Origin of the sequence: Staphylococcus sp. HMSC055A09 (assembly GCF_001809655.1) — a bacterium.
Lineage (GTDB): Bacteria > Bacillota > Bacilli > Staphylococcales > Staphylococcaceae > Staphylococcus > Staphylococcus capitis.
In genome coordinates this window covers 816,673-859,618 of sequence record NZ_KV798369.1, presented here as the reverse complement: position 1 = coordinate 859,618, position 42,946 = coordinate 816,673, and the positions used below count along the sequence as shown (strand labels likewise).

Here is a 42,946-nt window from a genome sequence, read left to right as displayed (position 1 = left end):
TTAATAATGGCGATGCTACTGCTCAACAAATTACTGCAGAAAAAACTAAAGTCGAGCAGGCTTTACAAGCTCTAAACGACGCTAAAAGTGGTTTGAGAGCTAATAAAGAAGAATTACAAAGCGCTTATAATCAATTAATTCAACCGGCAGATACTAATAATAAAAAACCTGCTTCAATAGAAGCTTATAATAATAAATTTAATCAGTTTAAAAATGAATATAATAATGTAAAAGCACAGGCAGATAATGTTCTCAAAGCTAGTAACCCAAGCGTAGCAGATGTAAGAAACGCATTAAGTAAAGTTAGAGAAATGCAAACTAAAGTTAATGAAGCAAAAGCTTTATTACAAAATAAAGAAAACAATACTGCATTAGTTCAAGCTAAACAGCAATTACAAAATGCCGTAAATCAAGTTCCTTCAACTACAGGAATGACTCAACAAACTGTAGACATTTATAACGCTAAACAAGCAGCAGCTCGTTCAGAACTCAATAATGCTCAACATGTAATAGATGATGGTAATGCTAGTGCTCAACAAATTGCTGCAGAAAAAACTAAAGTCGATCAAGCGTTACAAGCTTTAAATAATGCAAAAGATGGTTTAAGAGCCGATAAATCTCAATTGCAAACTGCTTACAACAAATTAACTGAACATATTAGCACAGAGGGTAAAACACCAGCTAGTATTCATAAATACAATGATGCTATTGCTAAAATTCGATCACAAATTGATTCTGCTAAAAATGAGGCAAAACAAGTATTAGATAGCAGTAACCCAACAGTTTCGCAAGTTAATGATGCTTTAAATAAAATTAAAGCTGTTCAACCTAAAATAACTAGTGCCAATAACTTGCTAGAAAATAAAGCAGATAATAGTGAATTAGTTTCTGCTAAAAATCAACTACAACGAACATTACAAACAACTGTATCAACTGATGGTATGACAGCACAAAGTACTCAAAACTTCAATAATAAACATCAAGCAGCTGAACAAGCGATTCAAAATGCCACTAATGTTATTAATAATGGGGATGCTACTGCTCAACAAATTACTGAAGCTAAAAATAGAGTTAACCAAGCCGAAAGAGAGTATACAGAAGCTAAAAATAATTTAAGAGCAGATAAAACTCAATTAGAAAATGCTTATAATCATTTAAATCAATCAGTTAACTTAACAGATAAAAAACCATCGTCAGTTGAAAGATATGAACGAGAATTAAATAGCTTTAAAAATGAACTAGACAGTGCTAAAGCTGAGGCAAATAGTGTAATTAATAATAATAATCCTTCAGTTGAACAAGTTAGAAATGCACTTAATAAGGTTAATGCAGTCCAAACAAAAGTAAATCAAGCTGAAGCTTTATTGCAACCTAAAGAAAATAATTCTGCACTTGTAAATGCAAAACAACTACTAGAAAACGCTATAAACCAAGTCCCTTCAACAGAAGGTATGACTGAGCAGTCAATAGCTAATTACAATGCCAAAAAACAAGCGGCACAAACTGAACTTCAAAAAGCTGATCAAGTAATTGCAAACGGCGATGCATCAGCCAGTGAAATTTCTAATGAAAAAACAAAAGTTGAAGAGGCTACTACAGCTTTAAATAAAGCCAAAAATGATTTGAGAGCTGATAAATCTCAATTACAAGCTGCTTATAATGAATTAACAAAACCTGTTAATACTTCTGATAAAACACCAGCTAGTATTAAAGAATATAATAAAGCGATAGCACAAATTAATTCACAAATAAACAATGCTAAAAGTGAAGCTAATTCAGTACTTCAGAATGATAACCCTACAGTTAATACTGTCAAGGAAGCTCTTAGAAAAATCCAAGCTATTCAACCTGAAGTTACTAAAGCAGTCAACTTATTACATCAAAAAGCAGACAATAGCGAACTAGTTAACGCTAAACAACGATTACAACAAGCTGTTGATTCAACTCCTTCAACTACTGGAATGACTCAACAATCTGTTCAAAATTACAATGCCAAAAAACAAGCGGCACAAGCTGAACTTCAAACAGCTGAGCAAGTAATTACTAACGGTGATGCTACTGCTCAACAAATTTCAGCTGAAAAGGATAAAGTTGAACAAGCTTTACAAGCATTGAATAGTGCTAAAAATGATTTGAGAGCTGATAAGTCAGAACTTCAAACCGCTTACAATACATTAACTGAACAAGTTAGTACTGAGGGTAAAACGCCTGCAAGCATTAAAAAGTATCAAGACGCTAAAGCTAAGATTCAAAATCAGATTAATGCAGCTCAAAATGAAGCTAAACAAATTTTAGATAACAGTAACCCAACCGTTTCGCAAGTTAATAACGCATTAAACAACATTAAAGCTGTTCAACCCAAGTTAGACAGTGCAATACATTTACTAGAAAACAAGGCTAACAATAACGAATTAGTTACTGCTAGAAATCAATTACAAGCAGCTTTAAATCAACCTGATCCAACACATGGTATGACTCCTCAAACAATTACAAATTACAATGCCAAAAAACAAGCGGCACAAGCTGAACTTCAAAAAGCTGATCAAGTAATTAATAATGGCGATGCTACTGCTCAACAAATTGCGGATGAAAAATCTAAAGTTAATCAAGCATTGCAAGCACTTAATGATGCTAAGCAACATTTAACTGCTGATACAAGTAAATTACAAAATGCATTGAATGGATTGAATAGAACAGGTGATACTAACAATAAAAAACCAAATAGTATTGAATCTTATAATAAAGCGATGCAAGCATTACAATCTCAAATTACTGCTGCTAAAAATAATGCAAATACAGTAATTCAAAAGGCTATTCGCACTGTAAATGAAGTGGATCAAGCTTTACAAGAAGTAAATCAAGTTAACCAACAATTAACTGAAGCGATTAATAAACTTCAACCTTTAGCAAATAATGAAGCACTGAAAGTAGCGAGAACTAAACTTGAAGATAAAATAAATGAAATTATTCATACGGAAGGTATGACGCAACAGTCTGTAAATGCTTATCAACATGCCAAACAAGAAGCTCAAGCTGAGTCAAATTTAGCTCAAGCTTTAATTAATAATGGTAATGCTACTGATCAAGAGATTTCAACAGAAATAGAAAAAGTAAACCAAAAACTTGATAATTTATCATCAGCGATAAATGGTTTAACTGTTAATAAAGAACCTCTAGAATCAGCAAAACAACAATTACAAAACAATATCGATTCTGCCCCTAGTACTGTGGGTATGACAAAGCAGTCTGTTCAAGTCTACAATCAAAAACTGCAAGCGGCTAAAGATGAAATCAATACTATTAATAACGTACTTGCTAACAACCCTAATGTTGAAGCTATTAATACTAATAAAGCGACCGCAGAGCGAATTAATAATGAATTAACTCAAGCTAAACAAGCGCTCAAAGTTGATATACAACCTTTAAAAACAGCTATGAAAAATATTCAAACAGCAATTGACGCAGGTACTAACACTGACGGTATGACATCCGACTCAGTTGAAGATTTTAATGATTCGTTGAGTGAAGCACTTAGTGAAAAAACAAAAATCAATAAATTAACAAGACACCCAGATACTCTAACAGTAGAACAAGTCAACCAAGCAGTGGCAGATGCTAATCAAGTCATTAAGAATCTAAATCACGCTCGCGATTCTTTAATACCTGACAAAGATCCACTCGAAATAGCTAAGCAAGCACTTGAAAATAGCATCACTCAGCAAACTGATACAGAGGGCATGACTACACTATCTTTACAAAACTATAATGAAAAATTAGAAGCCGCTAAACAAGAATTAAATAAAGATAAAGGTATATTAAGCGGAAGTCCTACAGTAGCAGAGATTAGAGCAGCCGCACGTGAGACAAGTAAAATTCAACAGGCTTTAGATAACGCAAGATCCCAATTAGTTTTAGATAGACAGCCATTTATTACACATATCAATGGTGAAGGAAATCTTAACTCACCACAAAAAGAGGACTTTATTCAACAAATTAATAGCGCTGGTAATTATCGTGACTTAAAAGCTATTCAAAATAACGCTGACATATTAAATCAAGCTATGAAAACTTTAGCTGACAGCATTTCTAATTATCAAAATGTTAAACAAACTGAAAATTATATCGATGCATCAAATGATAAACGTCTAGCTTATGATGACGCTGTTAATTCAGCTAATGAGATTTTAAATCAAACTCATAACCCAACAATGAGTAGTGATGTAGTAAATCAAAAAGCTCAAATGGTACAACAAACTAAAGACGCGTTAGACGGTCAACAAAGATTAGCTGAAGCTAAAGAACAAGCTATTAATCATCTAAGTGATTTACATGATTTGAATAATGCTCAACGCCAAGCTTTAACTGATCAAATTAATCATTCAGATAACATAACATCAGTTAATCAAATTAAAGGCAATGCAAATGCCGTTAATACAGCAATGACTGGATTAAAACAAAGTGTCGCAGACAACGATAGTGAAATTCAACAAGGCAACTATATAAATGCGGATAAAGATAAACAAGACGCTTATAATAGTGCAGTTAATCAAGCTAAACAAATCATTAATGAATCCAATAAAATTAATGCTCAACTAAACCCTAGTGAGATAAGTAAAATTACTGAAAAAGTTAACTCAACTAAAAATGATTTGAACGGTAATAATAAACTAGCTGAAGCTAAAACTAATGCTAAGAATGCAATTGATGGTTTAACATATTTGAATGATGCACAACGTGCTAAAGCTAAAGAGAATGTTGAGCATGCTACTACTAGATCAAATATTACTAGCCAATTACAAGACTACGCTAACTTGAATAATGCTATGAAATCGTTACGCGAGAGCGTAAATAATGTTAATCATATTAAAGCAAGTAGTAATTATATCAACGAAGATAATGAACCTAAAGAAGCATATAACCAAGCTGTAACAAATGCTCAGACATTAATAAATGCATCAAGCAATCCTGTTATGAGCGTAAACACTGTAAATGAAAAAGCTCAAGCTGTGACTACAGCTCAAAATAATTTACATGGTCAACAAAAATTACAAGAAGCACAACATAATGCAGACACTGAAATAGATAATTTAACTCACTTAACACCAGCACAAAAATCAGCTGAAAAAGCATTAATCAATAACAAAAACACTCGCACAGAAGTTCAAACACAACTTGATGATGCTAAAACTTTAGATAGTTCAATGGGCTCTTTAAAATCATTAGTTAATGATCAAAGTCAAGTTCAATCAACAAGTAACTATATTAATGAAGATCAACCTCAGAAAACTGCCTATAACAACGCTATTACTGAGGGACAAACTATCATTGATAAAACTTCTGATCCAATATTAAATAACAATACTGTTATACAAGCAATAAATAATATTAATACTAAGAAATCAGAACTTCATGGTGAACAAAAATTAGAAGCTGATAAAACTAGTGCAAATAATTCTTTAAATAAATTATCTAATTTAAACACACCTCAAAAAGAGGCTATTAAAGGCGTAATAGATAGCTCTAATACACGAACTAAGATATCATCAGAGTTGGAAAAAGCTAAAACTATTAACAATGCAATGCATACGCTAAGACAAAACATTACTGATAACGCTAATGTACCGACTCAAAGTAATTACATTAATGCTGAACCAGATAAACAACAAGCTTATACAGATGCTATTAATACAGCTAAAGGTATTATTGATGAAAAACAAGCGACTTTAGATCCAAATATTATTAATCAAAAAGCACAAGCTATTATAACTACCAAAAATGCCTTAGATGGTGAAGCTCAGCTTCGTAAAGCTAAAGAAGATGCGGATAATACGATAAATTCATTAAATCAACTTACAAATGCTCAGAGAACTAAAGAAAAAGAATTGATTAATGGAGTTCAAACAAGACCAGAAGTTGCATCACAATTAAGTAAAGCTAAAGAACTTAATAAAGTGATGGAACAACTTAATAATCTTATAAATGATAAGAATAATGTTTTAAGTAGTAGTAAGTATATAAATGAAGATACAGCTCAACAAAACGCTTATACTTCTACCATAGCGAATGCTGAAGCAATTAAAGATAAAACTCAGCACCCTGAATTAGATAAAAATTCAATTCAACAAGCTATTAATCAAATTAATTCAGCGATTAATAACTTAAATGGAGAAACTAAATTAGCTAAAGCTAAACAAGATGCTCAAGCAACAATTAACAATCTCAATGGTTTAACTAATGCCCAAAAATCCAATGAAAATAACACTATAAGTTCAGCTAAAACTAGAGACCAAGTTTCTAGCACTTTAAGTGAAGCTCAAGCATTAGATCAATCTATGAAAACTTTGCGTAATTTGGTCAACGCTAAGGATCAAGTTCACCATTCAAGTGACTATATTAATGAAGATACAGCTCAACAAAATGCTTATAATAATGCAATTGATAATGGCGAAGACATTATTAGCGGTCAACAAAATCCAATTATGAATAAAACAACAATTGACCAAGCTATTAATCAAATCAATAACGCTAAAAATGCTTTACATGGTGCTAATAAATTACAACAAGCTAAAAATGAAGCTAATCAAACTATCAATCAATTAGGTTATTTAAATGATCCTCAAAAAACTGGAGAAGAGGCTCTTGTAAATAGTTCAACTACTAGAACTGACGTTGCAAATCAACTTAACGAAGCTAAAGCTTTGAATAACTCAATGAAACAGTTGAGAGATAAAGTTGCCGAAAGTACTAGAGTAAAACAAAGTAGTGATTATATTAATGAGACTCCTGAACATAAAAGCGCATACGATCAAGCGCTTCAACAAGCACAATCAATCATTAATGAAAGTAGTAAGCCTACTTTAGATAAAACAGTAATTGAACAAAAAGTTCAAAACTTAACTAATGCTCAAAATGCATTACATGGAGCACGTCTTCTTGACAATGCTAAAAATAATGCTATTAGTGAAATTAATAAACTCTCAGGATTAAACGATGCACAACGTCAAAAAGCAATCCAAAATATTCAAGCACAAACCACAATTCCAGATGTTAACCAACAATTAACTACTGATAAAGAATTAAATAATGCTATGAAATTGTTAAGAGATGCTGTTAATCAACAAAATCAAGTTCATCAACAAAGTAACTATTTCAATGAAGATCAACAACCTAAAAATAATTACGATGCAGCAATTCGAGCTGGACAAAACATTATTAATAAAACACACGATCCAGTAATGAATAAAAGTGAAATTGAACAAGCAACTAACCAAATCAACACAACTAAAAATGCATTAGATGGTGAAAATAAATTACACACTGATCAACAAAATGCTAATAGGGAGATAGAGGGATTAACGAGCTTAAATCCTCAACAAATAAGTGCTGAAAAGAATCAAGTAAATCAAGCAACAACAAGAACTGACGTTGCACAAGATTTAGCATCTGCTAAAGCGTTAAATGATGCAATGAAAGCCTTAAGAGATGGTATTAACAATAAAGATGAAGTAAGACATAGTAGTGCTTATATCAATGCTGATCCTACAAAGATCTCCGCCTACGACCAAGCTCTACAAAATGCTGAAAACATCATTAACGCCGCACCTCAAGTTGAATTAAATAAAGATAAAATTCAACAAGCGTTAACACGTGTTCAACAAACTCAACAAGCACTCGATGGTGTAAGTCAATTAGCTTCAGCTAAACAATCTGCAACTCAGGATGTAAATGGTTTAACTAGTCTTAACGATGGTCAAAAACGCGAAATAAATAAACTCATTTCTAATGCAGAAACTCGACCTAAAGTTCAAGAACTATTAACTCAAGCTAATGGATTAAATACTGCGATGAAAGCTTTAAGAGATAGCATTCAAAATACAAACCAAGTCAAACAAGGTAGTAATTATATCAATGAAGATCCAACTCAACAACGTGATTATAATAATGCAGTTAATAATGCTGAAAGTACTATTAATAACAATACTCATCCAGTCTTAGATAAAGCAGAAATAGAACAATTAACTCACACTGTTAATAATACGGAAAATGCTTTACACGGTATTCAAAAACTCAAAAAAGAGCAACAATCAGCAGAAACTGAGATAAGTGGTTTAACGAGTCTTAATGACCCACAAAAAACTGCGGAAATTGCAAAAGTTAAAGCTGCAACAACTCGTACAGAGGTTAATCAATTACTTGAATCTTCAAAAACTTTAAATACTGCTATGCATGGTTTAAGAGAAAGCATAAAAGATAAAGCAGAGATTAAAAATAGTAGTAAGTATATAAACGAAGATCAACCTGAACAACAAGCATATGATAACGCTGTTACCAATGCACAACAGGTTATCGATGAAACTCAAGCAACATTAGATACAAACACTATTAATAATTTAACTAACGCCGTTACACGAGCTGAGTCGAATTTGCATGGTGATACTAAGTTACAACAAGATAAAGATCGTGCTAAACAAGCTATCTCTCAATTACCAAATCTCAATGATGCTCAGAAACACATGGAAGATTCAATAATAGATAGTCAAGATACACGTACGAATGTGAATCAAAATATAACTGCAGCTCAAGAATTAAATGGTTTAATGGGTGCTTTAAAAGAGAGTATTAAAGATAATGCCACAATTATTTCAAATGGTAACTACATTAATGCTGAACCAACAAAAAAACAAGCATATGATCAAGCTGTTCAGCATGCTAAAGACATCATTAATGGTACAAATCAACCAACTATTAATAAAGACGATGTTTCAAGAGCAACACAAACAGTAAATAATACCAAAGTTGCATTAGATGGTGATCATAGATTAGAAGAAGCTCAAAATACTGCGAATCAAACCATAACTAACTTAACTAATTTAAATAACGCTCAAAAAACTGCTGAGAAACAATTAGTTAATCAATCACCTACACTTGAGCAAGTTCAACAAAACTTGCAAACTGCTCAAGATTTAGATCGTGCTATGGGAGCTTTAAGACAAAGTATCGCTAACCAAGATCAAGTTAAATCCGAAAGCAAATATTTAAATGAAGATCCAACTGTAAAAGCAAATTATGATCAAGCTGTTCAACGTGCTGAAGATATTATTAATGCGACTCAAAATCCAGAACTCAATAAAGGCACTATAGAACAAGCTACTCAGGCTGTACAAAATGCTGAACAAGCCCTTCATGGAGTAGAAAAATTAAATCAAGATAAAACTACTGCTTCAAAAGAGCTAAATAATTTGACTAACTTAACAGATGCCCAACGTGAGAAACTTAAAGAATTAATTAACCATTCTGATAGTAGAGATGATATCAAACAAGAACTTGAACAAGCTAAGCAACTTAATAACGCAATGGAACAACTTAAAAATCAAGTTGCCCTTAAGGATAGCGTTCATTCAAGTAGTAACTATTTCAATGAAGATTCTGCTCAAAAACAAGCATATGACGACGCGATTAAACATGCTGAAGACATTATCAAAAATACTAATAATCCAAATATCAATCCACAAGATATCATTAAAGCATTAAATAATATTAAAACAGCAACAGATAATTTACATGGTGAGCAACGTCTACAAAATGAAAAAGACACTTCTAATAATTCAATTGATCATATGACGCATCTTAATCAACCACAAAAAGATGCTTTAAAACAAGCTATCGATGGCGCTACAACTAGAGAGCAAGTAGCAGAAAAACTTAAAGAAGCGAAAGCACTGGATAATGCCATGAAACAACTTGAAGATCAAGTTAATCAAGATCCAGCAATTACATCTAGTAGTAAGTTTGAGAATGAAGATACAGAACAACAAAAAGCATATAACAACGCTATAAACGCTGCTAAAGATATTATCAATCAAACTTCTAATCCAACATTAGATAAAAATAAAATTGATGATGCGCTTCACAACATCCAGAATGCTGTTAATCATTTACATGGCGAGCAAAAATTAGAACAAGCTAAACAAGAAGCAAATGATCAATTAAATCATTTAAATGATTTAACTAATGAACAAAAAGCTCACTTTAAACCATTAATTGATAACGCTGATACTAGAGCCGAAGTTAAAAAACAACTAGATATTGCTAAACAATTAAATAGTGATATGTCAGACATTAAAGATCAAATTGCAAAACAAAGCATAGTACATCAATCAGGTAATTATGTTAATGCTGACGATGCTACTAAACAGGCTTATGATAATGCTATTAAAGAAGCTAAAGAATTAATAGATAATCATCCTGATACATTAGATCATCTTAAACTTCAAAAATTGATTAATAAAATTGATGATGCTCAAAACGCATTAAATGGTCAATCAAGATTTGACGCTGCTCAAAAAGAGGCACTCAAAGAACTTGGTACATTAAATAGCCTTAATCAACCGCAACGTAAAAAACTTGAAGATAATTTAAACAATGCAACGACATTAGATGGATTATCTCAAGAATTACAAAAAGCTAAAGAGCTTAATAACGCTATGAAGGCTATGAAGGCTATGAGAGTTAGTATTAAGGATCAAGATCAAGTACGACAAAGTAGTGATTATACAAATGCAGATTCTACTCAACAACACGCTTATGATAATGCTGTTAATAATATCAACAATATTATTACTGAAACTAATGCGACTATGGATCCTCAAAGTGTTAATCAAGCTACTCAAGCATTAGAGAACGCAAAACATGCTTTAAATGGAGCTCAAAAACTTCAAGACGATAAAAATAATGCTAAACAAGAAATTGGAAACTTAACAGGTTTAACTGATTCTCAAAAACACGCCTTAGATGAAGCTATAGATCAGTTAACACATAGAACTGAGATAAGTAAAAAATTAAAAGAAGCTAAATTCCTTAATAATGAAATGGAAGAATTAAAAGCAGCTGTCGCAAAAGCTTCTAATATTAGACAAACTAGTGACTATATCAACGAGGATACACCTCAAAAAGAAGCTTATGATAATGCTATTAAAAAAGGACAAGCAATTATTGATGCACATAACGATCCAACAATGAATGGAAGTGACATTAGTAATGTTATTCAACAAATTAATAGCGCTGAACATGGATTACATGGAGAACAAAAATTACAACAAGCCAAAAACAACGCAATAAATGATGTTTATGGTTTGAATAACTTAAATCGTGCTCAAACTGCCAAAGAAGTTCAGGATATTCAAGCATCTGAAACTAGAACAGCTGTGGAACATCAATTAGAACAAACTAAAGTTTTAAATCAAGCAATGAAAGAATTGAAACAAAGTATTGCCGACAAAAACGATACGCTTAACTCTAGTAACTACATTAACGAAGATCCAGATAAGAAAATAGCTTATGATAATGCTTTGAGTAATGCTGAACATTTGTTAAATCAACAAAATGATCCAACGATGGATCCAAGAGAAATTAATGCTGCTGCTCAAAAAGTAAAAGAAACTAAAGATGCATTACATGGTGCAGATAAATTAACTCAAAGCCAAAATGAATCTAATGAAACTATAAATCATTTACCGAACTTAAATGATAAACAAAAACAAGCTCTAAATAATTTAATTAATCAAGCTACAACTAAACAAAAAGTAGCAGAAATTGTTAACCAAGCAAATGAACTTAATAGCGAAATGGGCAAACTCAAATCATTAGTTGAACAACAACCTAGCGTTCATAAGCAAAGCAATTATTTGAATGAAGACCCTGAAATTCAAAGAATATATGATAAAGCTATTCAAAGCGGACAAGACATCATCAGTGGAAATACTACTGATGTATTAAGTAAAAATGATATTAGTAATGCTATTCAAAATATAGAACTAGCAAAAGGCGATCTTCATGGAGAACAAAAATTACAAAAAGCTCAACAAGATGCTAATAACGAAATAGATCAATTAAGAAACTTGAATGACCCTCAAAGACAAGCAGAGCACAAAGAAATTAATAGTGCACCTTCAAGAACAGAAGTTCAAAGTGATTTAAATAACGCTAAAGCATTAAATGAAGCGATGCATCAGTTAGAGAACGAAGTTCATCTAGAGAATAGCATTAAACAATCAAGTAACTATATTAATGAAGACCCAGCCTCTCAAAATGCTTATAATGATGCTTTACAAAAAGCGAAGAATATCATTAATGCAGTACCTGATAAAACTTTAGATAAAACTACAATTGAGCAAGCATTAAATCAATTACAAAGTGCAAGTGAAGCTTTACATGGTGAACAAAAACTACAAGAATCGAAAGATCAAGCTAATAGTCAAATTGATCGATTAGAATCACTTAATCCTGGACAAGTATTAGCAGAAAAAACATTAGTTAATCAATCTCAAACTATACCTGGTGTTCAAGAGGCACTTCAAAAAGCAAAAGAACTTAATGAAGCCATGAAATCTCTTAGAGCTGAAGTAGATAAAGAAAATCAAGTCAAAACAGAAAGTAAATACATTAATGCTGATCACACTAATCAAGTTAACTATGATTCTGCCATCAACCAAGGTACTCAAATTATTACAACGTCACAACCACCAGAGCTTAACAAAGATGTAATTAATAAAACGACTCAGACTATCATTAATGCTCAAAACAACTTAAATGGGGAAGCTAAGTTAACTGAAGCTAAAACAACTGGTAATCAAGCTATTGATAAATTAGATGGACTAACAGAGGCTCAAAAGAATAAAGAACGTGAATTGATTAATCAAGCGTCAACTAAAGCACAAGTGAATAACATCATTAATGACGCTAATCAATTAAATGACTCAATGAAACAATTGCAACAAGCTATCAACAACGCTAGTAACGTTAAACAAAGTAGTGATTATATTAATGAAGATCCTACTCAAAAAAATGCCTACGATAAAGCAATTCAAGCTGCTAAAGATTTAATCAATGCTCAACCTCCTACTATGGACAAAGGAGAAATAGATAAAGCTTTAGCAAATGTTAATCAAGCACTTAATAATTTACATGGTAGCGATAAATTGCTTGAAGCCCAAAAAGAGGCCTCATCACAATTAAACAACTTTAACAATTTGACTAACGGTCAACATGGCAAGCTAGTTGATGACATTTTCAATGCACCGACTAGAACTCAAGTTGCTCAAGTATTGGAAAATGCAAAACAACTTAACAACACAATGAAAGCACTGAGAGATTCAATTGCTGATAATGAACAAGTTCTTCATAGTAGCAAATATATTAATGAAGACCCTGAACAACAAGCAGCTTATAATCAAGCGGTAACAAAAGCTAAGAACATTATCAACGACAATCCTGACCCTACATTATCCAATAGTGATGTTCAAAATATTGTAAATGAAGTTACTCAAGCTAAAGACAATTTACATGGAGATCAAAAACTTGCGACTGATAAGACAAATGCAAAAGATACTTTAGATCATTTAACGCATTTAAACCATGCGCAAAGACAAGAACTTGATGAAGAAATTCGTGATGCAACTACGAGACCTGGTGTTCAAAGTGTAGCTAAATTAGCCAACCAACTTAACGATGCGATGAAAAAATTAGAAGACGCATTAGCTGGCAATGAAACTGTAAAACAAACTAGTAATTACATTAATGAAGATACAGCTCAAAAAGGAAACTATGATAACTATGTAAACCAAGCTAAACAAATTGTAGATCAACAAGACAACCCTAATATGTCTCCAGAAAATATTAATGAAGTTACTCAAAAACTAGACGCTGCTAAAAATGATCTTCATGGAGAACAAAAATTAGAACAAGATAAACAACAAGCAACTGAACATATTAATCAAATGAAGAGCTTGAACCAAGCTCAAAAAGACGAGCTAAATCATGAAATTCAACAAGCCCAAACACGACCAGACATCGTTGCTACAGTTAATAAAGCTAAACCATTAGATACAGCAATGAAAAAATTAAGAGACAGTATTGCTGATGCTAATGATATTAAACAAACAAGCAATTACATCAATGAAGTACCAAGTATTCAAAATGCTTATGACAATGCTGTAGATCATGCTCAACAAATTATTAATCAAACTTCTAATCCAACTATGGATCCTTTAGTAATAGAGCGTGATACTTCAAATGTTCAAACAACTAAGAATAACCTTCACGGCGAACGTGTACTTAATGATGATAAACGCACACAAACATATGCAGTAAATCATTTAGATAATCTTAACCAAGCTCAAAAAGAAGCTTTAACACATGAAATACAACAAGCAACTAGAGTTTCTGATGTTAATAATGTCTACAACAAAGCTAGAGCTTTAGATTCCGAAATGCAAAAACTTAAAGACATTGTGGGACAACAAGATAGCGTAAGAAAAACTAGCAATTATGTTAATGAAGATAGTACAGCGCAACAAGCGTATAACGATGCTATTGCACAGGGCCAAGCAATCATTGATCAAACGACACAACCTACTATGTCAAATGACGAAATCGAAAATACGATTAATAAAATAAAACAAAAAGTTACTGCTTTTGAGGGAGAACATAAATTACAAGTAGCTAAAGAAAATGCCAATAACGTTATCGATAGCTTAAGTAATTTAAACACTCCTCAGAAAATTGCTGAAAAAGCACTTATTAATAAAGCTACAACCAGAGATAACGTTACTCAGCAAATGCATATTGCACAAGAACTTAATGATGCAATGGGTAAACTAAGAAACAGTATTCAAGATCAAGCGACTGTAAGACAAGAAAGTAGATACATCAATGAAAACGAAGATAAACAACAAGCTTATAATCATGCAGTAACTGATGCAGAAAGTGTTATCAATGAGCACAATCCAACATTAAATAAAGACACAATTGAACAGTTGACTCAACAAGTTAATCAGGCTAAAGATGCCTTAAATGGTGTAAAATTACTAAACGGAGATAAACAAACTGCTCATCAAACTATTTCTACATTGAATCATTTAAACACAGCTCAACAACAAGCATTTAATGAACAAATTGACAATGCACCAACTAGAGCTGAGGTTCAACAAATCATAGGACAAGCAGATGTTTTAAATAACATGATGAAAGCTTTGGAAAATAGTATCAAAGATAAAGATCAAGTTAAAAATTCTAGTGATTATATTAATGAAGACCCTGCCGAACAACAGGCGTATGATAATGCTGTCACAAACGTAGAGAATATATTGCATCAAACGACTCAACCAACAATGTCTGTTAGCGACATCCAAAGTGCCATTGATAATGTTCGAAATGCGAAAAATAACCTTCATGGCTTAAATAAACTTAACATTGCCAAAGACGAAGCTGCTAAACAATTACGTAAATTATCAAGTTTAACTTCACCTCAAAGTGGCGACATTGCTAAACAAATCTATGGCGCAGATACAAGAGCTGAAGTGACTCAAGCTCTAGATAAAGCGCAAGCATTAAATAAAGCTATGAATGCACTTAACAATGTCTTCGATCAAAGTACAAATGTCTTGAATAGTAGCCAATTTATTAATGAAGATCAACCTGAACAAGATGCTTATAAACAAGCACTTCAAAACATAGAAAAAGTTATTTATAGACAGGATAACCCTGAAATGGATCCAACTGTAATAAATAACTTAACGCATGGACTTGAAGCTGCTCAAAGCAACCTACACGGTGATCAAAAACTTGCCCAAGCAAAACAAGATGCTGCAAACACAATTAATGGTTTAACTCATCTTAATACAGCACAACGCGAACAAATCATCAACAAAAATACTAATTCTAAAACTCGTAGTGAAGTAGCAGAAAACTTAAATAACGCGCAAGCACTTGATCAAGCAATGAAATCTTTAGAAAATGTCGTAGCTGAAAGTAATAATGTGAAAAATAGTAGTAAGTACTTAAACGAGGATTCTAAATTCCAAGACCAGTATGATCAAAAAGTAACAGAAGCTAAAGATTTGATTAATCAAACTACTAATCCAACATTAGAACCTAATAAAGTTGATATTATAAAAAATAGAGTATTGGCTGCTGAGAACAATCTACTTGGCGGTGAAAAATTAGCCTACGATAAAGCTAAAGCACAATATGACATTGATGATATGAAAAACCTTAATGACGCACAAAAACAATCAATTGTTAAAGCGATTAAAAATGCGCCTTTAAGAACAGAAGTAAAACAATTGCTCCAACAAGCTAAAGATCTTGATAACGACATGAAAGCTCTTAAGGATAAAACCCAACAAGTGATTATAGATAAAGCGTCACCTAACTATACTGAGTCTTCAGATGATAGAAAAGAAACACTTAATCAATCACTTAATAATGCAGAAGCTATAATTAATAAAACTAATGGTACAGATGCTAATAAAGAACAAGTAGAGCAAGTTCTAAATCAACTTAATCAAGCTTCTGAAAACCTTAATGGTGATCAACGTGTGCAAGAAGCTAAAACTGACGCAAATAATACTATCGATCAACTTAAATATTTAAATGCGAGTCAACAACAAACAGCCAAAGATAACGTTCAACATGCTACTAAACTTGATGAAATAGCAACTGCTAAAGCAAATGCCCAAGCTCTAAATAAAGCAATGGGACAATTAAAACAATTTATCGATGATGCTGATTCTGTTGAGCATGGAGATAATTATCGTCAAGCAGATGATGATAGAATCACAGCATATGATGATGCTTTAGAACACGCTCAAAACGTAATTAAAACAAATGCAACACAACAAGAAATAGAAGAAGCAATTCATCAAATTAGCCACGCTAAAAATGACTTAAATGGTATCGCTAGATTAGTGGAGGCTAGACCTAAAGCTTTAGCTTACATTAATTCATTAGATAAAATTAATGATGCTCAAAGAACCGCTTTAGTAGATAAGATCAATCAATCTCATGATTTGATTGAAATTAATCACATCGTTGATGATGGAACAAACTTAAATGACATCATGCACGAGTTAGCTCAATCAATTATCGATAACTATGCACCAACTAAGGCGAGCATCAACTATATTAATGCAGATACACAATTAAGAGATAACTTTAAACAAGCGATTAACAATGCTAGAAATGTTCTTAATAAAACTAAAGGTCAAAACCTAGATTTCGAAGCTGTTGACGCACTTAAAGATGCAATTTCAGAAACTAAAGACTCTTTAAATGGTATTGAACGTTTGAAAGCTGCAAAACTGAAAGCAGATAAATTTATAGAAGGTTTAAATCACATTAATAAAGCTCAATTAACTCATGCACTCAAAGATGTAGCAAGTACAGATTCATTAACTAAATTATCTCGTCTAATTAACAAATCTATGAACTTAGACGACGCTATGAATGCATTAAAAGATAGCTTAATCAATAATGCTGCACCTGTTCAAGCGAGCTCAAATTATATTAATGCTGATAACGATCTTAAAAATCAATTTGATGAAGCATTAAATAACGCTAGAAAAGCCCTAGCCAAATCAACAGGTAAAGACTTAGATGAAAATCAAGTAGACGGTTTAAAACAAGCAATTATAGATACGAAAGATGCTCTCAACGGGGAAGAACGTCTTGCTAAATCTAAAGCTAAAGCACAAGAATACGTTCAAACATTATCAAATTTAAATAATGCTCAACGTAAAGTTGCTGAAAATAGTATCACTAATTCAGAAGATCTTAATTCACTAGCTGAATCAATCTCGAAAGTTACTGAATTAAATAAAGCTATGGAAGATTTACACAATGCTTTAATAAGTAATGCAACACCTGTTCATGCGAGTGTTAACTACATCAATGCAGACGAGGATTTACAAAATCAATTTGATCAAGCGCTTCAACAAGCAAGAAATACATTGTCTAAAGCTACAGGTAAACCTGCTTCAATTGAAGAAGTTCAAGGCTTAATTCAGTCTATTAAAGATACTAAAGAAGCATTAAATGGTGATCAACGTCTTGCTAAAGCTAAATTTAAAGCTGAGATATTTATTAATCAATTAAAAGATTTAAATAATGCTCAACGTGTAGACTCAATTAAACAAGCAAATGATACTGATAATCTAAAAGATTTATCGCAAATCGTTTCTACTGCATCAGATTTAAATAATTCTATGTCAGAATTAAAAGCCAAATTAAAAGAAACAGTTAATCCTGTTAAATCAAGCATCAATTACATTAATGCCGACTATGATTTAAAACGTCAATTTAATAAAGCAATTAAAGACGCTAGAGAAGCATTAAGTAAAACTAAAGGCGCCAACCTCAACGAAAGAGATATTCAAGGATTATCTCAAGCAATTGATAGCACTAAAGATGCATTAAATGGTGAACAACGTCTTGCCGAAGCTAAAGAGAAATCTAAACAATTTATAAAACAACTTGATACTCTTAATAATGCTCAAAACAATTATTTAACAAATGAGATTAATAAATCTGATAATATTAAAGATATAACAAACATAGTAGATAATGCTTCAAGTCTAAATGATGCAATGAAAGACCTTAGAGATACCGTTGCACAATTAAACCAATCTACTAAAGATAGTATTAATTATCAAAATGCAGACGAAGATTTAAAATTACAATTTGATAATGCGATAAATATAGCTAATAATGTTTTAAACAAAAAAGATGGCGACAACTTAGATATCACTGTTATTGAAGGTATGACTCAAGCGATTAAAGATGCTAAAGACGCACTTAATGGTGAACAACGCCTTAAAAATGCTCAACAAGCTGCACATAAAGCTATTGACGATGCACTTAAACATCAACTTGATGAAATCAATCATGCTAATGCTACAGATGAATCAAAAGCACAAGCTATTAAATCTGTAGAGAATGCAGCTAAACATGCTAATGCTGATATTGATCATGCAAGTTCTAATACAGGCGTTTATAACGCTGAAAATGAAGGAACAACAGCTATTAAACATACGCATGCTGATGAATTACCAAAAGCTAAAATTGATGCTAATAATGATATCGATCAAAAATTAAAAGGTTTATTGAATAATATTGATCAAAACCCTAATTTATCTAATCAAGAAAAAGAGAAACTCAAAGATGATTTAAATCATGCAATCGAGAACATTAAAAACGAGATTGATCGTGCTACTAATAAACAAGCTGTTGCAGATGAAAAAGCTAAAGCAGATCAATTAATGAAAGGTACTCAAGATATCATATCTGCAAAAGAACAAGCTAAACAATCAATTAAAGATTTAGCACAACGTAAGCGAGATGCAATCAATAACAATCCTGATTTGACTGACCAGCAAAAAGCACACGCACTTGCTGAAATCAATAAAGCGGAAAAAGAGGCTATTAAACAAATAGAGAACTCTAATTCTGTAGATCAAATTAACAAAGTTAAAGATGATAGTCTTAACCACATTGCGAAAATTGTAATATGGGATACTGATCAACAGCCATCAATACTTCATCGTCCTGATTTAAGCATACAAGATGCGTTAGTTACAGGAAAAGTCATCGTGCATAGAGGTGCTACGATTACACTTAGTGAAATTGAAAGTGCCATGACTTTAGCTGATGGTCTTAAAGTTAGAATCATTTCATTACCTAACACAGATAAAGTTGCAGATAACCTAACTGCGAAAGTTGAAGTGACTCTTGCGAACGATACATCAGTTATTGTCGATGTCCCTGTAGATGTTATTGAAAAAGAACTTCAAGTTGCAAAAGATGAAGCATCACAACAAATTGATCAAGCTACTAAACAAAAGTTAGATGAAATTGATAATGATAAAATTTTAACCGAACAGCAAAAAGAACAAGCTAAAGCTGAAGTTCAAAAACTTAAAGATCAAGCTATTGATAAAATTAACAATTCAACTAATGTAAAAGATGTTGAAAATAATCAAAATAAAGATTTAAATGATATTAATCATTTTGATCCTAGACAATTTACATTGGACAAAGCTAAAGAAGCTAATAAAGCTGAAGTTAATAAACTTACACAAGAAGGTGTACAAGAAATTAAACATATTTCTGATTTATCACCTGAAGAACAAGCTCAATTCAATCATCAACTAAAAGATCTTGAATCTAAAGTTTATAACATGATTAAAAATGCAAAAAATCTAGACGAACTCAAACGCATTCTCAAAGATTTCAAAGCGCAACGCGATCACATCATTGCACAAGCTCATTTACTCGGTGAAAAACATAAAGCTGAACGTAGACTCAATAACGTTGTTAATAATAGAACTCAACAAATTATTAATGATATGTCAGCAAGTCAATACCAAAGACAATTGGCAATCAATCGTATTAGACAAATAGAATTAGATACTATGAATGCAATTCATCGTGCTAAATCAATCAAAGAAGTCCAAGACGCGTTACTGAATGGTATTCGTAAAATCATGGAAGTAGGTTTAGAAGGTTCATTTGATTCAATTTCCAATCAACAACGCGCTGCTAACAACGCTTATAAACAAGACGTCCGTCTAAGAGAAAATGATGTAAAAAGTCATATAGGTCAAACAGAATCTTACAAAGAAGTATTAAGTCACTCAGGTATTAAATCAGGTAAGAATAAACACAAAGAAGATGATCCTAAACATGTTAAACATCATGATAATAATTTCATCAATCGAGTTATCGATGACTTTGGCAAAGCAGTAGGCTTCATCACACTAACTGGTTTACTTTCAGGATTCTGGCTAGCGCTTGCTAAAAGACGTAAAAAAGAAGAGGAAAAAGAAAAACTGAATGATAAGAAGGATCTTCATATTTCCGATTCTAAAAAAGTAGAACCATTGATTATAGCTAAACGAAAAAAAGATAAAGAAGAAGAAACTGTTATTGAAGAAGACAATAAAAAAGCAATTCCTGTAGTGAAAAATAAAAGAGAAAAAGAGGAGAACAAACAGATGAGAAGAGAGACATGTTCTTCGAAAAAAGCAAAAACAAATAAAACTCAACGTCCTTCTTCAAACACTAAGTCAAAAAAGGGTACTACTAAAAACAAAAAGCGCTCAAAAAAGTAAAAAATAAATAACCGCTTCTAAAGTAAGAACAGGTTATAGGAAATCCTATAGCCTGTTCTTTTTTTATTTAATCAATTTATATAAAGCTTGTTGCGCATGCTGGTTTGCTTCTTTATTTTTATCTCTAGGAACCCATTTAACAAACATTAAATCAAAACTTTGTTCGAGAATTTCCATATTATCATAATAAGGTTTAAATTTAGCATTTTTTACACGACCACTATTAACACTATCTTCAATTAATTTTGAATCAGTATGAAGTAGGGCGTTTCTAACATTGAGCTCTCTTGCATGTTCTAACGCATAAATCATTGCTGCCCATTCCGCACTATGATTATCTAACTCTCCTAAATCATGAGTAAACACGTGACGTTCAGATTCTTCTTTAATTACAACTGCACATGCACTTCTACCCGGATTACCTTTAGTTGCCGCATCAAAGTATATTTTTGCCATCTCATATACACCTTCGTTTGTAAGTTTGACTATATTGTAGCAAATTTATAAATAGACAGGTCAAATCATTTCTTTCCTGACTTTTTCTTGAAAATGATTACCTTTAAAGACTTGTTTTATACCTGTATATTGAGACAAGATCCTGAAAAAACGCGCTCATAAAAAACTGTCAACAAAGTCCTTAGACTTTATCGACAGTCTCAATTAACTTAGTCCTTTAATAGGTCGACTAAGAATTAATAGCCTTCATCAAGTTTTTGAATCTTACCTTTGCGATAGAAAGATTTAGCAATGTAACCGAAAGGCACATTGAATATAGTTGAAATAAGTTTTAGTAGGTAAGTTGTTATAAATATTTCGAACACAGCCATATTAGGTAAAGTACCGGCAAATGCAATGATAACAAATAATGCTGTATCTATAATTGAACTTAAAATCGTACTACCATAAGCACGTATAATGAACGTTTTATCTGAACTAAAAATCTTTTTAATCATAGAAAAGATAAACACATCTACATGTTGCCCGATAATATATGCAACGATTGAACCTAAAGCAATTCTAGGCACTAAATCAAAGATTGTTTTAAGCGCACCTTGAGCAGTATCTTCAGGTGCAGGTATAAAGTGTAAAGACATTTGCATTACCATAATCATTACTAATGTTGAAGAAAAACCTAACCAAACGGCACGTTTTGCTACTTTTCTGCCGTAAATATCATTCAATATGTCAGTAGCAAGATAGATAGAGGCGAACATAACATTCCCTAATGTCGCCGAAATGCCAAATATATGAACTGTCTTTATGACTTGAATATTAGCTATAATTGTTCCCATTGCTACCCATGCAATTAAACCATGCTTCCCAAAAAAGCGATACATGAGAACCATTAAAATAAATGTAACTATAAACGAAGCTACACCAAAAATCTCATTAAACATCTTACATCCTCCTAAATTTTGTTAAAGCGGGTGTTTAGAAACCGCGAAAAAACAACCTAATTAGTTTACTTTAAAAAACAAAAATATGCAATAGCGTTACTAAAATTTACATAATACATACAACTCAATCAGCATTCTTTCTCAGTACCATTTGCAACAAACTTCCAATAATTAAATATAAATTGATTATTTCAAAATACATCCCTAACAATGCTATAATACAAACATGTGAAATAAGAGATGTAACATTAATAAAGTATATAGCTAAAGGAAGTGGAGGCTATACTCACTTATTCAGAACAAAAAGCGATTAATAAAATCGACGAGCTCATGAACACTTATTGTTACCAATGCCCACTAAAAGCGCACAACAGAAAAACGCAAGGTAAAACACAAGCGCATCATTTTTGCATTAATGAGTGTTCAGTAGGTAAACAAATCAAACAAATAGGGAACGAGCTACAATAGGAGGACACCAATATGGAAATCGTAGCAATTTCAGAAACACCAAATCACAACACTATGAAAATTTCTTTAAGTGAACCACGTCAAGATAATTCTTCAACAACTTATACTTCTGCTAAAGAAGGGCAACCAGAATTCATTAATCGGTTATTCGATATCGATGGCGTCAAATCTATTTTTTATGTGATGGACTTCATCTCAGTTGACAAAGAAGATGACGCAAACTGGGATGATTTATTACCACAAATTCAAGCAGCTTTTAATCATTAATATAAACGTTTTATTTAAAAGGGGGGCTAAAAAATGGAGATTGTTCGTGTAGAACCTACTCCTAGTCCTAATACAATGAAAATTGTATTATCTGAAAAAAGAGAAGATAATCAATCCAATACTTATACTGAAGTAAGAGAAAATCAACCACAATTTATTAACGATCTTCTCAAACTTGAAGGCGTAAAATCCATCTTTTATGTGATGGATTTCCTAGCAATAGACAAACAACCAAAGGCGAATTGGGAAGACGTCTTACCTCAAATCACTTCAACACTTAATAATGAATCAAGCTATAATCAAGAACCTCAACCAGACGAACATTATGGTGAAGTTCGTGCGGAAGTTCTAATGTTTAAAGGGATACCTTATCAACTTAAGATTACAACAAATAAAGATGAACAACGTAAACAATTACCAGAAATTTATATCGATAAAATGCTAGAAGCCCAAAAAGAAAATGATAATGTAGTATTCTTGAGAAAATGGGAAAATTTCGGCATTCGATATGGTAATATGGAAGAAGTAATGGAGAGCGTTTATGAAGAAGTTATCGCACTTTATCCCGAAGAACGCCTTGATTCGCTAGTTAAAGAAGCACTTGAAACTGATATTATAGTTCCAGAACAACATTATCAACATGTCACATTGGATGAGTATGATTCAGCACAAGATTGGAAAGCACGTCTCAGAATGCTTAAGGCATTTCCAACACCTACATTTGATGATATCCCGTTGTTAGAAACAGCACTTAATGAAGAGAAAATCCCTTTAAGACGTGAAGCTGTTGTGCTACTAGGGATGATTGAAGATCCTAAAATTTTACCTTATATTTATCAAGGTCTTCACGACAAAAGTCCAGCTGTAAGAAGAACTGCTGGCGATTGCCTTAGTGACTTAGGTTTCAAAGAAGCTTTACCAGAAATGGAAAAAGCACTTAATGACCCTCAAAAAATCGTAAGATGGCGTGCAGCGATGTTTATTTTTGATGAGGGTAATGAGGAACAATTGGCATCACTAAAAGCACATGCAGATGATTCAGCGTATGAAGTCAAACTTCAAATAGAAATGGCTATCTCCAGAATAGAAAATGGAGATGAGGCTTTAGGTTCAGTTTGGAAACAAATTGCTAATCGGAAAAGATAACTTATTTAATGTTTAATAATAAATGACAAAAGAAGTATCAAGGAGTGTTAATATGAACGGCTATGAGTCTTATATGAGAGAATTAGCGCAACAAATGCGTTCTGAACTTACTGAAAATGGTTTCAAAAGTTTAGAAACTAGTGACGATGTGAAGGGTTACATGAATGACTTAAAAGATGATGAAACAACATTCGTTGTTATTAATTCAACATGTGGTTGTGCAGCAGGATTAGCTAGACCAGCTGCTGTAGCGGTTGCTGAACAAAACGAAGTGAAACCCACAAATAAAGTAACTGTTTTTGCAGGTCAGGATAAAGAAGCAACACAAACAATGCGTGAATACATCCAACAAGTGCCTTCTAGTCCTTCATATGCCTTGTTTAAAGGGCAAAACTTAGTTCACTTTATCCCTCGTGAACATATTGAAGGCAGAGATATTAACGATATCGCAATGGATTTAAAAGACGCTTTTGATGACCATTGCCAATAATTTTTTAATTGTACTACCCGAGTTACAGCATTTCACAATGTAACTCGGTTTTTTTATCCAAAAAAAAGAAATTTGTCATCTTAAATAGCTCTCCCTATCAACAGTTAATGATTTCTAGTATAATATTCAGTAATATAATTTATTAATAATAACTAAAATAAAGTGATTTACTTAAAGGAGCTGTACATATGTATAATCCATTCGACAAAGCGTATCATAGCTTATGCGAAGAGGTATTAGAAATAGGTAATCAACGTGATGATCGTACTCATACTGGTACAATTTCTAAGTTTGGTCATCAATTAAGATTTGATTTATCAAAGGGGTTCCCTTTATTAACAACTAAAAAAGTTTCATTTAAATTAGTAGCTACAGAATTGTTGTGGTTTATTAAAGGTGATACAAACATCCAATATTTACTTAAATATAATAATAATATATGGAACGAGTGGGCCTTCGAAAATTACGTTAATTCTGAAGACTATCAAGGACCTGACATGACTAACTTTGGACATCGTTCTCAAGAAGATCCAGAATTTAATGAGCAATATAAAGAAGAGATGAAAAAATTTAAAGAACGTATTCTAAATGATGATGAATTCGCTCGCCAATATGGTGATTTAGGTAATGTTTACGGTAAACAGTGGAGAGACTGGGAAGATAAAGATGGTAATCACTACGATCAGCTAAAAACAGTGATTGAGCAAATTAAAACAAATCCTAATTCTCGCCGTCATATTGTGTCTGCGTGGAATCCTACAGAGATTGAGACCATGGCGCTACCACCATGTCACACTATGTTCCAATTTTACGTTCAAGATGGTAAGTTAAGTTGCCAACTTTATCAACGTAGTGCTGACATTTTCTTAGGTGTACCTTTCAATATTGCGAGCTACGCCTTACTTACTCATCTCATCGCAAAAGAATGTGAACTTGAAGTAGGTGAATTTGTTCATACCTTCGGAGATGCACATATTTATTCAAACCATATGTCAGCTATTGAAACTCAACTTTCTCGTGAGAGTTACAAAGCACCGACTTTACAGATATATTCAGACAAATCCATTTTCGATATCAACTATGAAGATTTAGAAATTGTGGATTATGAATCACACCCTGCTATCAAAGCACCTATAGCGGTATAGATTGACTTACTTTATAAATAAAAATATAGAAATCTAATCATATTTACCATAAGAAAGGGGGAAGACGATGACTTTATCCATCCTCGTCGCACATGATAAACAAAGAGTTATCGGATATCAAAATCAATTACCTTGGCACCTTCCAAATGATTTAAAACACGTTAAACAATTATCAACTGGTCACACATTGGTAATGGGTAGAAAAACTTTCGAATCTATTGGGAAACCTTTACCAAATAGACGAAATGTTGTATTAACAAACAATCCTTCATTTAAACACGAAGGTGTCGATGTCATTCATTCTATTGAAGAAATTAATGATATTCCTGGACAAGTATTTATTTTTGGTGGACAAACACTTTTCGAAGAAATGATAGATAAAGTTGATGACATGTATATCACTGTTGTCGACGGTATGTTCCAAGGAGATACATTCTTCCCTCCTTATACATTTGAAGATTGGGAAGTTGAGAGTTCTGTTGAAGGACAATTAGACGAAAAAAATACTATTCCGCATACATTTTTACATTTAGTGCGCAGAAATGACCAATAGGAGGCTATTTATGACTAAACAAGTTATCGTCACGGATTCCACCTCTGATTTATCACATGAATACTTAAAGAAACATGATATTCACGTTATTCCTTTAAGTATCACTATTGATGGTAATTCTTATACTGATCAAGAAGACATTTCTTCTAAAGAATATATTGAATATATCGAGGCAGATGCAGACGTCAAAACGAGTCAACCGCCCATCGGTAAATTTATAGAAAAATATGAAGAGTTAATTAAAGAAGATGTAGAGATTATTAGCATACATCTATCTTCAGGTCTGAGTGGTACTTATAATACTGCCGTTCAAGCTAGTCAAATGGTAAGCGGTAAAATTACTGTTATCGATTCTAAATCAATCTCATATGGCTTAGGTTATCAAATTGAGCACATCGTTGATTTAGTTGAAAAGGGAACACCTACAACTGACATTGTTGAAAGTGTCGACAAACTACGCGATAATATTCAACTTTTCGTAGTCATAGGGCAATTGAATCAACTTATTAAGGGCGGACGTATTAGTAAAACTAAAGGTTTAATAGGGAATATTATGAAGATTAAACCCATAGGTACATTAAATGAGGGAAAATTAGAACTTGTTCATAATGCTAGAACTCAAAAATCTAGCATTCAATATTTAAAGAAAGAAATAACTGAATTTATTGAAAATCATAATGTTAAATCAATAGGTGTTGCTCATGCGAATGTGATTGAATTTGTTGATAAACTCAAAAAGTCATTTAGCGATGCTTTTCATTTTGATCAATTTGATGTCAACGTCACAACTCCAGTTATTTCAACTCACACAGGTCAAGGTGCTATTGGTCTAGTTGTACTTAGAGATTAATTCTTTAGGATAAACTCTAGCTATTTAATGTTGAGTAAAATACTTTAAATTACATGGTGTTTAGCGTAAATTATTAAAAAAGAGACAACTTAAGGAGGTACTACTATGGCATATGCAACGCTTGCAGGAGGTTGTTTCTGGTGTATGGTAAAACCATTTACTTCTTACCCAGGAATAAAATCTGTCGTTTCAGGATATAGTGGTGGTCACGTTGAGAATCCCACTTATGAACAAGTCTGTACGAATCAAACTGGTCACGTTGAAGCTGTACAAATTGAATACGACCCTGAAATTACTTCCTTCGAAAATATATTAGATGTTTACTTTAAAACATTCGACCCCACAGATGATGGTGGTCAGTTCTTCGATAGAGGTGAAAGTTATCAGCCAGTAATCTTTTATCATGATGATCATCAGAAAAAGGCAGCTGAATTGAAAAAACAACAAATTGATGAGCAAGGTATATTTAATAAACCTGTCATCACACCAATCAAACCTTATAAAAACTTCTACCCTGCTGAAGATTATCACCAAGACTATTATGAGAAAAATCCATTGCACTATGAGCAATACCAACGTGGATCTGGCAGAAAAGCATTTATAGAATCACATTGGGGGTCTCAAAATGATTAAGAAAAATAAAGATGAATTGAATGAAATGGAATATCTTGTCACTCAAGAAAATGGCACAGAACCACCATTCCAAAATGAATATTGGAATCATTTTGATAAGGGTATTTATGTTGATAAATTATCTGGTAAACCTTTATTCACATCAGAAGAAAAATTTGAATCTAACTGCGGTTGGCCAAGTTTCTCCAAAGCATTAAATGATGATGAAATCATTGAACTCGTTGATAAATCTTTTGGTATGATAAGAACTGAAGTACGTTCTGAAGATGCTAATAGTCATTTAGGACATGTATTCAATGACGGTCCGAAGGAAACCGGTGGTCTACGCTATTGTATTAATTCAGCAGCTATTCAATTTATTCCATATGAAAAGTTAGAAGAACTTGGATATGGTGATTTAATTCCACACTTTGAAAAATAGGAGTGAACAACAATGTTTAAAAAATTATTCGGAAAAGGCAAAGAAATCAATAAAGATATTAAAATATACGCACCGTTAACAGGTGAATATGTGAAAATTGAAGATATTCCTGACCCTGTATTTGCACAAAAAATGATGGGTGAGGGTTTTGGTATAAATCCTACAGAAGGTGAAGTCGTTGCACCAATTGAAGGCAAGGTCGACAATGTCTTCCCAACTAAGCACGCTGTAGGACTTAAAGCAGACAATGGATTAGAACTACTCGTACACATTGGTCTAGATACTGTTCAACTTGATGGTGAAGGCTTTGAAGTATTAGTCGAAAGTGGTGACACTGTGAAGGTAGGCGACCCACTTATTCGTTTTGATTTAGAATATATTAAAAATAATGCTAAATCAGTCATTTCACCAATTATTATCACAAATTCTGACCAAACTGAGTCTATTCATTTAGAAGATGTAGAAGCAGTTGTTAAAGGCGAGACTCAAGTTATTGATGTGACTGTAAGCTAATGGTTAAAAATTACTCATTCTATCAATTTGTTATGACTGTTCGTGGTCGTAAAGACGATAAAGGGGAATTAGCTGAGCAAATCTTTGATGACCTTGCATTTCCTAAACATGAAGATGACTTCAACGTCCTTTCAGAGTACATTGAAACTCAAAGTGAGTTTACTGTACCCATGTATGTCTTTGATGATTTATACGAAGAGTATACTGAATGGTTAAAATTTTAAAATTAAACAAAGTTTTTACTAATAAAAAAAGGGAGTGAACTTTGTGTTCAAACGATTAAAGTTGAATACTATTTCACTCCCACATTTTTGTTTGATTTTGTATATAAATTAAAGCCATCATTTACATATGTTAGCATGATTCTCAATTTTTCAAATTAATTTAAGATACATCTTACGACTCATGTATATGAAACATAGTTATATAATAATGAAGAGTAGTCCTCGCTTAATTTGCTTCACAGTTGGAGAAGTTGTCTATTTTATATATTTTCTAACTTCATTTTCATAAAAAAGGGAGAACTAAGAGCATATACATAATGATTATTATAAATTTAGCAAGTACAAGGGATGTGATAAAGTGAGTAATGATTCAGAACGTAATGATGCACAACAACAAGACGACGAAAGTCAATCAAATTCTCAAAATAAAAACAAACAAGTAAGATTTAAACTTTGGCAGTTTCTGTTGATTCTCCTTGGAGTTATTTTAATAACAGCAGGAATCACTGTGGCCGCGACGATATTGATTAGTCATAAGATGAGCGGACTCAATAAAGATCAACGTGCAGATTTAAAAAAGATAGAATATGTATATAAGACGCTAAATAAAGATTATTATAAAAAGCAAGATTCAGATAAATTAACACAATCAGCAATTGACGGAATGGTTAAAGAATTAAAGGATCCATATTCAGAATATATGACTTCTGAGGAAACTAAACAATTCAATGAAGGTGTGTCAGGAGATTTCGTTGGCATTGGCGCAGAAATGCAGAAGAAAAATGATCAAATTAGTATTACCAGCCCAATGAAAGACTCACCAGCTGAAAAAGCAGGAATACAACCGAAAGATGTCGTAACGAAAGTTAATGGTAAATCTGTTGAAGGCAAACCATTAGACCAAGTCGTAAAACTAGTCAGAGGTAAAAAAGGTACTAAAGTAACTTTAACTATCAAACGAGGTTCTCAAGAAAAAGACATTAAGATTAAACGTGATACGATTCATGTTAAGAGTGTCGAATACGAGAAAAAAGGCAACGTTGGTGTCTTTACTATTAATAAATTCCAAAGTAATACATCTGGAGAATTAAAATCTGCAATTATCAAGGCACACAAACAAGGTGTACGTAAAATAGTATTAGATTTACGTAACAATCCTGGTGGTCTTCTAGACGAAGCTGTTAAAATGGCGAACATCTTTATTGATAAAGGAAAAACAGTTGTTCAATTAGAAAAAGGCGATGATAAGGAGCAATTGAAAACATCAAATGATTCGTTGAAACAAGCAAAAGATATGGATGTTTCTATCTTAGTAAATGATGGTTCAGCAAGTGCATCAGAAGTCTTTACAGGTGCTATGAAAGATTATCATAAAGCTAAGGTTTATGGCTCTAAAACATTTGGTAAAGGAATTGTTCAAACTACACGTGAATTCGGTGATGGTTCATTACTAAAATATACTGAAATGAAATGGTTAACACCTGATGATCATTATATTCATGGTAAAGGTATTCAACCGGACAGTAAAATAGCTACACCTAAATATCAATCTCTTAACGTCATACCTAATAATAAAACTTATCATTTAGGTGACGAGAATAAAAATGTTAAAACGATGAAAATTGGACTCACAGCCTTAGGTTATAAAGTGAATAATGAGTCTAACCAATTTGATTCAGAATTAGAATCTGCAATTAAATCCTTCCAGAAAGACAATCATTTGGAAGTAACCGGAAAATTTAATAAAACGACAAATGATAAATTCACTCAAGAATTAGTTGAAAAATCAAATAAACATGATACTGTATTAGACAAATTACTTCAAAAACTTAAGTAAGATATTGTTTGAAAAGTAAATATAGGTTTGATTAAATCTTATTTATATGACTTAAAGTACTATTAGAGAGAATGTATCACTCATTTATTTAACACAATCTATATAATAGTTAGCGACTTTAGTTATATAAGTTTAAAATACGCCTCATTTGTTAAATTATATAAGAAATGGGGCGTATCATTTTTTTAATACTATAAAAAAGAGGTGTTTTGGCAAGATGATTAGAACAGCAACAAAAAATGATTTACCTGTAATTGAAAAACTCGTTGATGAAGCAAAAGAAAAAATGAAAGAATTTAATAATAATCAATGGGACGATAAATACCCTGTAACCGAACATTTTGAGAAAGACATCGAAACCGAAACACTTTATGTATTGGATGTAGATAGTAAAATTTACGGTTTTATTGTTATCGACCAAACACAATCAGAGTGGTATGATGACATTGAATGGCCAGTTAATCGTGAAGGTGCTTATGTTATCCATAGATTAGCTGGATCAAAAGATTATAAAGGTGCAGCAACTGAACTTTTCCAATTTGCGGTAGATTTAACAGAGGAACATGGCATACATGTTATTCTTACTGACACGTTTGCGCTAAATAAACCCGCGCAAAATCTTTTTGAGAAATTTGGATTTACTAAAGCTGGAGAAGCAGAAATGGATTATCATCCTTTCGATAGAGGCGCACCATTTTACGCTTATTATAAAAAAATATAGGAATAGAGGTTGTAACTATGTCGAAAATTGCATTTACCGGTGGAGGAACAGTAGGACACGTATCTGTTAACTTGAGTCTTATTCCTACTGCTGTGGAAAAAGGTCATGAAGCGTTTTATATCGGTTCTAAACAAGGAATTGAAAGAGAGATGATTGAATCTCAACTACCAGATATAAAATACTATCCTATTTCTAGTGGTAAATTACGTCGTTATTTATCATTTGAAAATGCTAAAGACGTTTTTAAAGTATTAAAAGGCGTGTTAGATGCACGTAAAATTCTAAAAAAACATAAACCTGATTTATTATTTTCAAAGGGCGGATTCGTAAGCGTTCCTGTGGTCATTGCAGCCCGCTCACTAAAAATACCTACAATCATCCACGAATCTGATTTAACACCAGGACTTGCGAATAAAATCGCACTTAAATTCGCTAAAAAAATTTATACGACATTTGAAGATACACTTCAATATCTTCCTAAAGACAAAGCTGACTTTGTTGGCGCAACCGTTCGTGAGGATTTGAAACAAGGTAATAAAGAACGTGGTTATCAATTAACCGGTTTTAACACAGATAAAAAGGTCTTACTCGTAATGGGTGGTAGTCTTGGTAGTAAGAAACTCAATGAAACAATTCGTGAAAATCTAGAGGCCTTATTACATGATTATCAAATTATCCATTTAACTGGTAAAGGACTAGTTGATAACACTATTGATAAAAAAGGTTATGTTCAATATGAATTTGTTAAAGATGATTTAACTGATTTATTAGCTATAACAGATACAGTAGTAAGTCGTGCCGGTGCAAATGCGATTTATGAATTCTTAACATTAAGAATACCTATGTTATTAATCCCATTAGGTTTAGATCAATCTCGTGGAGACCAAATTGATAACGCTAAAAACTTTTCATCGAAAGGCTATGGCCGATATACACTTGAAGATGAACTAACTCAAGTAGGTTTATTACAAGAGTTAAATGATATTGAAACAAATCGTGAAGATATCATTAAACAAATGAAAACATATAAAGAAAGTTACACTAAAGAAGATTTATTTGATAAAATTGTACATGATGCATTAAATAAGTAGGGGGCACCAAGCATGAACCGTTGGACGCGCATTTCATTACTCATTGTTTTCACACTCGTTTTTGGGATAATCGCATTTTTCCATGAATCTCGTCTAGGAAAGTGGATTGATAATGAGGTTTATGATTTTATTTATGCATCAGAGAGTTTTATCACTACATCAATTATGCTAGGTGCGACTAAAATTGGTGAAGTTTGGGCCATGTTATGTCTATCACTCACACTTGTAGCATATTTAATGTTAAAACGTTATCAAATTGAAACATTATTCTTTGCTATAGCAATGGGTCTTTCAAGCATACTTAATCCTGTCCTTAAAAATATTTTCGACAGAGAACGTCCAACACTCCTACGTTTAATTGATATTTCTGGATTTAGCTTTCCTAGTGGACACGCAATGGGCGCAACCTCATACTTTGGAAGCATCATTTACATTTTAAATCGCCATGATTCAGGTATTTCTAAAGGTGTGTTAATAGGATTAAGTGCATTATTCATATTATTAATTTCAACATCAAGAGTCTATTTAGGCGTTCATTATCCTACTGATATTATTGCAGGTATTATTGGTGGCGCCTTTTGTATTGTACTATCGACACTTATCCTAAAGAAACAACTCGCCATATAAACCTTGCACGACAAATAATAACCTAACCACTGAAATGATTCTTAAAAAGAAGATTTCAGTGGTTTTTTGTGTTTTAATGAGAATTTATTTATGCCTTCTTGAATGTAAGTTTAATGTAAATAATATTTATCTAATATAAATATCTTTGTTTTATTTTTGAATCAATATAGACTATAAATGCTTTTATATAAGTGTTTATAGTCTTTTTGTTTTTGAAAAATAATAAACAAAAGTTTTTGATTTACGAAAACTTAATTTTGAAAAAAGTTTCCTTTAATAGAAAACTCTTATACTGAATTTGCGATTACATCTTCAAAGGAGCAAAGACATGATACAAATCAAGGATTTAAACAAAGTTTATGAAAATGGTAGTCACGCAGTTAAAGATTTTAATCTAAATATTCATGACAACGAATTTGTTGTATTTGTTGGACCATCGGGATGTGGGAAGTCTACGACCTTACGTATGATAGCAGGTCTAGAAGATATTAGTAAGGGAACAATTAGTATCGACGATAAAGTGATTAATGATTTACAGCCTAAAGATCGTAATATAGCTATGGTGTTTCAAAATTATGCACTTTATCCTCATATGACTGTTTATAAAAACTTAGCATTTGGATTAAAAATGCGTGGTATTAAGAAGAGAGTTTATGATAAGAAAATTCAAGATGCTGCCAAAATATTAGAAATAGAAAATCTTCTTCAACGTAAACCTAAAGCATTATCCGGAGGCCAACGTCAACGTGTAGCGTTAGGACGAGCAATAGTGAGAGACGCACAAATCTTTTTAATGGATGAGCCACTTTCAAATTTAGATGCCAAATTAAGAAGCAACATGAGAAGCGAAATCATTAAAATACATAAAGAAATGAATGCAACAACAATCTATGTCACACATGATCAAACGGAAGCAATGACGATGGCCTCACGCATTGTGATACTAAATCAAGGTGAAATTCAACAAATTGGCACGCCAGAAGAAATCTACCGTCACCCAGTGAATGAATTTGTTGCAACATTTATAGGTAGCCCTTCGATGAATATTATCCCGTTAACTTATCATATGGACGCATGGTATTTCGACGCTCAAAAAGTTGCTGATCAATCTGTAGTACAACTTTCGTCACATTCACAATGTAGACTTGGTATTCGTCCTGAAGATTTGCATCTCATTACTAACGATGATTCGCATGCATATCCTATTCAACTCACAAATTTAAAAATCGATTTAGTCGAATTGACGGGCTCTTACAAATTACTCCATTGTCATCATGACGATCATAAAATTGTAGCCGCCGTAGATAGTAACCTTAATTTTGAATTAGGACAGAACGTATCTTTCGGCATTCATTCGAAAGATGCACATTATTTCAATTCTGAGTCAGGTGAACGAATGAAAGAGGAGGTTGTATCGTGAGTAAAATCAAGCAACATGGAATTCAATCCACTCATCAAAAATCTTTGCTCAAAAGAATGTGGGAACATAAAGTTTTATATCTTATGATTTTACCTTGCTTACTTTTTTTCCTTATTTTCAATTATATACCTATGACAAGTCTAATTTTAGCGTTTAAAGATTTCCGTTTTGATACGGGTATTATTGGTGGTGATTGGAAAGGGCTACACTACTTCCAAAGATTCTTCACTGATTCAAGATGTGTACAAATCATTATAAATACACTTGTTATCAGTGGAATGAAGCTCATTCTAGCTCTTCCTTTTCCTATCATTTTAGCCATTATGTTTAATGAAATTAAGGATTCTAAATTAGGTAAAATCAGAGGACTATTCCAAGGAATATTATATATACCTCACTTTTTATCATGGGTCGTTGTGATAGGTATATTCAAGAAGTTACTCGCACCAGATGATGGTTTAATGAATCAACTTATTCACAAATTCGGTGGTGATGGCTCAACTTATTTTATGATGAACCCTGAATATTTCCATACCATCATGTTTTCTAGTTATATTTGGAAAAATGTCGGCTGGGACTCCATCATTTATTTTGCTGCAATCATGAGCATCAACCCTGAAATTTACGAATCAGCAGCAATAGATGGGGCGAACCGCTTCAAACAAATTATACATATTACCTTACCAATGCTCACGCCTACAATAGTTATTCTATTTATTATTTCATTAGGAGATATTTTAAAAGCTGGCTTTGATCAAATCTATTTACTCAAGACACCTGGAAATGCGAGTGTATCAGAAATATTAGACACCTTTGTAATACGCACGGGAATCGAACAGGGAGACTTCAGTTACGCCATAGCTATAGGACTTTTACAAGGTGTTATTGGTCTTATCGCGGTCGTCATTATCAATAGATTTGCCGATAAAAAACTGGATACTTCATTATATTAAGGAGAATGTACATGTTTAGAAAATCAATACTCATCTTACTAATTGCGGTAATGATACTCACATCGGCGTGTGGCAAAGATAAATCACAAGATGAAGCAAAGAGAAAAGCAGATGCCAAAGGGAAGCCAGATACATGGATTGCTGATAGAAAATTAAAAGGTTTAGTCTTCCAAAGTGATAATGACGCCTCTCCGAAGATGAATAAAGAGGTTGCTAAAGAACTAAAGAAAAAAACCGGAATCACTTTAGAATTACAGACAGTCTCAAATGAAGATTCGACTGAAGCACTAACATCAGGTCTCGCTTCTGGTGATTTACCTGACTTCATCGTTTATTACTTAGACGATAGTGGTCGCCCTGAAATGAAAGTTCTAAATAAAGCAGCTAAACAAGGTCGACTCACTGATCTTACAAAGATGCTTAAAAACACAAAAATCTATAGTAAATATTTTAAGAAAGGCTACCTTCCTAAAGATACGAAAGATAATATTATGTTCAATAAAGAAATGGACGGCACTTACCTTGTACACATGGGTATCAATCGTCATCCAGGTCAAGAAGAACGTCGCACAGTAGGAGGTCCCTATGTTCGTAAAGATATTATGGATAAACTTCATATTAAGCCTTCATCAATAAAAACTTCCGAAGATGTAGAAAAGCTAGCACAAAAAATGAAGGATCATCACTTTAAAGATGATAATGGTAAAGAAATCACACCAATTGGTCCTACAGCTTGGGGAGGCGACGATCGCACTAAATTCTACAACGACCTCGTATGGACTGGACAGTCAGATGAGAAATTTTTAAACAAAGGGAAAAAGATTGTTCACGAATCTCAAACTGATTATCCACTTAAAAGAGTGAGATATGTCAAAGAATTAATGCAAAAAGGACTCATGACGAAAGAATTTTACACAATGGAAGAGAACAAAGCTAAAGAAGGACTTGTTAATGGTTCATGGGGCATAGTTTCAGATTTACATAATTACGTCACTGAAAATCAAAACATGAAATATGTACCTCTTGGCCCACTCAATACAGTCAAAGGTAAATTTAGAGTTGAGAAACCTTATAAATCTGGTGCAAACGGATGGGCTGTCCCAAGTACGACTGAACATCCAGAGGACGTAGTTAAACTTGCTGATTTCTTAGCTAGTCGTGAAGGTAAATTATTAGGACAATATGGCATTAAAGGTCGTGATTACACATTAGATAAAAAAGGCAACCCACACGTCAAACCAGAAGTATTAAAAGAAGTCAAAAACGACCCTGACAAAGCGAAAAAACGTGGTTTCAGAGGCGCGGGTTCATACTGGGCTGATCATCTTGGTTATACAGATATAGATAATAAAGCTGACTTTGGTGAAATCGAATACGGCGATAATACTAAAACAAGCAAAACCACACCTGAAAAGATTGCTGATATGTGGCATTATGACGAACGCCAAAAGCACGCAAAAATTGTTAATGGTCTAACAGTAAAATCTTTCTTATCTAAATATGAGTATGGTGAAGATTTAGAGGTAGCACTTGATGATTATAGCGACGCAATTAAACGCGCTTATTATTCAAGAACTGACAAAGAAGCCAAGCAAATAATCGATAGTGCGAAACAACGCTTGAACGAAGCTGGTTTAAATCAGTTTGAACGTTATGTGGAAAATCAAAGAGATAAAAAAGGAACGCAAATTATTTACTAAGAGGTGTATTAGACAATGAAAATATCCCAAGATAAAAGTGCTATTGTCATTCGCATCATTTCATTAATTATCATAATAGGTTTAGTTATTACTATTATATTGCCACTAATTAATATCTTTGCCTTAGCATTTAATTCCGGTGTCGATGCGCAAAAAGGTGGTATCACATTCTTTCCTCGTAAGTTTTCGCTAGATAATTTTAAAGAAATATTTAAACAAGGAACATTATTGAATGCATCGTTTATTAGTGTAGCTAAAACTGTCATAGGAACAATCTTAAGCGTGATATTAACCGCCATGGCAGCGTACGTCTTAACAATAAAAACACTGCCATTCCGAAGAATCATTTCATTCTTCTTAGTATTTACGATGTTATTTAGTGCTGGAGTTGTTCCACTATACATTTTATTAAATCAATTACATTTAACAGACACTTTCTGGGTCTATATTTTACCTTCACTCTATAGTGTTTATAACATTTTAATCATGCGTACATCTTTTAATCAGTTACCAACAAGTGTTATCGAAGCTGCGAGGGTAGATGGATGTAATGACTTTCAAATCTTTTGGAAAATAGTCCTTCCAATGAGTAAACCGGTAGTCGCATCAATTACTTTATTTAATGCTGTGAGTCAATGGAACGACTGGTTTACAGGCGCATTCTTCGTACGCAACCCAAATTTAAAACCTTTAGCAACAGTATTACAGGATATGCTCACTAAGCAAGCCGCAATAGCTGAAGCACTTAAACAGAAATCAGGTTCTTATGCAATGTTGGATAAAGTAACAATTACTGGTGATTCTATGCAAATGGCAATGATAGTGTTGTTAACAATTCCAGTATTATTCTTGTTCCCATTTGTTCAAAAACATTTTGTAAAAGGAATCAATATAGGTTCAACTAAGGAGTAAAGGAGATTTAAAAAATGACGAAAATCTTACAATTAAGTGATTTACACATTGGCCCACATAATGACGCCAAAGATCAAAAAACATATGATTTGATTCAACATATGATGACACATTATCGTCCCGATATCACTGTATTAACTGGTGATCAAATATGGTCTGAAGGAGTCATTGATTCTGGTCGAGTTTATAAAGAACTTATCGAATATTTAAATCAATTCGATACTCAAATTGCAACAACATTTGGTAATCATGACACTGAAGGACATCTTAAACGGGGTGATTTACGCGCCATAGAAGAACAATATTCTAAAAATTATGTCCAAAAACATCATAGTTTAATTATTGATGATAAAGAAGCTTATACTATTGAAGTAAGCTCTCAAGATACACTTACACACGTTCTTTATGTGATTGACGGAGGGGATTATAACCCATTTGGCATAGGTGATTACGACTTTATCAGACCTGAGCACGTTAACTGGCTTAAAGAGACTTATGAAGCGTATCAGTCACAATACAAACGTAGCTTTCAACATAATTTACTATTTACACACATTCCTCTACAGGAATATCGAGAAGTAGAGAATATCAAGGAATTCCATGGCATATTTAATGAACCTATTGCTTGCTCTAAAATTAATTCTGGATTATTTAGTCAAATGCTATTAAATGGAGATATTGAAGGGATGTTCTGTGGTCACGATCATGATAATGATTTCACTATTAACTTATATGGAATTCGTCTAAGTTTTGGTCGCGTCGGCGGCTATAACACTTATGGTGACTTACAACGTGGTGCACGATTAATAGAATTACAACCTCATGAAATATTTAAATCGAAAGTATTAGAATTTGATGATCGTTACTAAAGGGGCATTTAGATCCTTATATGTACCTATACTTATTGAACAACTGTTCATACTTCTCATGGGGCAAGCTGACACATTAATGCTCAACAGTTATAGTACGAATGCAGTTGCAGCATCCGGAATGACGAGTCAAATATTAATGCTCATTACGTTTCTTATTACAATCATTCACGTGGGAACTAATATTCGTATTGTTCATTTAAAAGCACACCAAACATCAATGATTCCAAAAGAAGTTTATCACAATCTTCTTTTCAATATCATCGTTTCGATTGTATTTACATTAGTTGTAGGTATGGTGTTTTCACCGTTATTACATCTTTTTCAAGTACCTAAGGACATATTTAATCTAACTTATCAATTTGGTTTAGTTATATTGAGTGTCTTAACTTTGACCTCAACTCAAATGTATATAGGAACCGTACTTCGTATTATGAATTATGCTGCGATTGCTACACGCATCACAGTAATTAGTAATTTGACTAATATCATTCTAAATGCTTTCGTACTTTTTATAATTCCAGATTTGGTAGGTAATCCTGTATTAGCAGTTGCTTATGCTACAGCCATTAGCCGTCTGCTTGGATGTCTCTTGGCATTCATAGCACTTTTAAAAATTTACAGACCGAAACTGCATTACTTTAAAATTAATTTTAAAATACTTTATCAAGTTTCAACATTAGGTATACCTAGTGCTGGCGAGCAAATTTCATATAACTTTGCACAAACATTTACGACAGCATTTATAGCAATGTTAGGAACACAAGTTATTGCAGCTAAATCTGTTGCAACTGTGTTAAGTGGCTTATCTTTCAGTTGTGCGATGGCATTTAGCGCTGCATGCCAAATTTATTTAGGCCATTTTATAGCTAGACATCGCTATAGTGTACTAAAGAAAACTGTGTTAAGAAGTATATGGTTTAATGTGATTCAATCCTTAATTATCATGGTATGCGTTTTAGTAGGTTTCGTCGCTGTCGGTAGATGGCTTACACATGATGTTCAAACATACCATTTAATTATCTACTATCTAGTTATTCTTATAGGATTGGAACCGATTCGTGCAATTAATAATTTAATCGTAGATTTATTAAATGTAGCTGGGGATGTGCGTTTTCCTGTTACAGTCAATATCATAACTACTTGGTTGTTACTGTTGCCTGGAAGCTTTCTATTAGGCATTCATTTGGGGTTTGGTTACACCGGTATTATTCTAGTGAGTATTGCAGATGAAGCGCTGCGATTTATTATCATGTATTTCAGATGGCGAAATGATAAATGGCGCGCACGCATGAAGCAGATAGGAGTATAGATAACAATGTACAAGAGAAAAGAACGATTAAACCTTATACGTAAACGTGTTGATCAGTACGGTGAGGTTGCTGTTAAAGATTTAGCATTATTTTTACAAGTCACACCTGAAACTGTGAGAAAAGACTTAGAAACATTAGAATATGACAAACTTATTACTCGCACGCACGGTGGGGCAGTTAAATATAATCATATTAACAAGGAGAAATCATACGCGAATAAATGGCAGAAACAATCAAATGTGAAAGAAAGAATAGCAAAAAAAGCAGCTTCACAAATTCAATCTGGAGAAATCGTGGTTATAGATGGTGGGACGACAACAGGTCGAATTCCTCAGTATTTAAATGATATTATACAAACTACTATAATCACTAATTCCCTAAAGATTGCAAATGAATTGAATCGTGCAATAGAGGAGCAACGTATTCAAGGCGAAATTATTATGCTCGCAGGTAAGACAAATACTGAGCAAGATGTAGTAAAGGGACATTTAACAAACGAATTATTGCAACGTTTCAAATTTGATAAAGCCTTTATTTCATGTGGTTCATTTGATAAGAACGATTGTTATGAATTCGATTTAGAGGAAGCACACGTCAGTCAAATTATGATTCAACAAAGTCAATTAAGTTATTTATTAGCAGATAGTAGTAAACGAGATGCTCGTGCATCGTATCGTATTAGTGAATTTAGTGAGATTGATTATATGATTTCTGATTACGCTAAGCCACAGGATATGGAGCATTTTAATCATAAATCATGGTTACAAATTTAAAATATTAGTTAAGCTTATCGCTAAAGCGAAAATATTTTTTGTAACACTTGAGGCTTTGCTCAAGTATAAGTGCCACTAGCAACCAGATAAGTTGGAAACACTTGAGGCTTCGCTCAAGTATAAGTTGCTCTAATCGCTAAAGCGAAAGAGCAACTAAAAAGCAGTAAACCTCAAGTGTCAAAGGTTTACTGCTTTATTGAAACGTTGTTTCTCAACGTTAGTCTTTTACGGGCATATAAAAGGGGATAATTGAAAATGACCAATCCAATAAGAACGAAATATATGTGGGGGGAATGTTCTATTCGGTATTGATAATCATTTTCAACTAGTATTATACATGATTGAGAATCATTGTCAATTAGAAACATAAACTTTTTCTATAAATTCCCTATAAATGTATAAAATCCTTGTCATAACAACGTTGAAAAGCTATCATTTTCAGCAATAACCTCATTATAATGTTTCATCAATTACAATTGATATATGGTAAAATGAATCAAGTAAATATAGATTAATTATTAACAATTCATAACAATTAGGGATTACATCTTTTTCATTCATACTTAATTAGTTAAGATGTAGCATGAGGTGCAAATATGACAAATATTTTAATCGTAGAAGATGAGCAGAATCTTGCTCGATTTATTGAACTTGAACTTAAACATGAAGATTACAACGTTGATATAGAATATGACGGACGCACGGGTTTAGATAAAGCACTTAATAAATCATATGATCTTATTATATTGGATTTAATGTTACCTAATATTAATGGCTTAGAAATTTGTAGACAAATTCGCCAAGAACAATCAACACCTATCATCATTATTACTGCTAAAGGTGAAACATATGATAAAGTAGCCGGATTAGATTATGGTGCAGATGATTACATCGTCAAACCATTCGATATTGAAGAGTTGCTCGCTCGTATAAGAGCTATTTTACGTAGACAACCGCAGAAAAATGTTATCGATATTAACGGCATTATTATTGACAAAGATGCCTTCAAGGTGACTGTAGATGGTACTCAACTAGAACTGACGAAGACGGAGTACGATTTGTTATATGTTTTAGCTGAAAATAGAAATCACGTGATGCAGCGTGAGCAAATTTTAGACCACGTATGGGGATTTAACAGCGAAGTAGAAACAAATGTTGTTGATGTTTACATTCGATATTTACGCAATAAATTAAAGCCTTTTAATAAGGAGAAATCTATCGAAACTGTACGTGGCGTAGGATACGTGATTAGATGATCAAACGTCGTAAATTAAAATATAAATGGATGATCATAACGACACTCATTACGTTTACCACTATATTACTATTTTGCTTAATTATTATCTTTTTCTTAAAAGATACTCTTAGAAATAGCGAACTTGATGAAGCTGAAAGAAGTTCTACTGATATTGCGAATTTATTTCATTCTAAATCTTTGGCTCAAATATCAGCACTTGATTTAAATGCTTCATTAGAAAACTTTCAAGAAGTCATTATATATGATGAAAAAGGGAAGAAGTTAATTCAAACATCAAATGACAATATCGTTAATTACAATAAGAAATTTGATATGAACCATCCAGAACGTATAAACATCTATAATAGTCATGGCATTAATTACTTAGTAATCACTGAACCCATTCATTCGAAAGATTTTAATGGATACAGTGTACTAGTA

27 protein-coding genes and 1 pseudogene (1 of these 28 cut by a window edge) are annotated in these 42,946 nt (G+C 32.7%); 26 read left to right on the top strand and 2 right to left on the bottom strand.

Annotated features, from left to right (window positions below):
* Positions 1-20,945 (top strand): DUF1542 domain-containing protein (locus HMPREF2642_RS09550; RefSeq protein ID WP_070597816.1); only part of this gene is annotated, 20,945 nt, incomplete at its 5' end.
* Between the two features lie 63 nt (positions 20,946-21,008).
* Here HMPREF2642_RS09550 and HMPREF2642_RS09545 read toward each other — a convergent pair.
* Together HMPREF2642_RS09545 and HMPREF2642_RS09540 are read right to left on the bottom strand one after the other, a co-directional pair.
* Positions 21,009-21,401 carry a ribonuclease HI family protein gene (locus HMPREF2642_RS09545; protein WP_047796282.1) on the bottom strand — a complete coding sequence of 131 codons (393 nt, stop codon included), beginning with the start codon at positions 21,399-21,401 and terminating at the stop codon, positions 21,009-21,011.
* 236 nt (positions 21,402-21,637) lie between these two features.
* Positions 21,638-22,342 (bottom strand): queuosine precursor transporter, encoded by a 705-nt coding sequence (locus tag HMPREF2642_RS09540; protein ID WP_064212357.1) that lies wholly within the window; start codon positions 22,340-22,342, stop codon positions 21,638-21,640.
* 273 nt (positions 22,343-22,615) lie between these two features.
* On the opposite strand from HMPREF2642_RS09540, the gene HMPREF2642_RS11445 reads away from it, so the two are divergent.
* The 25 genes and pseudogenes from HMPREF2642_RS11445 to HMPREF2642_RS09425 all read left to right on the top strand — a co-directional run.
* Positions 22,616-22,810 carry a zinc-finger domain-containing protein gene (locus tag HMPREF2642_RS11445; protein ID WP_023350266.1) on the top strand — a complete coding sequence of 65 codons (195 nt, stop codon included), beginning with the start codon at positions 22,616-22,618 and terminating at the stop codon, positions 22,808-22,810.
* 12 nt (positions 22,811-22,822) lie between these two features.
* Positions 22,823-23,077 carry a NifU N-terminal domain-containing protein gene (locus HMPREF2642_RS09535; RefSeq protein WP_002433917.1) on the top strand — a complete coding sequence of 85 codons (255 nt, stop codon included), beginning with the start codon at positions 22,823-22,825 and terminating at the stop codon, positions 23,075-23,077.
* A 33-nt stretch (positions 23,078-23,110) separates the two neighbouring features.
* Positions 23,111-24,223, top strand: coding sequence for a conserved virulence factor C family protein (locus HMPREF2642_RS09530; RefSeq protein WP_070597815.1), 1,113 nt, complete (start codon positions 23,111-23,113; stop codon positions 24,221-24,223).
* 52 nt (positions 24,224-24,275) lie between these two features.
* Positions 24,276-24,713, top strand: coding sequence for a bacilliredoxin BrxA (gene brxA / locus HMPREF2642_RS09525; protein ID WP_023350268.1), 438 nt, complete (start codon positions 24,276-24,278; stop codon positions 24,711-24,713).
* A gap of 188 nt (positions 24,714-24,901) precedes the next feature.
* Complete coding sequence (locus tag HMPREF2642_RS09520) at positions 24,902-25,858, top strand: thymidylate synthase (RefSeq protein WP_070597814.1); 957 nt, start codon at positions 24,902-24,904, stop codon at positions 25,856-25,858.
* A gap of 67 nt (positions 25,859-25,925) precedes the next feature.
* On the top strand, positions 25,926-26,411 hold the full coding sequence (locus tag HMPREF2642_RS09515) for a dihydrofolate reductase (protein WP_070597813.1): 486 nt from the start codon (positions 25,926-25,928) through the stop codon (positions 26,409-26,411).
* 10 nt (positions 26,412-26,421) lie between these two features.
* Entirely contained in the window at positions 26,422-27,261 is an 840-nt protein-coding gene (fakB2, locus tag HMPREF2642_RS09510; RefSeq protein WP_070597812.1) for a fatty acid kinase binding subunit FakB2, read from the top strand.
* 105 nt (positions 27,262-27,366) lie between these two features.
* A complete protein-coding gene (gene msrA / locus HMPREF2642_RS09505) occupies positions 27,367-27,894 on the top strand; it encodes a peptide-methionine (S)-S-oxide reductase MsrA (RefSeq protein ID WP_049428667.1) in 528 nt (175 codons plus the stop codon).
* Positions 27,887-28,315, top strand: coding sequence for a peptide-methionine (R)-S-oxide reductase MsrB (gene msrB, locus HMPREF2642_RS09500; protein ID WP_002433862.1), 429 nt, complete (start codon positions 27,887-27,889; stop codon positions 28,313-28,315). The genes msrA and msrB overlap by 8 nt, the downstream gene beginning before the upstream one ends.
* 12 nt (positions 28,316-28,327) lie before the next feature.
* Positions 28,328-28,828, top strand: coding sequence for a PTS sugar transporter subunit IIA (locus HMPREF2642_RS09495; RefSeq protein ID WP_002453251.1), 501 nt, complete (start codon positions 28,328-28,330; stop codon positions 28,826-28,828).
* Complete coding sequence (locus HMPREF2642_RS09490; protein WP_002433965.1) at positions 28,828-29,052, top strand: YozE family protein; 225 nt, start codon at positions 28,828-28,830, stop codon at positions 29,050-29,052. The genes HMPREF2642_RS09495 and HMPREF2642_RS09490 overlap by 1 nt, the downstream gene beginning before the upstream one ends.
* A 358-nt stretch (positions 29,053-29,410) precedes the next feature.
* Positions 29,411-30,889: a S41 family peptidase gene (locus HMPREF2642_RS09485; protein ID WP_070597811.1), complete on the top strand. Its 1,479-nt coding sequence runs from the start codon at positions 29,411-29,413 to the stop codon at positions 30,887-30,889.
* A 217-nt stretch (positions 30,890-31,106) separates the two neighbouring features.
* Positions 31,107-31,610, top strand: coding sequence for a GNAT family N-acetyltransferase (locus HMPREF2642_RS09480; RefSeq protein WP_023350273.1), 504 nt, complete (start codon positions 31,107-31,109; stop codon positions 31,608-31,610).
* A 17-nt stretch (positions 31,611-31,627) separates the two neighbouring features.
* Positions 31,628-32,701 carry an undecaprenyldiphospho-muramoylpentapeptide beta-N-acetylglucosaminyltransferase gene (locus HMPREF2642_RS09475; RefSeq protein WP_002433989.1) on the top strand — a complete coding sequence of 358 codons (1,074 nt, stop codon included), beginning with the start codon at positions 31,628-31,630 and terminating at the stop codon, positions 32,699-32,701.
* Between the two features lie 12 nt (positions 32,702-32,713).
* Positions 32,714-33,328 (top strand): phosphatase PAP2 family protein, encoded by a 615-nt coding sequence (locus HMPREF2642_RS09470; RefSeq protein ID WP_002433679.1) that lies wholly within the window; start codon positions 32,714-32,716, stop codon positions 33,326-33,328.
* Between the two features lie 328 nt (positions 33,329-33,656).
* Positions 33,657-34,748: an ABC transporter ATP-binding protein gene (locus HMPREF2642_RS09465; RefSeq protein WP_049428662.1), complete on the top strand. Its 1,092-nt coding sequence runs from the start codon at positions 33,657-33,659 to the stop codon at positions 34,746-34,748.
* A 56-nt stretch (positions 34,749-34,804) separates the two neighbouring features.
* Positions 34,805-35,701, top strand: coding sequence for an ABC transporter permease (locus HMPREF2642_RS09460; protein WP_211181649.1), 897 nt, complete (start codon positions 34,805-34,807; stop codon positions 35,699-35,701).
* Between the two features lie 11 nt (positions 35,702-35,712).
* Complete coding sequence (locus tag HMPREF2642_RS09455) at positions 35,713-37,401, top strand: extracellular solute-binding protein (RefSeq protein WP_002433660.1); 1,689 nt, start codon at positions 35,713-35,715, stop codon at positions 37,399-37,401.
* Between the two features lie 15 nt (positions 37,402-37,416).
* The gene (locus HMPREF2642_RS09450; RefSeq protein ID WP_070597810.1) at positions 37,417-38,313 is read left to right on the top strand and encodes a carbohydrate ABC transporter permease; all 897 of its coding nucleotides are present in this window, start codon (positions 37,417-37,419) and stop codon (positions 38,311-38,313) included.
* A 14-nt stretch (positions 38,314-38,327) separates the two neighbouring features.
* Positions 38,328-39,182, top strand: coding sequence for a metallophosphoesterase family protein (locus HMPREF2642_RS09445; protein ID WP_002433695.1), 855 nt, complete (start codon positions 38,328-38,330; stop codon positions 39,180-39,182).
* Positions 39,169-40,494 carry an MATE family efflux transporter gene (locus HMPREF2642_RS09440; RefSeq protein ID WP_049428658.1) on the top strand — a complete coding sequence of 442 codons (1,326 nt, stop codon included), beginning with the start codon at positions 39,169-39,171 and terminating at the stop codon, positions 40,492-40,494. Before HMPREF2642_RS09445 ends, HMPREF2642_RS09440 begins: the two co-directional genes overlap by 14 nt.
* A gap of 6 nt (positions 40,495-40,500) precedes the next feature.
* Positions 40,501-41,268, top strand: coding sequence for a DeoR/GlpR family DNA-binding transcription regulator (locus tag HMPREF2642_RS09435; protein WP_002433585.1), 768 nt, complete (start codon positions 40,501-40,503; stop codon positions 41,266-41,268).
* A 255-nt stretch (positions 41,269-41,523) separates the two neighbouring features.
* Positions 41,524-41,635: pseudogene (locus tag HMPREF2642_RS11885) on the top strand (hypothetical protein); the annotation flags it as partial.
* A 229-nt stretch (positions 41,636-41,864) separates the two neighbouring features.
* Complete coding sequence (locus HMPREF2642_RS09430; RefSeq protein WP_002433827.1) at positions 41,865-42,524, top strand: response regulator transcription factor; 660 nt, start codon at positions 41,865-41,867, stop codon at positions 42,522-42,524.
* Positions 42,521-42,946 carry the start of a HAMP domain-containing sensor histidine kinase gene (locus HMPREF2642_RS09425; RefSeq protein ID WP_070597809.1) on the top strand. The gene runs 939 nt beyond the window's last position, so only the first 426 of its 1,365 coding nucleotides appear in the window; its start codon is at positions 42,521-42,523; the stop codon falls past the right edge of the window. Before HMPREF2642_RS09430 ends, HMPREF2642_RS09425 begins: the two co-directional genes overlap by 4 nt.

What these genes read in the sequence shown, in the direction of transcription:
- brxA (WP_023350268.1), top strand. Translation starts at nt 24,276, where the DNA reads ATGAACGGCTATGAGTCTTATATGAGAGAATTAGCGCAACAAATGCGT.
- HMPREF2642_RS09515 (WP_070597813.1), top strand. Translation starts at nt 25,926, where the DNA reads ATGACTTTATCCATCCTCGTCGCACATGATAAACAAAGAGTTATCGGA.
- HMPREF2642_RS09545 (WP_047796282.1), bottom strand. Translation starts at nt 21,401, where the DNA reads ATGGCAAAAATATACTTTGATGCGGCAACTAAAGGTAATCCGGGTAGA.
- HMPREF2642_RS09455 (WP_002433660.1), top strand. Translation starts at nt 35,713, where the DNA reads ATGTTTAGAAAATCAATACTCATCTTACTAATTGCGGTAATGATACTC.
- msrA (WP_049428667.1), top strand. Translation starts at nt 27,367, where the DNA reads ATGGCATATGCAACGCTTGCAGGAGGTTGTTTCTGGTGTATGGTAAAA.
- HMPREF2642_RS09470 (WP_002433679.1), top strand. Translation starts at nt 32,714, where the DNA reads ATGAACCGTTGGACGCGCATTTCATTACTCATTGTTTTCACACTCGTT.
- HMPREF2642_RS09495 (WP_002453251.1), top strand. Translation starts at nt 28,328, where the DNA reads ATGTTTAAAAAATTATTCGGAAAAGGCAAAGAAATCAATAAAGATATT.
- HMPREF2642_RS09490 (WP_002433965.1), top strand. Translation starts at nt 28,828, where the DNA reads ATGGTTAAAAATTACTCATTCTATCAATTTGTTATGACTGTTCGTGGT.
- msrB (WP_002433862.1), top strand. Translation starts at nt 27,887, where the DNA reads ATGATTAAGAAAAATAAAGATGAATTGAATGAAATGGAATATCTTGTC.
- HMPREF2642_RS09445 (WP_002433695.1), top strand. Translation starts at nt 38,328, where the DNA reads ATGACGAAAATCTTACAATTAAGTGATTTACACATTGGCCCACATAAT.
- HMPREF2642_RS09435 (WP_002433585.1), top strand. Translation starts at nt 40,501, where the DNA reads ATGTACAAGAGAAAAGAACGATTAAACCTTATACGTAAACGTGTTGAT.
- fakB2 (WP_070597812.1), top strand. Translation starts at nt 26,422, where the DNA reads ATGACTAAACAAGTTATCGTCACGGATTCCACCTCTGATTTATCACAT.
- HMPREF2642_RS09430 (WP_002433827.1), top strand. Translation starts at nt 41,865, where the DNA reads ATGACAAATATTTTAATCGTAGAAGATGAGCAGAATCTTGCTCGATTT.
- HMPREF2642_RS09540 (WP_064212357.1), bottom strand. Translation starts at nt 22,342, where the DNA reads ATGTTTAATGAGATTTTTGGTGTAGCTTCGTTTATAGTTACATTTATT.
- HMPREF2642_RS09460 (WP_211181649.1), top strand. Translation starts at nt 34,805, where the DNA reads ATGTGGGAACATAAAGTTTTATATCTTATGATTTTACCTTGCTTACTT.
- HMPREF2642_RS09480 (WP_023350273.1), top strand. Translation starts at nt 31,107, where the DNA reads ATGATTAGAACAGCAACAAAAAATGATTTACCTGTAATTGAAAAACTC.
- HMPREF2642_RS09520 (WP_070597814.1), top strand. Translation starts at nt 24,902, where the DNA reads ATGTATAATCCATTCGACAAAGCGTATCATAGCTTATGCGAAGAGGTA.
- HMPREF2642_RS09440 (WP_049428658.1), top strand. Translation starts at nt 39,169, where the DNA reads ATGATCGTTACTAAAGGGGCATTTAGATCCTTATATGTACCTATACTT.
- HMPREF2642_RS09535 (WP_002433917.1), top strand. Translation starts at nt 22,823, where the DNA reads ATGGAAATCGTAGCAATTTCAGAAACACCAAATCACAACACTATGAAA.
- HMPREF2642_RS09450 (WP_070597810.1), top strand. Translation starts at nt 37,417, where the DNA reads ATGAAAATATCCCAAGATAAAAGTGCTATTGTCATTCGCATCATTTCA.
- HMPREF2642_RS09475 (WP_002433989.1), top strand. Translation starts at nt 31,628, where the DNA reads ATGTCGAAAATTGCATTTACCGGTGGAGGAACAGTAGGACACGTATCT.
- HMPREF2642_RS09465 (WP_049428662.1), top strand. Translation starts at nt 33,657, where the DNA reads ATGATACAAATCAAGGATTTAAACAAAGTTTATGAAAATGGTAGTCAC.
- HMPREF2642_RS09530 (WP_070597815.1), top strand. Translation starts at nt 23,111, where the DNA reads ATGGAGATTGTTCGTGTAGAACCTACTCCTAGTCCTAATACAATGAAA.